Genomic DNA, 56,713 nt, shown 5'->3' with positions numbered 1-56,713 from the left:
TGCCGGTGGGGGTAGGAGCGCTGGTCCTCGCCCCAGCCGCCGTCCTCGTTCTGGACGCCCTCCAGCCAGCGGACGGCGCGGCGGACCGCCGGGTGGGAGGCCGGGATCCCGGCGGCCACCAACGCGGGGACGACCGAGCCGGTGCCGTAGACGTAGTTCGTGCCCCAGCGGCCGAACCAGGAGCCGTCGTCCTCCTGCTCGGCCAGCAGCCAGGCGACGCCGCGCCGGGCGGCCGGGTCCTGGGCCCTGCCCTCATGGGCGAGCATTTCGACGACATGTGCGGTGACATCGGCGGACGGCGGGTCGATGACCTCCCCGAAGTCGCAGAACGGCAGCCGGTTGGGCAGCGGGCTGGTGTTGTCGACGTCGAAGGCGCCCCACGCGCCGTCGCTGGACTGCATGCCGAGCGTCCAGCGCGTGCCGCGCCGCACGGCCTCCTCGACCCGCCCGGGGTCGGGGTGGCTCACCCGGCGCAGCGCCAGGATGACCTCGGCGGTGTCGTCGGTGTCGGGGTAGTTGTCGTTGTGGAATTCGAACGCCCAGCCGCCGGACGGCAGCCCGGGGCGCCGCACCGACCAGTCGCCGGGGCGGGTGACCTGCTCGTCGAGCATCCAGTCCGCGGCCTTGACCAGCGCGGGGTGGTCCGGGGCCAGCCCGGCGTCGGCGAGCGCGATGGTGGCCAGACAGGTGTCCCAGACCGGTGACTGGCAGGCCTCGACCATCCGGCTGCCGTCCTCGCGCCACAGCGCGAAGCGGTCCAGGGAGGCCAGCCCGGCGCGCATCACGGGGTGGTCGAGGTCGTAGCCGAGCAGGTGCAGGGCGATCAGGGAGTACACGGCCGGTGGCTGGATGCCGCCCCAGCAGCCGTCGTTCTCCTGGCGCTCGACGATCCAGCGCGCGCAGGATCTCAGCGCGGCCCGGCGCAGCGGCCGGACCGCGACCTTGTGGTAGGCGTGCAGCACCCGGTCCAGGCGCTGGAAGGCGCCGTCCCAGGAGGCGAGGGGGGCGGGAGCGGCCGGCGGGTTGGGCCGCCGGGGGTCGGTGTGGAGTTCGTCGAGGGCGAAGGGCGCGGGCCGCACGGGGCGCTTGGCCGAGACGATGGTGAGCGGCACGATCGTCTGCCGCGCCCAGCAGCCGAAGTCGTAGATGTTGAGCGGGAACCACTTCGGAAAGTAGATGAGCTCAGGGGGCAGCTCGGGCAGGTCCTCCCACTTCCACCAGCCGAAAAGCGCCAGCCAGATGCGGGTGAACACCCGGCTGCTCGCGATGCCCCCCTGCTCGCGCACCCAGACGGAGGCGGCGGCCATATGGGGCGCGTCGGGCCGGTCGCCGGCCAGCCGCAGGCCGACATACGCCTCGATGGTGGCGGAGAGCTCCGGAGGGCCGCCGTGAAAGGTGGCCCAGGTGCCGTCCGCGCGCTGCTCGGAGCGGAGGTAACGGGCGGCGGCCTCGAGCGTGGCCGGGTCCTGGATGCCCAGGAACTGGCGCAGCATCAGGTCTTCGGCGTCCATGGTGACATTGGTCTCCAGGTCGCCCTTCCACCAGCCCTGTTCGTCCTGGCGGTCCAACAGGTGGCGGGTGGCCCGGGCCGTCGCCTCCCGGGCAAGCGTTAAAGTCGCGGGTTCGAGTGGCTCGGGCGGATGGACTGTTGTCGCTGTCATGGCTTCCCCTTGCAGTGTGAGATCTCTGCCGTCGTGGGGCTTCCGTCGGCCGGCACCCCGATGGGGTACCGGCCGGCGACTGCGAGCTATATGCGGTCGATAGTGATCATCTCTCTCGTACGACGACGAAATCGGCGAGCGCCACGAGCTGCGCCCGGACCCGGTCCTCCATGTCCACCTGGTCGAGCGCCGCGATGGCGGTGGCGTGCTGCCGGCGGGCCTCCTGGGAGGTCCAGTCGCGGCCGCCGGCCTGCTCGATCAGCTCGGCGCGGGCCGCGAACTCCTCCTCGTCGAAGTCGGCGAACTCGGCCTCGGTCTTCTTCGCGTCGGCCGCCAGCAGCCGGGCGAGGCGCTCGGAGGCCTCGCCGCCCGCGTCGAGGGCGGCCACCACCGGCAGTGACTTCTTGCGCTGGCGCAGGTCGCTCCAGGTCTGCTTGCCCGTGGCGTCGGGGTCGCCCCAGATGCCCAGCAGGTCGTCCACGGCCTGGAAGGCGAGCCCCAGGTGGTAGCCGTAGCGCTCCAGGGTGTCGGCGGTGCGGTCGTCGGCGCCGCCGAGGACGGCGCCGATGGAGGCGGCGCAGGCGAGCAGCGCTCCGGTCTTGTTGCCCTCCATCTCCAGGCACTCGGCGACGGTGACCCGCTCGCGGTGCTCGTAGCTGATGTCCTGGGCCTGGCCGTCGATGAGCTTGCGGGTGGCGGAGGTGAGCCGGCGGGTGGCGCGCCCGGCCTCCACCGTGCCCAGTTCGAGCAGTATCTCGCCGGCCAGGGCGAAGAGCGCGTCGCCGACGAGGATGGCCTGCGCCGGTCCGTGCACCTTCCAGACGGTGTCACGGTGGCGGCGCTGCTCGTCGCCGTCCATCAGGTCGTCGTGCAGCAGCGAGAAGTTGTGGACCAGCTCCACCGCGACCGCGCCGGGCACGCCCACCTCGGGGGCCTGGCCCGCCACCTCGGCGGACAGCAGCGCGAGGGCGGGGCGGACGGCCTTGCCGCCGTCGCCCGCGGCAGGACGGCCCTCGGCGTCGATCCAGCCGAAGTGGTAGGCGGCCACGGTGTCCATGGGTGAGGCCAGTCGGTCCACGGCGGCGCGCAGCACCGGCGTGGCAAGCGTGCGTCCGCGCTCGAGCAGCGCGATGACGCCTGCGGTGTCGGCTGCGGGGGTCGCCGGAGTCACGGTCTCTCCTTGATGGTTCTGTGTGATGGTGCTCATGCCGCCTCCTTGGGGATCCCCCGGCCGGCGGCGGGGGGAGGGTCGAGGTGCGGGCGGACGATGTCGGAGACGGCCGCACGGGCGGCGGACAACCCGCTGCGCACGGCGCCCTCCATGGTCGCGGGCCAGCCGGTGGCGGTCCACGCACCGGCCAGATACAGGCCAGGCACGTTCGTGGGGGCCCCGGGCCGCAGCCGGCCGACGCCGGGGGTGGGGGCGAAGGTCGCGGTGCGCTCCCTGGTGACGAAGAAGTCGCGCACCGCCGCGCCGCGGGCGGCGGGCAGCAGCCGCTCCAGCTCGGGCAGATAGCGGGCGCGCAGCTCGGCGGCGGGGAGGTCGATCTCCTGGTGCGCCGCGGACTGGGACAGCGCCAGATACTGGCTCTCCCCCGCCCCGGGGAGTTTCGCCAGGCCCGAGGCGTCGGTGCGGTCGAAGACCCACTGGACGGGGGTGCCGATCGCGGCGAAGAAGGGGCGGCGCATGACTTTGCGATCGTAAACGACATGGACGTTGAGGATCGGCGCGGTGTCGATGCGCAGCAGCCGGTCCGGGTCCGCCAGGGCGCCCTCGGGCAGCAGTGCATGGGCCTCGCGCTGCGGTACGGCCAGCACCACCGCGTCCGCCTCCAGCGGCGCGCCGCCCGCCTTGTGCACGGTCCAGCGGCCCTGGGCGGTGCGGGTGACGGCGGTCACCTTCGCTCGCAGCTCGCAGTCCACGCCGACCTGGTCCAGGGCCGCGCGGGCGAGGGTGTCGTGCAGCTCGCCGAGGGGGGTGCGGGCCCAGCCGATGTCCGCCGCGCCGGGGTGGGAGAGCAGCCCGGTCTTGAAGACCATGGCGGCCAGGCCGAGCGAGGCGTCGCGGGCGGTGGCGTTGAGCGTGGCGACCCCGACCAGGTCCCACAGCGCCTCGACGGCGCGCGGGGACTGCCCGTGGCGGCGCAGCCAGTCGCCGAAGTCCACCCCGTCCAGCGCCGGGTCGGCCGGGTCAAGACGCCCCAGGGCGAGCGCGGCGCGCCCCACCTGGGCGCGCTCGGCGAGCGAGAGGTGCGGGTAGGTGGCCAGGCTCGCGGCCAGGTGCAGCGGCACGGGCAGGGCGGCGCGGCGCAGCCGGCCCAGGCGCCGCCCCGGCCGCCCTGCGGCGTCCAGAACGGGCACGTCCAGCCTGCTCTGGAGCGGGGCGAGCCGGGAGCCGCCGACCCGGTCGAGGAACCACTGGTAGGCGGTGCAGCAACGCAGATACACATGCTGGCCGTTGTCCACGGTCAGCTCCCCGACGGGGGACGGGCGGCGGAAGGAGAAGGCGAGCCCGCCCAGCCGGGGGCGGCCCTCCAGCACCGTCACCCGCAGCCCGGCGTCGGCCAGCGCGAGCGCCGCGGTGGTGCCCGCCAGCCCGCCGCCCACGACGACCACGGAGCCCCGCCGCCCGCCGCCGGCTCCCGCCCCCGCACCGACGCCGTCCGCCTTCGCTCCGGCTTTCGCTCCGGCCGTCGCTTCGGTCTTCGTCCGCGACGGCGCGGCCGCCCCGAGGGGGCGGCCTTCAGTCTCTGCGCCCCGGGCGCCGGGGCCGGCCTGCGCACGTGGGCGCGGGCGTGGGTGCGGATCCGCGGGGAGTGTCATGTCCGCCCCCGGGGAGTGCGCCGGGCGGCGGCGCGGGCGTCGAGCCCGGCCAGGCCGCGGACGGCCACATACGCCTTCTCGCGGCCCGGGAGCGAGACCCGGCCGCGCAGCACGGCCTCCGGCTCGTGGGCGATGCGCTCCAGGAGTCTGCGGTAGATCCCGGCCATGGCCGCCACGCAGGCCCCGCTGCGGCGGTCGAGCATCGGCAGCAGCTTGTAGCCCTCGGCGAAGAGGGCTCTGGCCCGCCGGACCTCGAACTGCACCAGTCCCGTGAAGTCGGCGTCCGGCGGGGCCGTCGAGGTGTGGATGCTCGGCGGACAGCCGAACTTGGCGAGGTCCTCCGCGGGGAGATAGGTGCGACCGCCGACGGCGTCCTCGCGGATGTCCCGGAGGATGTTGGTGAGCTGGAGGGCCAGGCCGAGCGTATCGGCGTACTCGGGGGCGCGCTCCCGCTCGCGCGCGCTCACCCCGGGGGCGCTCACGGTGCCGAAGACGCCGAGGGAGAGCCGCCCGATGGCGCCCGCGACACAGCGGCAGTAGGCCCTGAGGTCGTCCCAGGTCTCATAGGTCTGGCCGGCCACGTCCATCAGCACGCCGTCGATCAGCTCGTCGAGCCCGCCGAGCGGGATCGGGAAGCGGCGCGCGGCGTGGGCGAGCGCGACGGCGACCGGGTCGGTGTCGTCCTCCTCGATGGCGCCGCTCCTGATGCGGTCGAGCACGGCGCGGGTCTCGGTCAGCCGCGCCCGCTTGGCGTCGGCGTCCAGCCGGCCGTCCCCGATGTCGTCGATACGGCGCGAGAAGGCGTAGAGCGCCGACATCGCCCGGCGCTTCTCGGTCGGCAGCAGCCTGATGCCGTACGCGAAGTTACGGGCCTGCTGCCCGGTCACGACCTCGCAGTACCGGTACGCCGCGAGCACTGGCGCGGACTCGTGCGGAGATCCGGTCACGGTCCGGCTCACCCCTCTCTTCGCAGTGTCGCCCCCGCCTCGCGCAGCAGGCTGAGCTTGGTGGGTCTGGGCGGTCCAGGAAGTACGTCGTATCCCGCGGCCGCGACCGCCCTCAGAGCGGCCCGCCCCCCGGCCACAAACCCGGCGAGCAACCACCTGAGCCTGCCGTGGACGCTACCCACGAGGGGGGTCCCTTCATTCAGCAGGGTCTCGGCGCGCGCCGCCTCATGGGCGATCAAGGCGCGCACCGGGGCCCCGGCCGTGGGAGCGGCGAGGTCGGCTTCGGTCACACCGAAGCGTTTCATGTCCTCGGCGGGCAGATAGACGCGGTCGCGGCGGAGGTCCTCGGCGACGTCCTGGAGATGCTCGACGATCTGGAGTGCGGTGCAGATCTTGTCGGAGCGGCGGACCCGCTCGGGACTCGTGGTGCCGGTGACGCCGAGCACCAGGCGGCCCACGGGGTTGGCGGACAGCTCGCAGTAGCCGAGGAGGTCCTCATAGGTGGCGTACCGGCGCACCCGCTGGTCCTGCCGGTTCGCCTCGATCAGGCCGAGGAACGGCTCGGGGGACAGCCGGTGGCGGCGGACCGTGGGCAGCAGCGCGCGCAGCAGCGGATGGCGGGGCTCCGGGGACGCTCCGTCCGCGGTGTCCGTGTCGCCGGTGCCGCCTGCGTTGTCACTGTTTGCGATGTTGCCGTTTGCGATGTTGCCGTTTGCGATGTTGCCGTTTGCGATGTTGCTGTGCGCATGGTCGAACACGCGCCTGAGATCGCTCTCGAAGGCGTCGAGCATCGCGAGTGGATCGCCGGCCCGGTCCCGGTCGAGGCCCAGCAGCTCGGCGTCGGCGCCGCCGGGGGGCAGATCGCCGTCGCCGATGTCATCGACCAGACGGGCGTAGCCGTAGACGGCCATGAGGTCGGCCCGCCAGGCGCGGGGGAGGAAGAAGGGTGCGACGGGGAAGTTCTCGTGCGCGGCCTTGTCGAGTACGGCCCGGGCGGCCTCCCGCCCGTCGAGGGGACCGCTGGACGTGCTATGGGACCCGCTGCGCTCGTCCTCCACGGTCACCGTGGACAGCCAGGCGCACGGGCAAGGTCCAGGTCTCCGCCCGGACCCGGGTGACCGGGCCCTGTAGGAGAGCTGGAGATGGGCCGGGTAGCCAATGCCGTCACATCCCCCGTTCTACACCGGTTACCAAGGTCGACAAGACGTGAACACGCCGACACGCCGACACGCCGCACCGCCAGGTCAAGGGCGCTCACGGCCACGCCCCCCGCAGGGGGCGGCGACGCAGGTCCCACGTGTCCGAATGAGCACCGGTACAGCTTACGCCTCTCGGTGTACAAACGTGCGGGGATGTACCCCGAGGCGGCCCCGGGAGATCCCCTAGGGGGACCCTAGGCCGTGTCCTCCTCGTAGAACTCCTCGATGTCCAGCATCAGACACAGATGGCGCAGCTCGAACTCGAAGAACGACTTCCCCTCCGGCATCGCGAACGACATATGGCCGAGGGCCTCCATGGAGATCACCCCGTACAGCCGCACCCAGCAGCGGAGCATCACGGCGAGCGCGCCCGGAGGCATCTCGACGCCCTGGTCCTCGCTGAGCTCCACCAGCGCCCGCACCAGCCCGGGGTCGAGCTCCTCCTCCTTGGGGGCGGGGAAGCCGCGCACCCGCCACAGGTCCGAGATCAGGTCGGAGAACACCGAGCCGAAGACCCAGCCCATGTTCCGGTCCGGCTTGGTCTCCTCCCGGCCCAGGCCCGGGGCCCAGGGGCCGAGTATGAGCCCGAACTCATGGGGGTGCTTGATGGCCCAGATGCGCAGCGCTCGCGCCCCGCCGATCAGCCCGCGGCCGGGCTCCGACTCGGGCAGCCGGCCGATCACCCCGCGCATATAACGGGCCATCTCGGCGAAGATGTCCACACGCAGCTGGAGGATCAGGGCGTCACGGCTGCTGAAATAGCGGTAGACGGCGGGCGCGGTCATGCCCATCTCACGGGCGATGGCCCGGATCGTCACATTCTCCGGACCCTCCTGAACCAGGAGCGTCCGGGCGACATCCTTGATCTCTCGGATGGTCGCGATGCGCAGCCGCTCGCGCCGTGAGTACGGTGCGACGTGCGCTTCCCCTGGCGACACGCGTCCCCCTCCCTGATACCCCGCCGCTCGACAAGAACTCGGCGTTCAGGCACACGATACAGCGCCTCCGTTTAGTGAACGCCGCCCACGTCAGTTCCCCGCGTTCACTGGCGAGAAAGGAACACCTCTCCGTCCGCCACGTGGACCGCGTAGGCCTCCACGGGGTCCACCGCGGGCGGCTCCAGGGCCTCGCCCGTGCGGAGGCAGAAGCTGCTGTAGTGCCAGGGACAGACCACCGTCTCCCCCTCCAACTCGCCCTCGGACAGGGGAGCTTCCTCATGCGAGCAGCTGTCGCGCAGGGCGCGGAGCGTTCCTCCGACGTTCGCCAGGAGCACCTTGACGCCCTCTATTTCCACCGTCGTCATCTCGCCAGGCTGCACATCCGCCAGGCGCGCGACACGGATCCCGCCGCGTTCGCTCGCGGTCTCGCTCATCGGGTGACTCCTCTCTTGGCGCACCTCACTCTACAGATGGCGGAATGTCAGATTCAGATACGGCGGACGCATAGACGATTGACTACCCGCCAGACGACATTTCCACAGCCCCCGGAGACGGTTGACAGGCGCAGCCCGCGTCGCTCTGGAGCAAACACTTGTCGCTGGGGTCAATTTGAGTCTCGGTCAATTTCAGCGGCGCGGGGTTCTCCCATCGGCCGGCAAACGCCGCAGGCCCCGCCGGACGGTGTCCGGCGGGGCCTGCTGGTGCGCGGAGGTCGGCTACTTGCCGGTCTCCTTCTCGTACGCCTTGATGACCTCGTCGGTCGGGCCGTCCATCAGCAGCTCGCCCTTCTCCAGCCACAGCACCCGGTCACAGGTGTCCCGGATCGACTTGTTGTTGTGGCTGACCAGGAAGACCGTGCCGGCGTCCTTGCGCAGCTCGCGGATGCGGGCCTCCGAGCGCTTCTGGAACTTCCGGTCGCCGGTGGCCAGCGCCTCGTCGATCATCAGTACATCGTGGTCCTTGGCGGCGGCGATCGAGAACCGCAGCCGGGCCGCCATACCGGAGGAGTAGGTGCGCATCGGCAGCGTGATGAAGTCGCCCTTCTCGTTGATGCCCGAGAAGTCGACGATGCCCTCGTAGCGCTCGCGGATCTGCTCCCGCGACATCCCCATGGCCAACCCGCCGAGGATGACGTTCCGCTCGCCGGTCAGGTCGTTCATCAGCGCCGCGTTCACGCCGAGCAGCGATGGCTGGCCATCGGTGTAGACCTTGCCGCGCTCGGTGGGCAGCAGCCCCGCGACGGCCTTGAGCAGCGTCGACTTGCCGGAGCCATTGGAGCCGATCAGGCCGATCGACTCACCGCGGTAGGCCACGAAGGTGACCCCGCGCACGGCGTGCACCTCGCGCATACCCGGGGAGTTCTTGCGCCGGAGGATGCGGCTGAGGGCCGCGGTGGCGCTGCCCCGGCCACGCGGACCGCCGTTGACCCGGTAGACGATGTGCACATCGTCGGCGATGACGGTCGGGATGCGCCCGGCGGTCGGCGCCGCCGGAGAGGCCTGGGGCGCGTCGGACGCCTGAGAAGCCTGATCAAGGATTTGCTCAGCCACGGCCGTACTGCTCCTCTGCCTTCCAGAAGTACACAAAGCCGCCGACGCCGAAGAGCACCGCCCAGCCCAGGGCCAGCGCCCACACATGGGGCGGCAGGTTCCCCGCGCCATAGCCGTCGATCAGCGCGTACCGCATCAGATCCATGTAGACGGCCGCCGGGTTGGCCATCATGGCGTCCGAGACCCAGCCGCTCGCCCCCGCCGACTCCAGCGTCCGCGCCAGCGGGAACATCACTCCGGACGCGTACATCCACGTCCGCAGGAGGAACGGCAGCAGCTGAGCCAGGTCCGGGGTCTTGGCTCCCAGCCGGGCCATGATCAGCGAGAGACCGATGTTGAAGACGAACTGGAGCGCGAGCGCCGGGAGGATCAGCACCCAGGACGGGCCCGGGTAGTGCCCGAACCCCAGCAGCACGATCACCAGCACGATCATCGAGAACAGCAGTTGCTGGAGCTGCTGGAGCGAGAAGGAGATGGGGAGCGAGGCCCGCGGGAAGTGCAGGGCCCGCACCAGACCCAGGTTCCCGGAGATCGCGCGCACACCCGACATCGCGGAGTTCTGGGTGAAGGTGAAGACGAAGACACCCGTCACCAGGAACGGGATGTACATGTCGTGCGGCATGCCCCGGCTGCTCTTCAGCAGCAGTCCGAAGATGAAGAAGTACACCGCCGCGTTCAGCAGCGGCGTCGCCACCTGCCACAGCTGGCCGAGCTTGGCCTGGCTGTACTGGGCGGTGAGCTTGGCCTGCGAAAAAGCCAGAATGAAGTGGCGCCTGCCCCACATCTGCCGGACGTAATCGGGAAGGCTCACCCGGGCGCCGCTCACCGACAGCCCGTACTTCGCCGCCAGCTCTGCCGGGGCCAAGCCGTCGTCCGGCGACGGCGGGGCGCTGGCGACCGCACTGTTGTGCGTAGTCTCGCTCACAGTTGACACTTTCGTCCTCATCAGGGGTGCGCTGACGGGGGCCGCGCCCCGGGTCGCGCCCGATGCTCTCAGATACGAGCTTGTCAGATGACAGGCGGTCGGCCCAGTCGGGTCAGGCGCCATACCGTACGCCACTTCATGGGGCGCCGCGCACCACATGGCGTCTTCCAGCCTTCCCGGAACCCGCCCAGCCAGGCACGAAGCGCATCCTTGGAGGGTCGCCGGGCCAAGGTGAGCAGCAGCCAGACGCCGAGATAGACGGGGACGAGCGGGATGGGGAGGTTGCGCCGCGCCAGCCAGACCCGGTTGCGGGCGACCATGCGGTGGTAGACCGCGTGCCGGCTCGGCGCGGTGGCCGGGTGGTGCAGCACCATGTCCGACCGGTAATCGATCATCCAGCCGGCGTTCAGTGCGCGCCAGGCCAGGTCGGTCTCCTCATGGGCGTAGAAGAAGTCGTCCGGCAGGCCGCCGACCTGCACGAAGACCTTCGTACGGACCGCGTTGGCGCCGCCGAGGAAGGTGGTCACGCGCGAGGACCTCATGGGGTCGGAGGCGCGCAGCCTGGGCACATGGCGGCGCTGTGTGGTGCCGGTCTCAGGGTCGGCGATACGGAAGGAGACGATGCCGAGCTCGGGGTCGGCGGCGAAGGCCTGGCGGCACAGCTCGGCGGTGTCCGAGTTGGGCAGCAGGCCGTCGTCGTCGAGGAAGAGCAGCACGTCGACCTCGGCGCCGCCGGGGCCGAACGCCTCGATGCCGACATTGCGCCCCGCCGGGATGCCCACGTTCTCCGGGAGCTCGACGGTGCGCACCCCGTCCGGCAGCTCGGGCAGCGGCGAGCCGTTGCCCACGACGACCACCTCGATCCGGTCGCCGTCCTGCTTGGCGACCGAGTCGAGCAGCGCGCGCAGCTCGTCGGGGCGGTTGCCCATCGTGAGGACGACCGCGCCGACCTTGAGTGTGTCCGTCATCACTTCAACCTGCTCGACGCGAGGATGGACACCAGGTGAAGAAGGGTTTGCAGAAGGGCGATGCCCGCGAGTACGGCGACGCCGAGCCGGGAGAAGAACAGGTCGCCCCGCACCGAGTCCAGGACCGCCAGGACCAGGATCAGCAGGGACGCCTCTATCCCCAGGACCAGCCGGTGGAACTTCAGCGCCGCCGCGGCCTTGCGGGCCATCGCCATGCCGGAGGAGCGCGGCTCGGACGCCGCCTCCTTGACCGGCGGCAGCCCGCCCTGGTGGCGGGCGACGCCGACGAGGTCGGTCTCGGCCTTGATGAGGATCGCGCCGAGGGCGGCCAGGGTGCCGAGGAAGGCCCAGAGCCAGTCGATCCGGCCGCCGCCCCACAGGTCGGAGGCGCGCAGACCGAAGCCGACGAGCACCGCGGCGTCGGTCAGATAGGCGCCGACCCGGTCCAGGTAGACCCCGCCGAGCGAGAACTGCTGCCTCCAGCGCGCGATCTCACCGTCGACGCAGTCCAGCAGCAGATAGAGCTGAACCGCGACCACACCGAGCACGGCGCCCGGGATCCCCGGCACCAGGAGTGCCGGGGCCGCGAGCACGCCGCAGACGGTCATCAGGTACGTGAGCTGGTTGGGCGTGACCCTGGTGTTGACCAGATGGCGGTCGACCCGCAGGGAGACCTCGCGCATGTAGAGGCGTCCCATCCAGTGCTCACCGCTCCGCCGGTCCTTCACACCCGCGGGGTGGACGACCGGGCGGAGTTCAGCCACCGATGGTTTGACTGACTGCTTTGGCATAGTCGGCGTATGCGTCCCTGATCGCGTCGGAGGAGAGGTCAAGGTGCTCGAGGATCGTGTAGCGCCCGGGGCGCGTCTGCGGCGCGTACTCCACCGCCTTGACGAACTCGTCCTCGCTGAATCCGATTTCGGTCGGCAGGACGGGCAGGCCGTGCCGCCGCAGCACATCGACCATCAGCGCGGACTGCTCGTGCGCGCCCCGCAGGTGCATCGCGAAGGCGGCGCCGAGGCCGACCTGCTCGCCGTGGAGCGCGGAGCGCTTGGGGTAGAGCAGGTCGAAGGCGTGGCTGATCTCATGGCAGGCGCCTGAGGACGGCCGGGTGTGACCGGCGATCGACATGGCGATGCCGGACAGCACCAGGCCCTCGGACAGCACGGTCAGGAAGTCGTCGTCACCGCAGCCGCCGGGGTGCCGGAGCACCGACTCGCCCGCGGTGCGGGCCATGGCCGCCGCGAGGCCGTCGATCGGCTCGCCCGTCTCCTTGTGGGACAGCTCCCAGTCCGCGATCGCGGAGATGTTGGAGACGGCGTCGCCGATGCCGGAGCGGACGAAGCGGACCGGGGCGTCGCGGATCACATCGAGGTCGATGACCAGCGCGATCGGGGTCGGCACACCGTACGAGCCGCGGCCCGCGTCGTTGTCCAGGATCGACACCGGCGAGCAGATGCCGTCGTGCGACAGGTTCGTCGCGACGGCGACCATCGGCAGGCCGATGCGCGCCGCGGCGTACTTGGCGGCGTCGATGATCTTCCCGCCGCCCAGGCCGACGACCGCGTCGTAGTGCCCGGACTTCATGGCGTCACCCAGCTGGATGGCGCCGTCGATGGTGCCGTCGGCCAGCTCGAACCAGTCGGCGCCCGGCAGCACCGGGGCCAGCCGGTCGCGCAGCACGGCGCCGGAGCCGCCGCTGATCGCGACCGCCAGCTTCCCGGAGGCCGAGATGCGCTGGTCGGCCAGCAGGCCCGCCAAGTCGTCCAGGGCCCCGGCGTTGATGTCGACGGAGACGGGAGACGGAATGAGGCGGGTCAGTACTGGCATGCGATCTCACGGCCCTTCGCGAGGTCGTCGTGGTTGTCGATCTCGACCCACTTGATGTCGCCGATCGGGGCCACGTCGACCTTGAAGCCGCGGTTCACCAGCTCCTGGTAGCCGTCCTCGTAGTACAGGTCGGGGTCGCGCTCGAAGGTGGTCTTCAGCGCGTCGGCCAGCTCCGCGGCGGCCTCGCCCTCGATGAGGGTGACGCCGATGTACTCGCCGGTCGCCTCGGCCGGGTCCATCAGCTTGGTGATCTTCTGGACGCCCTTCTCGGGGTCCGCGACGACCTTCATCTCCTCGTCGGCGAGCTGCTTCACCGTGTCCAGGGCGAGGATGATCTTCTTGCCGTCGCCCCGGGCGGCGAGCAGGGTCTTCTCGACGGAGACCGGGTGCACGGTGTCGCCGTTGGCGAGGATCACGGTGTGCCTGATCGCATCACGGGCGCACCACAGGGAGTAGGCGTTGTTCCACTCCTCGGCCTTGTCGTTGTCGATCAGGGTGAGCTTGAGGCCGTACTTCGCTTCCAGCGCCTCCTTGCGCTCGTACACGGCCTCCTTGCGGTAGCCGACCACGATCGCGACCTCGGTCAGTCCCACCTCCGCGAAGTTGCCGAGGGTCAGGTCGAGGACGGTGATGGCCTCCTCGTTCCCTTCGGGACCCACCGGCACCAGGGCCTTGGGGAGGGTGTCGGTGTAAGGGCGCAGACGCCGTCCGGCGCCGGCCGCCAGCACGAGGCCGATCATGCGGGTTCTCCTGTTTCGTCGTGTACAGCGGGTGCTCCGGAGGACACCCAGAAGCGGATGCTCTCGCTGAGCACGGCCAGCGCGAGGGCCGCCGCGAGAGCGGTCAGCGCGATGGTGAAGCCTTGGTTCTGCTCGTACAGCAGGGCGGCGGCGACCGTGACCGCCAAGGTCCGCCCCTCGTGCCCGCCGATCGCCCGCACCAGCCAGTGCGGGGGCGCGCCGGTGCCGCCACGGATGCGGTACACCGTGTCGTAGTGATGGTAGGCGACCGCCGACACCAGCCCGAAAGCGGCGGGCAAGGCCCCGTTCACCCCCGAGTCAGCTGCCAGGACCAGGATGGTGCCGTATTCCGCGGCGCGGAAGACCGGCGGCACGAGCCAGTCGAGCGGTCCCTGGAGCGAACGGGCCACGGCCAGCCCGGAGGTGAGCGCGTAGCCCGCGGCGGCGACGACCGCCCAGGGGCTGCCGAAGGGTGTGAGGGCCGCCACGGCGACGACGGCGACCGCCCCGAGCAGGGCGACGGCGGGGGCGGCGAAGGCCGGGAGCCGGCGCGCGGCCCCGCGGAGGGCCGCGGCGAAGCCCTGGGCGAGCGGACCCGAGTCGGCGAGGTCCGCGAGGGCGAGCGTCGCGCGGTCGGTGCGCCGCGCCCTGCGGGTCAGCGAGCGCAGCACGCGGCCCGCGGTGGTGTAGCAGGCGGCCAGCGCGCAGCCGACGAGCAGCACATAGAAGGTGATACGGGGCGTGGTGCACGCGGTGAGCACGGCGATCAGCGCCCAGCGCTCGCCGATCGGCAGCACGATCATCCGCCGCAGCCAGACCGTCCAGCCGACGCTGTCGAGGCGGTTGGAGAGGGCGGCGGTGGGGCTGGTGTTGCCGGTGGCGTCGTGGTTCGCCTCGTTGAAGGAGAAGTCGACGACATGGCGGCAGGTCTGGAGCACCATCGCGCCGAGCGCGAGCGCCCATACGTCATCCCCGCCGCGCGCGGCGCCCAAGGCGAGCCCCGCGTAGTAGGCGTACTCCTTGGCCCGGTCGAACGTCGCGTCCAGCCAGGCGCCGAGCGTGGAGTACTGGAGGGAGTAGCGGGCGAGCTGCCCGTCGGTGCAGTCCAGGACGAAGGAGGCGATCAGCAGCGCTCCGGCCGCGATGAACCCGGGGCGGGTGCCGGTGGCCGCGCAGCTCGCCGCGATGAGGGCGGTGAGCAGGGAGGCGGTGGTGACCTGGTTGGGCGTCAGCCCGCGGCGGGCGCACCAGCGGGCGATGTAGCGCGAATAGGGGCTGATGCAGAAGGTGGTGAAGAAGCCGTCCCGCGCCTTGACCGCGCTGCGCAGCCGCACCCGCTCGTCGTCCACCGCGTTGGTGCGGGCCAGCGCCTCTCCGCGCTCCGGCGCGTCCTCGGGCACGGCGGCGACGAGCACCCCCAGCTCGGGCCGGTGCACGGCGACGTCCTCGGCGCCCAGGGCGTCGGCGAGGGCGTCGGGCAGCACGGCCGGGCCGTCCGGGACCGGCAGCGGGGCCTCGGCCGCGGGGGCCGCCGGGGCGCCCGCCGCGGCGAGGGCGCCGCGTCCGGGAGCCGGAGCTCCCGGGGCGTACGCCGTCAGCGCGCGGGTGAGCGCCGCGCGGGCCTCCGGCTGGGCGGTGAGGGCACCGTGGACCGCGGCGGCCGGGAAGCGCGGATCGGTCAGAGCCAGGCGCAGTGCGTGGACGTGGCCGACGAAGCGCGGGTCGACCAGGGCCACCCGCTCACGCGCCGGGGCGGCCGCGAGCTCCCTCGCGACCCCGGCGGCGTCGGCTGCCGTGCGCACGTCGAACCCCAGCGACCGCAGGTCGTCCTCAAGGGACGAGCCCGCGACCGCGGGACCGGTGAGAATGGCGGTCGACAGACGAACTCACTCCTTGGCAGCTGGCACGGTGGCCGCGCCGGACAGGCATCGGCCCAGGGGTCGCCGTCCGGGCAGCGGGCGTGGCACGCCCCCGGACCCCGTAAGGGCCGGGCGGCACGTCGGCAGAGGCTATCGGATGGAAGGAAGCGTCCGTTCACCGCACATTCATCGCCCGATCGGGGGAACGACGGCTTCCGCTGCCGCGATCATCATGGTGGATGGCGGCGCTCCACGACAAACGGCGGCCGACCCGGCTGTGGGTAGGGTGCGGACATGACGTGGCTGATCACAGGTGGTACCGGATATATCGGGGCGCATGTCGTGCGGGTCATGGCGGAGGCCGGGGAGCGGGTCGCCGTGCTCGACGACCTGTCCAGCGGCGTCGCCGAGCGGCTGCCGGACGGCGTCCCTCTGGTAACCGGCTCCACGCTCGACCGTGAGCTGCTGGACCGCACCTTCGCCGACCTCGGGGTGACCGGGGTGGTGCATCTGGCGGCGAAGAAGCAGGTCGGGGAGTCCGTCGAGCAGCCGCTGCGCTACTACCGGGAGAATGTGCACGGCCTGACCGTGCTGCTGGAGGCGGTGGTCGCGGCCGGGATCGGCAGCTTCCTCTTCTCCTCCTCCGCCGCGGTCTACGGGATGCCGGATGTGGAACTCGTCACCGAGGACACACCCTGCCAGCCGATGAATCCGTACGGCGAGACCAAGCTGGCCGGAGAATGGCTGGTCAGAGCCACGGGCGCGGCCCATTCGATCTCCACGGCCTGTCTGCGCTACTTCAATGTGGCGGGCGCCACGCGCCCCGAGCTGGCCGACACCGGCGTGTTCAACATCATCCCGATGATGTTCGAGCGGATCACCCGGGGAGAGGCCCCCCGGATCTTCGGCGACGACTATCCGACGCCGGACGGCTCCTGCATCCGCGACTACATCCACGTCGAGGACCTGGCCTCCGCCCACCTCGCCGTGGCCCGCCGGCTGGCCGAGCGGCCGGGGGCGGGCAATCTGACGGTGAACATCGGCACCGGCGAGGGCGTCTCCGTGCGCGAGATGGCCAAGCTGATCGGCGAGGTCACCGGCCGCCCGGACCTCGCCCCGGTGGTCGAGGCGCGCCGCGCGGGCGACCCGGCCCGGGTCGTCGGGTCGGCCGAGCTGATCGCCAAGGACCTGGGCTGGAGCGCGCGGCACGGGGTGGAGGCGATGGTGCGGTCCGCCTGGGACGGCTGGTGCCTGCACCACCCGGAGGCCCGGCGCGGCTGACGGCCGCCCGGGCGGCCTGCCGAAGCCCGGCGCGGCTGACCGCGCCGCCGGGCGGCGCCGTAGTTCACTGGGGCGTAGGGCAGGCGCGCGCCCCGGCCCGACGTCGCGCGGGAGGAGGCCGTACATGGGCGCAGGCCACAACCACGGCGGCGGCCTCGCCACGGCGGGCGCCAGGCATCAGTGGCGGCTGCGGGCCGCCCTCTGGATCACGCTCACGGTGACGGCCGTGGAGGTGACCGGCGGTGTGATCGCCGGCTCGCTGGCGCTGCTGGCGGACGCCGGCCACATGGCCACCGACGCGCTCGGGATCGCGATGGCGCTGCTGGCGATCCACTTCGCGAACCGCCCGCCGAGCCCGCGCCGCACCTACGGCTACGCCCGGGCCGAGATCCTGGCCGCGCTGGCGAACTGTCTGCTGCTGCTCGGCGTCGGCGGCTACATCCTGTACGAGGCGGTGGCGCGGTTCATCACGCCGACCACCAGCCACGGCGGGCTGACGATCCTGTTCGGCGCCATCGGCCTGGCCGCGAACGCGGTGTCGCTGGCGATACTCAGGGGCGGGCAGCGGGACAGCCTCAATGTCCACGGGGCGTTTCTGGAGGTGCTGGCGGACGCGCTGGGCTCGGTCGCGGTCCTCGTCTCGGCGGGGATCATCGTGGCCACCGGCTGGCAGACGGCCGATCCGATCGCCTCCCTGCTGATCGGCCTCATGATCGTGCCGCGGACGCTCCGGCTGCTGAAGGAGACGCTGAACGTCCTGCTGGAGGCGGCGCCGCGGGATGTGGACATGGGCCAGGTACGGGCCCACATCCTCGCTCTCCCCGGCGTCGAAGGGCTGCATGATCTGCATGTATGGACCATCACCTCCGGCATGCCGGTACTCTCCGCACACGTTGTGGTCAGCCGTCGGGTGCTGGACGCAGTCGGCCATGAACGGATGCTGCACGACCTACAGGGCTGTCTGGGCGAACACTTCGACGTGAGCCACTGCACGTTCCAGCTGGAGCCGGGCGGACATGCTGAGCACGAAGCCAAGCTTTGCCACTGACACATGGCACAGGTGCGGCAGACTTGAGGGTTCCGAGACGGACGATGAGGACGGTCATGCCAATCACACCCGCCAACGGCCGCACCGCCGACACCGCCGGGCCCACCGCGCCGGGCGCCCCGGCCGGTTCCACCGAGCCGATCATGCTGGAGCTGGTCGACGAGGACGGCAGGACCATCGGCACCGCGGAGAAGCTCTCCGCCCACCTCGCCCCCGGCCGGCTGCACCGGGCCTTCTCCGTCTTCCTCTTCGACGACGAAGGGCGGCTGCTGCTCCAGCGCCGGGCCCTGGGCAAGTACCACTCCCCCGGCGTCTGGTCGAACACCTGCTGCGGCCACCCCTACCCCGGCGAGCCGCCGTTCGTGGCCGCGGCCCGGCGCACGGGTGAGGAGCTGGGGGTGGCGCCCGCGCTGCTGCGTGAGGCGGGCACGGTGCGCTATAACCACCCGGATCCGGTGTCGGGCCTGGTGGAGCAGGAGTACAACCACCTGTTCGCGGGGCTGGTGCGGGCGAAGCCGCATCCGGACCCGGAGGAGATCGGCGAGATCGCCTTCGTCACCCCCGAGGAGCTGGCCGCGCTGTTCGAGCGGAACCCCTTCTCGGCCTGGTTCATGACCGTGCTGGACGCCGCCCGGCCGGCGATCCGGGAGATCACCGGAACCGCGGCGGGCTGGTAGCGGTCAGCCCGGCCCGGGCCGCCGCGAGCGGCAGCGCCGCCCAGACCACCTTGCCGCCGCTGGGAGTGTGCTGGACGTCATAGACCCCGCCGGCCTCCTCCGTGATCGTCTGGACCAGTAACAGCCCGCGCCCACCGGTCCGGCCCTGGTCGGCCATCAGCGCCTTCGGCCGGTAGGGGTGGTTGTCCTCGACCGCGACCCGCACCCAGTCCGGACCGATGGACACCTCCACGGCGATCTCCGGGGAGAGCAGCGCCGCATGCCGTACGGCATTGGTGACCAGCTCGGAGACGATCAGCAGAAGGCTCTGCACCAGGTCGTCGGGGGCGGGCACCCGCTGGTGGGCCAGCAGATCCCGCACCGCGTGCCGGGCCTGCGGGACCGAGGTGTCGAGTGCGGGGGCGGTGAAGCGCCAGACGCCCTCGTAGGCGACCGGCCCGCGGGGCGGGGCGGCTCCCGGTTCAGGAGGGACACTCCCGACGATCTCCATGTCCGATCCCCACCCATCGCCGCAGCTCGAACTCTCTCCGTCGAGTGTTGGGAATGTGTTGGTACGGACCGGGTAACTGAGCGCAAGTCGCCGCCTATCGACGGCTTTTGACCGCGTGCGTATGCCAGCGTCACTCGCTCGACTGTTCCTGCCCGGCTTGCTTCCGGCGATGCCGACGGTCGCTTGAGCGGCCCGGCTACGATCCGCCGCATGGAGCCCTGCCTGCACCACGACGTCGCCGACGGCACAGCGACCGTCGTGATCCGCAACCCCGCCAAGCGCAATGCGCTGACCCCCGGTATGTGGCGCGCGCTGCCCCCGCTGCTGGAGCGGCTGGCCGCCGACCCGGCCGTACGGGCCCTGGTGCTCACCGGAGAGGGCGACACCTTCAGCGCGGGCGCGGACATCGGCTCGCTGGGCACGACCTACGAGGAGTCCACGGCGCTCGCGCTGCCCGCCGAGGAGGCCCTGGCCCACTTCCCCAAGCCGACGCTCGCCGCGGTGCGGGGCTACTGCGTGGGCGGCGGCTGCCAGCTGGCCGCCGCCTGCGATCTGCGGTTCGCCGAGGAGGGCGCCTGCTTCGGGGTCACCCCGGCCAGGCTCGGGATCGTCTACGCGCCCTCGTCCACCCGGCGGCTGGTGGATCTGGTCGGCCCGGCGACCGCCAAGTACCTGCTGCTGTCCGGCGAACTGATCGGCGCCGAGCGGGCGCTGCGGACGGGGCTGGTGGACGAGGTGCTGCCACCGGGCGGGCTGGACGGGCGGGTGGCGGAGTTCACGCGGGTGCTGCTGTCCCGGTCCGCGCTCGCCCAGGCGGCGGCCAAGGAGTTCACGGCCGGGCCCGTCGATCCGGCGCGCCTGGAGTACTGGCGGGAGCAGGCGAGCGACAGCGGCGAGACCCGGGAGGGCATCGCCGCCTTCGTCGAGCGCCGCGCCCCTCGCTTCGGCTGGACGCCCCCGGCGCGCTCAGACCGTCACCCCGCCGTCGCCGGCCCCTCGGTTCCGGCCGATCACAGCCGCTGAAGCCCCGCACCGCGTTCCCGCCCCGGCTCCCGGGGCGGGAACGGGCCTGCACACCATCGCATACCCATAAGTAACATGCGGGCATGACCTCACTTCCCGAGCGTGCCGGTCGGCGCTGCCACGCCGTCGTCAACCCCTTCCACTCGACCGTCTACTTCCAGCGCGACATCGGGCGTGAGCTCGAGCGGCTGGGGGTCGAGGACCGGGGCGCCGACTACTTCGTCAGCCGTGCGGCGGCGTTCGGCCGCGTCGGAGCCGGGACCGTCACCGCGACCTTCTTCAACTTCAAGCACGACCTGGTCGCCCGGCACCTCCCCGCCGCCTGGGACGTGATCTCCCCCGACGACGCGCTGGCGGCCCGGCTGCGCGCGGCCGACAGCGTGCTGCGGCGGCTGCTCGGCGACGACGCGGTCTCCTCGAAGGAGATGGCCGAGGCCGCGGAGCTGGCGCTACGCGCCACGGAGGCGTGTTCCCGCGCCGCCCGCCCCCTGTACGCCGCGCACGCCGACCTCCCCGTCCCCAACGCCCCGCACCTGGCCTACTGGCACGCCGCCACGCTGCTGCGCGAGCACCGCGGCGACGGCCATCTGATGACGATCCTGGGCGCCGGGCTCGACCCCGTGGAGGCGCTGGCCAGCCATACGGCGAGCGGCAGGGGCATGTCCCCGACGTGGATCCTGCGGTCGAGGGGCTGGTCGGCGGACGAGTGGGCGGCCGCGCAGGAGCGGCTTCGGGAGCGCGGACTGCTGGCCGCCGACGGGGAGTTGACGCCGGCGGGCACGGAGCTGCGCAAGGCCCTGGAGGACGAGACGGACCGGCTGGACCGGGCCCCGTACGAGCACCTCGGGGCGGCGGGCGTGGCGCGGCTGACAGAGCTGGCGGAGGCCTTCACCGGCGCCGTGATCGCGGCGGGCGGGTTCCCCGCGGACCTCATCGGGAAGCGCTGAGCGGTATCGGCGGGCGCCGAGCGGCGCGGGTTTGGCGGTGGGGCGGCGGGATACCCGGTCAGCGAGGACGATCGGCCGTCCCTCCAGGGCGCCCAACCGCGCGCCGCGCACGCCGGCGACAAGCCCGTGCCCCGCGCCGCGTACGGCGCCCGGCGGCGGCTGTCGGTCGGTCGCACCCGCCTCTGTCAGTGCCACCTGCCACAATGCAGATCGCAGCGCAGACAGAAAGCGGAGCGTGATCGTGACGACGTCCATCGAAGGCAGGATCGCCGAGGAGCTCGGCGTACGGGAGCGGCAGGTCAAGGCCGCCGTCGAGCTGCTCGACGGCGGCTCGACCGTGCCGTTCATCGCGCGCTATCGCAAGGAAGCGACCGAGATGCTCGACGACGCGCAGCTGCGCACCCTCGAGGAGCGGCTGCGCTATCTGCGGGAGCTCGAGGAGCGGCGCGCCGCGATCCTGGAGTCCGTCAGATCGCAGGGCAAGCTCGACGAGGCCCTGGAGGCGCAGATCCTCGCCGCGGACTCCAAAGCCCGGCTGGAGGACATCTACCTGCCCTTCAAGCCGAAGCGCCGCACCAAGGCGCAGATCGCGCGGGAGGCCGGTCTGGAGCCGCTGGCCGAAGGGCTGCTCGGCGATCCTTCCGTGGAGCCGTCGGCCGCCGCGGCCGCCTTCGTCGACGCGGAGAAGGGGGTCGCCGACCCCGCCGCCGCGCTGGAGGGCGCCCGGGCCATCCTCACCGAGCGGTTCAGCGAGGACGCGGACCTCATCGGCGAGCTCCGCGAGCGCATGTGGACGCGCGGGCGGGTGGCCACCAGGGTGCGGGACGGCAAGGAGGAGGCGGGCGCGAAGTTCGCCGACTACTTCGAGTTCGCCGAGCCGTTCACCGAGCTGCCCTCACACCGGGTGCTGGCCATGTTCCGCGGCGAGAAGGAGGAGGTCCTCGACCTCACCCTGGAGCCGGAGGAGCCCTCCGAGGAGGCGGGCCCCACCTCGTACGAGCGCAGCATCGCGCACCGCTTCGGCATCGCCGACCGGGGCCGCCCCGCCGACAAGTGGCTGGCCGACACCGTGCGCTGGGCCTGGCGCACCCGGGTCCTGGTGCACCTCGGCATCGACCTGCGGCTGCGGCTGCGGCAGGCCGCGGAGGACGAGGCGGTGCGCGTCTTCGCCGCCAATCTGCGCGATCTCCTCCTCGCGGCCCCGGCCGGCACCCGCGCCACGATGGGCCTGGACCCCGGCTTCCGTACGGGGGTGAAGGTGGCCGTGGTCGACGCGACCGGCAAGGTGGCCGCGACCGACACGATCTACCCGCACGTCCCGCAGAACAAGTGGAACGAGTCCCTCGCCAAGCTGGAGCGGCTGGCGCGCGAGCACGACGTCGAGCTCATCGCGATCGGCAACGGCACGGCGTCCCGCGAGACCGACAAGCTCGCGGGCGAGCTGTGCGGCGCCCACCCGGAGCTGAAGCTCACCAAGGTGATGGTCTCCGAGGCCGGCGCCTCCGTGTACTCGGCCTCGGCCTTCGCCTCGCAGGAGCTGCCCGAGCTGGACGTCTCGCTGCGCGGCGCCGTGTCCATCGCGCGGCGGCTCCAGGACCCGCTGGCCGAGCTGGTCAAGATCGACCCGAAGTCGATCGGCGTCGGCCAGTACCAGCACGACCTGTCCGAGGTGAAGCTCTCCCGCTCGCTCGACGCGGTGGTCGAGGACTGTGTGAACGGCGTCGGGGTCGACGTCAACACCGCCTCGGCCCCGCTGCTCAGCCGGGTCTCCGGCATCGGCGGCGGGCTCGCGGAGAACATCGTCGCCCATCGCGACGCCCATGGCCCCTTCCACAGCCGCAAGGCCCTCAAGGACGTGCCCCGGCTCGGCCCCAAGGCGTACGAGCAGTGCGCGGGCTTCCTGCGCATCCGCGGCGGCGACGACCCGCTGGACGCCTCCAGCGTGCACCCCGAGGCGTACCCGGTGGTGCGGGCGATGGCCGGCTCGGCGGGCGACGAGGTCTCGTCGCTCATCGGCAACACGGCCGTGCTGCGCCGGCTCAAGCCCGCGGAGTTCGTGGACGACACCTTCGGACTGCCCACGGTCACCGACATCCTCAAGGAACTCGAGAAGCCCGGCCGTGACCCGAGGCCCGCGTTCAAGACCGCGACCTTCAAGGAGGGCGTCGAGAAGATCGGTGATCTGGTTGCGGGGATGATTCTGGAGGGCGTCGTGACCAACGTCGCCGCGTTCGGGGCGTTCGTCGACGTCGGTGTGCACCAGGACGGCCTGGTGCACGTCTCCGCGATGTCGAAGACGTTCGTCAAGGACCCGCGGGATGTGGTGAAGCCCGGGGACATCGTGCGGGTGAAGGTCCTGGACGTGGACATCCCGCGCAAGCGGATCTCGCTGACGCTCCGGCTGGACGACGAGGCGGGCGCCGGTTCCGGCGGCGGCCGGGACCGTAACCGCGACCGCGACCGCGACCGCTCCGAGCAGGACGCCCGCGGCCCGCGCGGCGGCGGCCGCCGCGGCGCCCCTCAGCAGCGCCAGGGCGGCGGCCGCGGTCAGCGTGGCGGGGCGGGCGGCCGCGACACGGCCCCGGTCAACGACGCGATGGCCGACGCGCTGCGGCGGGCGGGGTTGCTGGACCCCAAGAAGCGGTAGCGGATCCCCGGAGAGCCGACCCGGCGGGAGAGCGTTTCCGCCGGGTCAGGTCTCCCGGGTCAGCTCTCGGTCACCTTGCCGTCGGCGACCTCGAGACGGCGGGTGGTGTGGACCGCGTCGAGCATCCGGCGGTCATGGGTGACCAGCAGAAGGGTGCCGGTGTACGACGCGAGCGCGGACTCGAGTTGTTCGATGGCGGGCAGGTCCAGGTGGTTGGTGGGCTCGTCCAGGACGAGCAGATTGACGCCGCGGGCCTGGAGCAGCGCGAGCGCCGCGCGGGTGCGTTCGCCCGGGGACAGGGTGGACGCGGGCCGCAGCACATGCTCGGCCTTGAGGCCGAACTTGGCCAGCAGCGTGCGCACCTCCGCCGGTTCCAGCTCCGGCACCGCCGCGCCGAAGGCGTCCAGCAGCGCCTCGCCGCCGAAGAACAGGGCGCGCGCCTGGTCGATCTCGCCGACCACCACTCCCGGCCCGAGCGCCGCCGCCCCCTCGTCCAGCGGCAGCCGGCCGAGGAGCGCGGCCAGCATCGTGGACTTGCCGGAGCCGTTCGCTCCGGTGACCGCGACCCGGTCAGCCCAGTCGATCTGGAGGTCGACGGGGCCGAAGTGGAAGTCGCCGCGCCGCACCTGAGCGCCGCGCAGGGTCGCCACCACCGCGCCCGAGCGGGGCGCGGCGGCGATCTCCATCCGCAGCTCCCACTCCTTGCGCGGCTCCTCGACCGTCTCGAGCCGCTCGATCATCCTGTCGGTCTGGCGCGCCTTGGCGGCCTGCTTCTCGGTGGACTCGACCCGGGCGCTCCGCCCGACCTTGTCGTTGTCGGGGGCCTTGCGGCGGGCGTTCTTGACGCCCTTCTCCATCCAGGCGCGCTGGGTGCGGGCCCGTGCCTCCAGGGAGCCGCGGGTGTTCGCGTACTCCTCGTAGCGTTCGCGGGCGTGGCGTCGGGCCGTCTCCCGCTCCTCCAGGTAGGAGGTGTAGCCACCGCCGTAGAGGTTCACCTGCTGCTGGGCGAGGTCGAGTTCGAGGACCTTGTCGACCGTGCGGGCGAGGAACTCGCGGTCGTGGCTGACCAGGACGGTGCCGGCGCGCAGCCCTTGGACGAAGGTCTCCAGGCGCCGCAGCCCGTCGAGGTCGAGGTCGTTCGTCGGCTCGTCGAGCAGGAAGACGTCGTAGCGGCTGAGCAGGAGCGAGGCGAGCCCGGCGCGCGCCGCCTGCCCGCCGGACAGGGCGGTCATGGGGCGGTCCAGGGAGATGTCGAGCCCCAGCGAGGCCGCTACCTCGTCCGCGCGCTCGTCGAGGTCGGCGGCGCCCAGCGCGAGCCAGCGCTCCAGGGCGATGGCGTATGCGTCGTCGGCGCCGGGCGCGCCGTCGACCAGCTCCTGGGTGGCGGTGTCGAGCGCGGTCTGGGCGGCGGCCACGCCGGTGCGGCGGGCCAGGAAGCCCCGTACGGTCTCGCCCGGCCGCCGCTCGGGCTCCTGCGGCAGATGGCCGACGGTCGCGTGCGGCGGGCTGAGCCGCACGGCGCCCTGCTCGGGGTCAGTCAGCCCGGCCAGCAGCCTCAGCAGTGTGGACTTCCCGGCGCCGTTGACACCGACGAGGCCGATCACCTCGCCGGGCGCCACGACCAGGTCGAGGCCGGAGAAGAGGGTGCGGTCGCCGTGTCCCGCGGCGAGGTCCTTGGCTACGAGAGTGGCAGTCATCAGGGCGCCGATCCTAACCGGAGCGGTGTGCGGGTGGGTCCGGGGGCGGCGGCCGCCCGTCAGTGGGCCACCGGGGCGACCAGGACCGTGGTGGAGGTGCGGGCCACCACATAGGCCTCTCCCCGGATCGCCCGCGCGTCCAGGGGGACGCGGTGGGTGCCGGGCTCCAGCCAGCCGTTGAACAGGGGGTGGGTGCGCGGGCGGCCGAGCCGGTCCAGGCGGTGGGCGAGGAGCCCCACCCGGCACGGCGCGACGACCTCCAGCAGCGCCTCGGCGCCCTCGGCCCTGAGCCCGGCCAGCCGTTGGGGGGTGTGGTTGAGGGCCTGTTCGATGCGGGCTACGAGGAGGGGGACGATCGGGGCCGCGTCGGCGACGAAGACCGCGCCTGCGCCCGCCGCCGCGAAGGCGTCGCGCACGGCGGCGCGCTCCTCGGGGCCGACCGTGCGGCCGAAGGCCACGGCGTCGTATCCGCGCAGCTCGTCAGCGTGTGCTGAGTGCGCGTCCTGGGTGATCTCGGCGCCGATGCCGATGGTGCGCAGCGCGGCGGCGAGCTTGGCGAGGAAGGCGGCGCGCCGCCCCACGAGCAGCACCCGGCGGCCCGCCGGGGCCTCGTGTGCCAGCAGCTCGGCGCGGTACTGCTCGCCGCGGAAGCGGTAGGGGCCGAGGTCGGGGTAGCTGTCCGGGGTGTCGCCGGCCTGCCAGGCGAAGTCACGCCAGACGACGTCCGGCCCCTCGCGCTCGATGACCGCCGTGACCACGCCGCACTCCAGGTCCTCGCACTCGGGGCAGCCGTAGACGACGCGACGGCCCTCGGGCAGCGGCGGCTCGGTCTCCAGCAGCAGGCCGCGTACCCGGGTGGTGAAGACGGTGGGACCGAGGTCGGCGGCGAGCGGCGAGATGACGTCGAGGTCGGCGAGGCTGGACAGCAGGGGTTCGCCGTCGACGATGAAGTCCAGGAAGTCGCGGTGCATCCGGTACGCGCCATGGGGCAGCACGCCGCCGGCGCGCATCGCCGGCGCCAGGCCGAAGGTCGCGTACTCGGAGGTCATGCGCCAAGTATTGCCCTATCGAGGCACCGCCACCGCTCAGCGCCCCGGCGATACCCTCGGGGCATGGCGAGCGATGCGATAGTCGTCGGGGGCGGGGTCATCGGTCTGACCAGCGCCATCGTGCTGGCCGAGAGCGGCCGTCGGGTAGCGGTGTGGAGCCGGGACCCGGTCGGGGCCACCACGTCGGCGGTGGCCGGCGGGCTCTGGTGGCCGTATCGCGTCGAGCCCGAGGAGAAGGTGGGCGCCTGGTCCCTGCGCACGCTCGGGGTGCTGACCGAGCTGGCCGGCCGGCCTGGGGAGACCGGCGTCCGGATGGTCGACGGGACTCTGGCGGGGATGCGCCTCGAAGATCTCGGTCCCTGGGCGGCCGAGGTGCCGGGGATGCGTGCGGCGCGGCGCGAGGAGCTGCCGGAGGGCTGGGGCCATGGGCTGCGGGCGCGCGTTCCGGTGGTCGACATGGCGACTTATCTCGGCTATCTGGGGCGGCGGCTGGAGGCGGCGGGCGGCACCGTCGAGCGGCGGGTCGTGGCCGATCTGGGCGAGGCGGCGCGGGAAGCACCGGCTGTCGTCAACTGCACCGGGCTCGGGGCGCGCGAGCTGGTGTCCGATCGTGGCGTCGCACCGGTGCAGGGGCAGTTGGTGGTGGTGGAGAACGTGGGGGTCGATGAGTGGTTCGTGGCCGCCGATCCCGACTCGGCGGCGGACACGCTGTATGTGCTGCCGCAGCCGTACGGGCTGGTCCTCGGCGGCACCGCCCGGGAGGGCGTCTGGGATCTGACGCCGGATCCGGCGACGGCCGAGGCCATCGTGGCGCGCTGCGCCCTCGCGGTCGGGCCGCGGCTTGCGGACGCGCGCGTGATCGGGCACCGGGTGGGGCTGCGCCCGGCCCGGTCGCCGGTGCGGCTGGAGGTGGCGACCGTGCCGGGCGGCGGCCGCCTCGTGCACAACTACGGGCACGGTGGGGCGGGTGTGACCGTGTCCTGGGGGTGTGCGGAGGCGGCCGCCGGGCTGCTCAGCAGTTGTTGACGGGCTGTCCTTCGGTCAGGTGGTAGGTGGCGCGGGCGTCCAGGAGCAGTGGTACGAGTGAGCGCAGCGACTGGCGCAGCGGTACGAACGCGCCGTCCGCGCCGTGCCGTACCGTGACGCCGTGCAGGGCGAGTTCGTCCTTGACGTCCGCGTACTGTTCGGCGTTCAGCCGGTAGCCGCAGGGCGGGTCGGCCAGGACCTCGCCCGCCGGGTCGTTGTCGGCGCCGCCGAGGTGGACCGGGCCGCGGTCGGCGTAGCCGGCCAGCCGGGCGCGGGTGGTGGCGGCCTCGATGCGCACTCGGCGCTGGTCCACGAAGGCGAAGGCCCCGTCGAGTGCGGCGAGTTGAGACCCTACGCGGCGTCGGTTGTTGACCGCCGGGTCGGCCTTTTCGGCGTCGGTGAGCGGGTCGACCCTGGTTTCGACGAGGAGGCCGACGGAGTGCTTGACCCCGGCGGTGTTGCGCAGGATGCGCTCCTGGCCGTCGCCTGCCACCTGCTTGACCGGATCGCCGGTCTGCGGGTCGGTCCAGATGCCGTAGACGCCGGTGTCGAAGCCCGCCCGCTCGGCGCTCGGCCGGACGTATGAGTCGGAGAGCGTGCGCGCCTCCTTGTGCACGGCGTCCGCGGTGTTGAGGTTGCGCGGCCACAGCGCCAGCAGGTCCTTCATGTAGTACGGGACGGTGGCCCCGTACTCGTGGAGGTCGTAGACGGTGTCGGGCCGCCGGTCGCGGAGGACGGCGGCCGTCGCGCGGGCCTCCGCGGTCTTGAGGGCGATGTGGTCGCGGTTGATGTCGACGCCCTGGGAGTTCTCACGGGTGTCGGCGGCGCGGCCGTCGGGGTTGGCGGTGGGGATGACGAGGACGGTGGTGTGTCTCAGGAAGCGTTTGGTCCGGGCGTCCTTGGTGTAGGCGAGGTCGCGGACGGTGGACAGGCACGCCTCGCGGCCGGAGGGCTCGTCGCCGTGCTGGGAGCAGATGAGCAGGAGCGAGTTGGTATTGGTGGGCGCGCCGATCCGTACCAGGCGCAGCGGGCGGCCCTGCTCGGTGGTGCCGATGCGGTCGACGGCGACGCTCGGGCTCGCGGCGTCGACCGCGGTGAGGAACCGTTCCTCCTCCGACTCGGTCGTCCAGCGGGCGCCGTGGCTCGCTTCGAAGCCGGTGCGGGGCTGCTGGGTTCCGGCGTGTGCGGGCGCGGAGAAGAACGAGGTGGTCAGCAGTGCGACGGCGCTGATCGCCGCGGTGCGGATCAGGGGTGCGCGTGAGATCACGGAGCGGTGTCTCCTTGGGTGACAGGGTCGGGCGTCTCTCATCAGGGCAGCCGTGGCTGCGGGCGTGGTTCGGCGACGCCCTTCAGTGTGGGCGCGGAGGTGGGGTCGGCCGGGGTGCCCGCGGCGGCCCGGGCCAGCGCCGGGGCGCCGCCGACCAGGGGCAGCCGGGCCTCGGTGCGGGCCAGGTCGAGCGTGACGGTGGGCGTGGTGTCAGCCGGTTCTATCAGGCCCGCGTCCGTGCCGGCGACGATCAGGGCCAGCCGGTGGCCGGCGGGGACGACGTGGTCCGTGGCGGCGAGGTCGAGGGTGATGGTGTACGGCTTGCCGGGGGTCAGCGGGCGGCCCTTCCCGTCGTCCGCCCAGTGGCCGAGGTCGGCCCAGCCGCGGCTGAGGACGGTGTAGTCGACGCTCGCCCTGTCCGCCTCGGTCTGCCGGAAGCAGGCACTGTCGCCCGCGGTGCTGCTGCCCCAGCAGGTGCGGTCGGCGAGCGTGCGGATGCCCTCGCCGCTGCCGGTGTAGTTCCGGATGGTGTCCGGGCCGAGGTCCACCACGACCGCGGACAGATGGGCGGAGGAGGTGGAGGGGGTCGCGGTGACCTTGACGGTCCCTGAGCCCGACAGCCGCAGGTCCTGTTGGAGGGGGGCGGTGGAGAACCCGGTCTTGGCGGCGGTCGGCTGGTCGATGCGGGCGGCCCAGTCGGCCTCGCTCAGCCCCGGGTCGTCGGTGAAGGTCTCGGTGGCGCCGGGCTCGGCGCGCTCGGTGCCGAGGACGCCGACGCCGGGGGTCCGGCCGGGGCGCGGCCGCAGCGCGGTCGGCCGGGTGTCGGCGGGGGGCCAGGTGCGGTCGGTGGCCCAGCGGTCGGGGGCGCGCTCGACGTCGGCCATCGGCTCGCGCTCGACGCCGTTGTCGATGCCGAGCAGGTAGTGGTCGAACCAGCGGTGCAGGGTGCGCACCCATTCCGCGCGGCGGAAGTCGAACGGGTCGACGTGCCCGGTCTGCGAGAGCCAGATCTTGCGCTCCACGCCCGCGTCGGCGAGCGCGTTCCACCACTGCCCGAGGTGTTTGGTGCGGACGTTCAGGTCCTGCATGCCGTGGACGGCGAAGACGCTGGCCCGCACCTTGCCGGCGCTGGGCACGTAGTCGCGCGCGGTCCACAGGTCGGTCCAGTCGCCGTTGCGCGGCGCTCCGTCGACGAGTTCCCGCTGGACGGCGGCGCAGCGGGCGTGGGCTCCGTCGCTCTCGACGGCGTCCGCGAGGCCGTCGGGGCCGCTGTCGAAGAGCGGGGCGCCCTTGGCGAAGTAGTAGTCGTACCAGGAGGAGATGGCGCCGATCGGCACGATGGTCTTCAGGCCCTTGACGCCGGTGGCCGCGACGCCGTTGGCGACGGTCCCGTCATAGCTCTTGCCGATCATGCCGGTGGCGCCGTTGGACCAGCTCGCCTTGGCGGTGGCGGTGCCGGTACGGGTGGTGTAGCCGGTGGCGCGGCCGTTGAGCCAGTCGACGACGGCCTTGGCGGACTGGATGTCGGAGCGGCCGCCGATGTCCACACAGCCGTCGGAGCGGTTGGTTCCGGCGAGGTCGACCAGGACGGTGGCGTAGCCGCGCGGCACGAAGTAGTTGTCGTAGAAGAGCGGGAAGAGGACCGGCTTGCCGGCCGCGTCGTAGGTCTTCCGCTGGCTCTCGTTGCCGCGTCCGCAGCAGGAGTAGTACGGGCTGGCGTCCATGATCACGGGGATTCGGCGGCCCTCCGCGGCGGGCTCGCCGGGCCGCACGATGTCGACGGCGACCCGGTCGGTCTTCCCGTCCGAGTCGCCGTCAAGGCCGGTGTCCACCCATACGGATTCGCGAATTGCCTTGTCGTATGAGTAGACCGGTCTGCTCTCCCGCTCGGCGGCCTGGGCGGGAGATATGCCGAGGGACGGTATGAGCGCCACGGTGAGAGCCGCCAGGGCGGCGGCCACGGGCGGCCTGAGCGCGGTCCGATGGAGGCGGGGCTTCCGCATTCGTAGCAGCACGGGCGGACCGTAGCGCGAGTCAACTCCTGCGCAGAAGAGGGCGTTCGCAAGCGGGAGGGGTCGCTGACGTCGGCCGGATGTCGATCGTGTGTCGCCGGGGTGATGGACAGGAGGGGGTCACGGCGAGTACCCAATGTCTCAGTGATCGTTCTCCCCGACGAGTTGGAGGACCCTTGCGTCACAGACTCACCGTCCCGAGCGCGGCCGCCGCCTGCCTGCTGCTGGCGGTCCCGGCCTCGGCGGCCGACGCCACCCCGGGCGCGCCCGGCATCGGGGACTCGTACTACCCCAGCTACGGCAACGGCGGGTACGACGTCTCCCACTACGACCTCCGGCTGAAGTACCGGCCGGCCACCGACCGCCTGGAGGGCACCGCGACCATCCTGGCCACCGCCACCCAGGACCTGTCCCGCTTCAACCTCGACTTCGCACTGGAGGTGAGCGAGGTGCTGGTGGGCGGCAGAAAGGCGGAGTTCGCGGCGACGGGCGACCACGAGCTGGAGATCACCCCGGCCGCCCCGCTCGACTCCGGCCGCCCGTTCACCGTGGTCGTGCGCTACCGCGGCACGCCCTCCAAGGTGCGGGTGAACGGGTTTACGGCCTGGCTGCGTACCCCGGACGGCGGGGTCGCGGCGAACGAGCCGGAGGCGGCGTGGTGGTGGTTCCCGAGCAATGACCACCCGCTCGACAAGGCCACCTACGATGTGTCGGTCGCAGTGCCCGACGGGTCACAGGCGATCAGCAACGGCACGCTGCGGTCCACGAGTTCCCGGCTGGGCTGGACGCGCTACACCTGGCGCTCCAGCAGGCCGCAGGCCACCTATCTCGCCACGCTCGCGGTCGGCCGGTTCGACCTCACCACCGACACCACGGCGAACGGCCTGCCGGTCGTCAACGCGTACAGCAAGGACCTGGGGGACAACGCGGGCGCGGCGCGCGCCAGCGTCGAACGGACGGCCGAGGTCGCGGACTGGCTCAGCGGGGTCTTCGGCCCCTATCCCTTCGACGCGCTCGGCGGCTATGTGCCCAATGTGCCGACGGGGTACGCGCTGGAGACCCAGACCCGCCCGTTCTACAGCCCCCGCCAGTTCGGAGGCGGCTCGAACGTCTCGGTGGTGGTCCATGAGCTCGCCCACCAGTGGTACGGCGACAGCGTCTCGGTGAAGGACTGGCGCGACATCTGGGTCAACGAGGGCTTCGCGCGCTACGCGCAGTGGCTGTGGTCGGAGAAGGAGGGCGACGGCACGGCGCAGGAGCTCGCGGACTATGTGTACGCGCAGCATCCGGCCGAGGACGCGTTCTGGACGGTGAAGCCGGGGGATCCGGGGCCGCAGAACCAGTTCCACGCGGCGGTGTACGACCGCGGGGCGATCGCGCTCCAGGCGCTGCGGAACGAGATCGGCGACGAGGACTTCTTCGCGATCCTCAAGGGGTGGCCCACGGAGCGGCGCTACGGGAACGGGTCGGTGCGGGACTTCGAGGCCTACGCCGAGAAGGTCTCCGGCCGGCCGCTCGGGGCCGTCTTCGACACCTGGCTGTTCACCGCGTCCAAGCCGGCGGCGCCGGCCGCGCGGGCCACCGGCGTCGGCGCGAAGGTGACCGCGGCGCGGCCGAAGTCCTGGCGCGCCATCCACGCGACGGACACGGTCCACGGGCACCCGGCCCGCTGACCCTCCCCGCCGAAGGCGGCCGCCCCCGGGGCGGCTATGGCGAGACCGTGCCGCGGTACACGTAGTGGCCGCTCTCGGCGGGGCTCAGCTCCACCAGGGCCATCGGTTTGCGCTTCGGGTTCCCCTGCTCGTCGAAGGCGATCCGGCCGCTGAGGCCGGGGAGCTCGGAGCGCTTGCCGACCTGGAGCAGCATGTTGCGCACCCCGGCCGCGTCCACCGCGGCCTCGCCCTGCGGTCCGGCGGCCAGCCGGCTCGCCTTGCCCAGGCAGAGCACCGCGTCGTGGCCCATCATCGCCTGGCCGTTCTGAAGCTCCTGGTCGCCGCCGAAGCGGGCGTCGTGGTAGGCGTCCCGGAAGGCGCGGAAGGGGTTGCCGTCGCGGGGGTAGAGCTTGGCCGTGGCGTCGGGGTGGGCGTAGGCGGTGTAGAGGACCTTGATGCCGCTGTGCTTCCACCGGGTGAGGACGTCACCGGCGACGGCGAGCGAGCCCTTCGCCTGGGGGTCGAAGAAGACGCCGACCGCGCTGGAGCCGGAGACCACGGTGAGCTCGCAGCTGCGGCCGGGCGCCGTGAGGGCCTGGAGGAAGAGCTTGAGCTCCCGTCCGCGCCCGGCGAAGTAGACGGCCTTGACCGGACGCTCCGGACGGCAGACGGTGTCGGCGATCGCGGCGAGGGCGGTGGCGGTCGAGGAGCTGCCAGAGACAAAGGACTGTCCCTCCGCGGTCTCCAGCTTCAGCCCGTGGGCGCGCCGCGCCCGGTCGAAGTCCTGGTCGAGGGACTCGTTGTACGAGTCGTCGTGCTTGATGTCCTTGACGACCTCGACCCGGAACCGCGGATCGGCGTCCTGGCGGCCCTTCAGATACTTGGCGGCGATGGCGGTCTGGTCCCGGTTGGGCGAGGACACTCGGAAGAACACCGGCTTCTCGGCGGACAGCCGGTCGGCCGCGACCGTCGCGCCGACCATCGGGATCTCCGCCTTACGCAGGGCGTCCACGGCGGATTTCGTGGTCTCCAGGCTCTGCCCGAAGCCGGCGACCCCCACCAGCCGCTCATCCCCGGACATCGTGGTCAGCTGCTCCACCAGCGGCTTCCACTGCTCGCCGCCCTGCCCGCTGTTGGCGAGCAGCAGCTTGATCTGCGGGGTGCGGCCGTGGCCGCTGTCGGGGTCGTTGAGTTCGCGCTGCGCCAGATACGCGCCCTCGATGGCCTGCCTGACCACCTCCGGTCCGCGGTCGTTCGCGCGGGGGCCGCCCTCTCTCCGCGTCATGGGCTCGGTGTAGGCGACCGCGACCCAGGGGTCGCCCGACTCCTCCACCCTGCGGTTCTCGGCGCGGATCTTCTCGCTGACCTTCTTGAGCTCGGGGCTGAAGACATACGAGCCGTCGGTCACCCCGACGCACTCCTGCCCCGGCCCCCGCTTCCAGACCCCCTCGGCGCAGCGCTCGGGCCCGTCGTCCCCGAGCCACCACACACCCGCCAGGACGAGGCAGGCGACGACAGCCAGCGTCACCGCGGCCCACAAGCCCCGCCGGGACGGGGGTCTCGGTGGCACGTACATCCTGTCGCTCACCACGGCTTCCCCTCGTACTGCGCCGCCTTCGCCAGCAGCGTCCGGTCCCAGCTCACGCTCTCGGTGTGGGTGGTGAGCGTCCTGAAGCGGGCGGCGATCTCGCCGTAGAGCTCGGCGTACAGATCGCCGAGGGGGTCGCGATAGGGGTCCCCGACCCGGTCGGTGGCGGGCGAGGGCGGTGGCTCGGGGCCGATCCAGCTGGCCGCCAGCAGGCGGGTGACGGTCCGCAGCCGGCTCTCGACCTCGCCCTCGTTGAGGAATTCGACCAGCGCCTCGTAGCGCTCCCAGGGCTGGCGGTGGGGGGCGTCGGGGCCCACCGGGCGCAGCGGTGCCCGGCGCAGCCGGCACAGCTCGGCGCACCAGTCCTCGGCGGCGATCCGGCCGAAGCGCTCGTTCAGATAGGCGGCCGCGGCGGGCAGATCGCCCAGGGCGAGGGCGTGATACGCGGCCAGGCCGGGCTTGTCCGCCTCCTCGGCGCGGGCGCGCAGCGCGGTGTGGGTCGCCTCCCAGCCGTCGGCGCCGGATTCGCCGGGCGAGGCGGGGGCCGGAGCGGCCAGCTTGCGCAGCAGCAACAGCCGCAGCAACGGGTGCAGGGTCTCGGTCCGCCCGTCGGCGGCCCGGTCGCCGGTGTCGATGTGCATCGTGCAGAGCGCGTCCGCGCAGAAGTCGTCGAACTCCTTCTGCGCCGCCGCGTTGGCCTCGCCCCACAGCTGTCCGGCGACGCCCGCGTGGGCGAGGTCGACGGACGCGGCGGCCCGGGTGAGCGCCCGGATCAGCTCCCTGCTCGCGTCGATCGGCAGCAGCCGGTCCAGCAGGCCGTCGACCAGCGCGTCGGAGGGGTCGAGGACGCGCCGCAGCCGCTCCTCCCAGTCCATGGTGTCGCCGCGGCCGAGCAGCGCCTCCAGCACCGCGGCGGTGGCGGCGGGCTGGCCCCGCGTCAGCTCGTAGACCGCCCAGCCGAGCCATTTGACGCCGCTGTCGGCCCTCGGGGCCCGTAAGTCGCGCCCGGCCGCGCTCAGCACCTCCTTCGCCTGGCGCTCCACCTCGAGGCGGCGCAGATCGCGCAGCTGTCCGACGCACAGGCCCCTGGCGACCTGGGCCGGCCGGAACTCCTCGCCGTCCCAGCGGCCCGGGTAGGCGCCCGGCTGCGGCGCCCCGCCCCAGGCGTGGTCCTCGAAGACCCGCGGATAGCTGCCCGCGGCGGCCATGACGACCAGCGGGTCCGCGGCGTCTGCCTCCCGGCGCGCCTCCAGGAGGAGTTCGAGGAAGTCGCTGCCGAGAGGGGAGTCGACATTGTCGAGCAGCACCAGACAGCGCGAGGTGCGCCGACGGTCGCCGCTCCGGGTCCCATAGGCGCGGCGCAGGTCGTCCAGGAAGGCCGCGAAGAGCACCGCCTCGGCCCGCTTGCGCTCGTCGTCCTCACCGGCGCCGTAGCGCCGGTTGAGCTCGAGGAGGAAGGTGTCGTACGGCTGCTGGGGCGCGGTGCTGCGGATCCGCCGGAGCCGCAGGCGGGTGCGCAGCCGGCCCCAGCCGCGCTGCCACTCGGGCAGCAGCGGCAGGGCGGCGCCGGCCAGCCCGGGCGCGCCGACCATCCCGGCCACCGCGTCCGCCAGCCGGCCCAGCACCTCCAGGCGGCGGCTGTCCGGGCCGGCCAGCGCGTCCGCCATGTCGCGTACGGCGGTGTCCCGGTCGATCCCGTCCACCTGGGCGGCCACGGCCATGACCAGGAGGCCGAACGAGGGGAAGGTCAGCCGGGGGAAGTCCGCCTTCCGCGCGTTGAGCCGGAAGACCAGACCGGTCAGCGCGTCGATGGGCTTACCGCCCTTCTGGCCGAGGTCGGCCAGGTCGAGGCGGGCGACGGGCGCGCGCTGGGCCCACCGCTCCAGATGGCGCAGGAGGGTGGTCTTGCCGCTGCCGCGCGGGCCGAGCAGCAGGGTGGCGTCGAACTGCGGGCCGGGGGCGCGGGCCCGGCCGAGGCCGGACCCGCGCCCTCCGTCACTCTCGCGTCTCAGCCGCGCTTCGGCGTAGGCCTCCACGGCCCGGTCCCGCTCGGACTCCCCCGCCCACTGGCGGCGCATGGCACTCCCCCGTCCCCCCGGCGCCGGGTTTTCGCGCGTCTGTCTACGAAAGCGCCGAAGGGGCGAGGATACAAGGAGCTCACCCGTTCGACATGCCCTCCTTACCGGTGAGCGGGCGCAGGGTCAGGGTGTAGTCGTAGGGCTCGTCGGCCTTGACCCGGTACTGGTCACGGACCGGGTTCGGGGTGTCGCCCACTCCGGTGACCGCGTGGTCGGCGTGCAGGGTGTTCCAGCCCGGGTTGCGCTTGAGGAAGTGCGGGTAGGCGGCGCGGTCGAGCTCGTCGTACGCGGTGGCTCCGGCCTCCAGGTCGCCGGAGACCAGCAGCCCGCGGCCGCCGCCGTCGGTGAGCGAGGCCCAGCGCACATCGTCGTGGTTGCCGTGGTCCTGGGGCTTGAGGTATTCGACGTACTGGTCCTCGACCGGGCTGGACCACACGCCCATGGGGGTGCCGTCCTTGCGGTCGTTGAAGTTCTCCACGGGCCCGCGGCCGTACCACCGGAAGGTGTCGTACCGCTCGGGCACCCGCAGTTTCAGGCCGATGCGCGGCAGATACGACAGCGTGCGGAACTCACCGCGCGCCTCGACCCGGTGCCGGACGCCGACCTGGCCCGCGCCGTCGACCCGGTAGTCGACGGTCTGCTCGAAGGACGCCCCGGTCACATCGGGCGCGGCGGCAGTGGAGCGGACGGTCACGGTGACCGTGCCGTCCTCCGCGGGGGTCACGTCCACCCCGTCCACGGTGGTGCGCAGCCGGTCGAGCCCGAGGGACCGCCACCGCTTGCCCTCGGCGGTGCCCCAGTCGGAGCGCTCGTTGCTGATCGGGGCGCGCCAGGCGTCCAGTTCGGGGCCGGAGCGCAGCAGCTCGCGGCCCCCGACGCGCATGGAGGTGAGCGTGCCGTCCTTCTTGCCGAAGGTGTAGCGGAAGCCCTCGCCGGTCACCTCGACGCTCTCGCCGCGGTCGTCGGCGGTGGCCGGGCGGGCGGCGGTGGCGGGCGCGACCGGCTCCGGCACCTTGTCGCCGCCGACCGCGAACTGGCCGAACGACACGACGTGCCCGGCCTTCGCCCAGTCGGTGTCCCGCGCGGTGACGGCCTGGACGGTGAGATACCGCTCGTAGCCGCCGGGGTTGGCGGGCGGGGCGGGCAGCTGGACGTCGGCGCTCTCGCCGGGCCCGACGTCCAGCGCGCGGGCCCCGCTCGCCACGGTCTTCGCGCCCTGGGTGACCGTCCAGCGCAGTCTGAGGTCGGAGGTGCCGGTGAAGGCGCGCTCGCTGGTGACCTTCACCTGGCCGGAGCGGGGGTCGGTGCCGGAGGGGGCGGTGATCCGGATGGGCGCCTGCACCCAGGCGAGCTGGGCGGTCTCGGGCTCCGGGGCGCGGTCGGCGGTGACCAGCCCGTCCACGCCGGACTCGTACAGGCCGTAGGAAAGGTAGCTGCCCTTGCGGGTGAAGTCGTCGAAGTCCAGGGCGATCAGCGCCTCGCCCTTGGGGTCCTCGTCCGCGGCGAGCTGCCCGGCGGTGAGCGCCGTCCCGTAGACGCGGACCTGGTCGACGGTGCCCTTGGCGGTCCGCCCGGCGTAGCCGTCCTCCATGGTGTCGGTGTTGCGGCCGACGCCGAGGTCGAAGCCGGTGTAGTCGATGCGGCCGGTCCAGGGGGTGTCGGCGAGGCGCTCGCCGTCCACGTAGAGGGTCAGCCTGCTGCCGTCGTAGGTGCCGGTGACGCGGTGCCAGGCGCCGGTCCAGCCGTCGGGGACGGGGGCGGTGACGGTGCGCGGTTTGCCTTCGCTGGTGAGGGTGAACTCGAGGGTGTCCTCGTCCTTCATCCGCAGGACGTACTGGTCCCCCTTGCTCACTATCGTGAAGTCGCCGGTCCAGGTGTCGGCGGGCTCGACCTGGGCGTCGAGGGTCACGGAGGTGCCGGTGAGGTCGAGCTTCGGGTCGCGGTAGACCTCCACGAAGTCGTCCAGGCCGGACAGCCGGAGGGCCTTGCCGCGCTTGCCCGGGACGACCTCGGGCCGGCCGGACAGGCTTGCGGCGATGCGGTTGCCGGAGGAGTCGGGGGTGGTGATCAGCGGGCGGCGGATGTTCTGCTCGGCCCAGTCCCAGATGAAGCCGCCCTGGGCATTCGGGTAGGCGCGCATGACCTCCCAGAACTCCCGGAAGTTGCCCAGGCTGTTGCCCATGGCGTGCGCGTACTCGCCCATCACGATGGGCTTGGTGAACGTCTTGGCCTTGCTCTCCAGGGAGGCCGGGGTCGGGTAGCGCGGTCCGGCGATGTCGGCGAACGGCGCGTCGCCGTCCGGCCGGTTGGACTGGTGGTAGAGCGGCCGGGTGGGCTCCTGCCGCCGGGTCCACTCCGCCATGGTGTAGTGCGCCTTGCCGAGCCCCGCCTCGTTGCCGGTGTCCCACATGATGACGCTGGGGTGGTTCTTGTCGCGCTCGACCATGCCCTGGTGGCGGTCGAGGAACGCCTTCTGCCACTCGGGCTTCTCGGCCAGGCAGTTGTTGGGGCAGTTCTCGTGGCTGTGGGTCTCCACCTCCATCTCGTCGTCGATGAGGATGCCCTCACGGTCGGCGAGTTCGTAGAGGTAGGGGTCCGAGGGGTAGTGGGAGGTGCGGATCGCGTTGACGTTCAGCCGCTTCATCAGCCGGATGTCCTGCTCCATGCGGGCGCGGGTGGCGTGCCGCCCGGTGGCCGGGTCGGTCTCGGCCCGGTTGACGCCGCGGATCAGGACGCGCTTGCCGTTCAGCTTGAGCTGCTTGTCCTTGACCTCGACCTCGCGGAATCCGATGTTCTGGCCGACGGTCTGCACCGCCTTCCCGGCCGGGTCGCGCAGGGTCAGCTCCAGCCGGTAGAGGTTCGGCGCCTCGTCCGACCACTTGGCGGGGTCGCTGACGCGCGCGGTCAGCTCGGCCCTGCCGTCGCTCTCCTCGGCGGTCAGCCGCCGCACCTCGCGGCCCTTGGGGTCGTAGAGGACGCCGGTGACCCGGTGCGGGCCGCTGTCGTTGCTTTCGGGGCTTTCGGCTCGCTCGATGTCGACCTCGGCCCGCAGGGTGGCGTCGCGATAGTCGTCGTCGAGGTCGGTGGTGAGGTACGCGTCCTCCATGCGGGTCCTGGGCGTGGAGTACAGCGTGACGGAGCGGAAGATGCCGGCGTACCGCCACTGGTCGTAGTCCTCGAGGTACGAACCGGCGCTCCAGCGGTGCACCTGGACGGCCACGCGGTTGGTGCCCGGGCGCAGATAGTCGGTCACATCGAACTCGGCGGGCACATAGCCGCCCTGGTCGTAGCCGACGTACCGGCCGTTGATCCACAGGAACCAGCCCGAGGTTACCCCGTCGAACCGGATCACCTGACGGCGGCCGTCCCAGCTCGCCGGCACCTGGATGTCCCGGAGGTACGCCCCGGTGGGGTTGACGTCGCGGGGGACCTTCGGCGGGGCGTCGGGGACCATCTCGCTCTGGACGTTCCGGAAGAGCGGGTGGTCGAGGTCGTCGGTCTGCCAGGTGTGCGGGACCTGGACGCGTCTCCAGGCAGTTGCCGAAGTGGCTGTTGCGCTGTAGTCCTGCTTCCAGAAGCCCTGCGGCGCGTCCTCGGGCCGGTCCGCGATCGCGAACCGCCAGGTGCCGTCCAGGCTGCGCTCCCACTTCTCGCGGTCCGGACCGTCCGGCCGCAGCAGGGTGTGCGGCGGCTCCTGCCCCTCGCCGGTCACCTCCGGGTCCTCGAGGTAGGTGTGCACATCGGCCGGGAACTTGCCCGCGTCCGCCGCCCTGCCCAGGGCCGTGTCCGCCGCGGTGAGGCTCAGTCCTGCGGCCGTGGCCATCGCCAGCACCGCGCCGAGCAGCCTTCTGAAGCCGCGTCTGTTGTGTTTGCTGTGCCCAGTGCTCACTCCGACCCCACTTCACAGTTTCGGAAGAAAACCAACACAGTTGAACAGCACCGCACGCTATGCAGTGACTCCTGCGGCGTCAACAGGGGCGGGGGACGGGGGTCGACAGAGGGAGGGCTTCACACCGATGGTGAGACAGCAATACTGGAACACCCGACCGATGAGCCGATCGTGCGGCAGAGCGGAGAGCGAGGCACGGCGCATGGCGACCACCGACACGGCCACCACCGACACCGAGGAACCGACGCTCACCGTCGACGAGTTGGCGGCCCGCGCCGGGGTGACGGTCCGCACGGTGCGCTTCTACGGCACCCGCGGGCTGCTGCCGCCTCCGGTGATCGGCCCGCGCCGCGTGGGCCACTACGGCCCCGAACATCTCTCCCGCCTGGCGCTGATCGAGGAGCTCCAGCACCATGGCATGACCCTGTCCGCCATCGAGCGCTATCTGCGGCAGCTGCCGCCCGGCCTCAGCGCGGACGACCTGGCCATCCACCGCGCGCTGGTGGCCTCCTGGGCGCCCGACGCGCCGGAGGAGGCGACGCGGGAGCAGCTGGCGCGGCGGGCCGGGCGCCCGCTGTCGGAGGAGGACATCGACCGGCTGGCCGCGCTGAACGTGCTGGAGCGCACCGAGGACCCGGACGTTCTGCGCATCGACCCCGGCGTGCTGCACCTGGGCATGCGGCTGCTGGAGGTGCCGATCGCGCTGGAGACCATCCTGGCGGCCCATACGGTCGTCCTCGAGCACACCCGGTCCGCGGCGCGCGAGCTGAGCAGGCTCTTCCGCGACGAGGTGTGGGGGCCGGACCACGAGGGCGGGTCCGGCCCGTCCGGGGCCGAGCGGGTCAGGGCCAAGAAGTCGCTGTCGGCACATATGCAGCCGCTGGTGGTGCAGGCGCTGGTGATCGCCTTCCAGCGGTCGATGAAGAGCGAGCTGCGCGGCTGGTACGGGCAGGAGGACCCGGAGGCCCCTGTCAGTCCGTGAACGTCTCGCCCTTCGACGCCTTGTCCAGCAGCAGCTCCGGGGGCGCGAAGCGGTCGCCGTACCGGGTCTGGAGCTCGCGGGCGCGCGCCACGAAGCCGGGCAGCCCTCCCTCGTAGCCGTTGATGTACTGGAGCACACCGCCGGTCCAGCCGGGGAAGCCGATGCCCAGGATCGAGCCGATGTTCGCGTCGGCGACGGAGGTCAGCACGCCCTCCTCCAGGAGCCGGACCGTGTCGAGCGCCTCGGAGAAGAGCATCCGCTCCTTCATGTCCTCGAACGGCACGGCGACGTCCGGCTTGGTGAAGTGCTCGCGCAGGCCGGGCCACAGCCCCGCCCGACGGCCGGTCGCCTCGTCGTACGTGTAGAACCCGGCGCCCCCGGAGCGGCCCGGGCGCCCGAACTCGTCGACCATCCGGTCGATGACCGCGTCGGCGGGGTGGGGCCGCCAGGTGCCGCCCGCCTCCTCCACGGCCCGCCGCGTCTCCTCGCGGATCTTGCGCGGCAGGGTCAGGGTCAGCTCGTCCATCAGCGCCAGCACCTTGGCGGGGTAGCCGGCCTGGGCGGCGGCCTGCTCGACGGACGCGGGCTCGACGCCTTCTCCCACCAGCGCCACACCCTCGTTCATGAAGTGGCTGATGACGCGCGAGGTGAAGAAGCCGCGCGAGTCGTTGACCACGATCGGGGTCTTGCGGATCTGCCGCACCAGGTCGAAGGCGCGGGCCAGGGCCTCGTCGCCGGTCCGCTCGCCCTTGATGATCTCCACCAGCGGCATCTTGTCGACGGGCGAGAAGAAGTGCAGCCCGATGAAGTCGCCCGGGCGCTGGACGCCCTCGGCGAGCAGGGTGATGGGGAGGGTGGAGGTGTTGGAGCAGAGCACCGCGTCGGGGGCGACGATGTCCTCGATCTCCTGGAAGACCTTGTGCTTGAGCGCCGGGTCCTCGAAGACCGCCTCGATCACCGCGTCACAGCCGGCGAGATCGCCGGGGTCGGCGGTGGGGGTGATGCGGGCGAGCAGTTCGTCCCGCTGGACCTCGGTCGTACGGCCCTTGGCGAGGGCCTTGGCGAGCAGCCCCTCGGAATAGGCCTTGCCCTTGGCGGCGGCCTCGGCCGAGACGTCCTTCAGGACGACGTCGATACCGGCCCTGGCGCACGAGTAGGCGATGCCCGCGCCCATCATCCCGGCGCCCAGGACGCCCACCTTGCGGACCTGGCGCGGCGCGATGCCGTCGGGCCGGCTGGCGCCGGAGTTGACCGCCTGGAGATCGAAGAAGAACGCCTGGATCATGTTCTTGGCGGTCTGGCCGGTGACCAGGTCCACGAAGTAGCGGGCCTCGATGATCTGCGCGGTCTCGAAGTCGACCTGGGCCCCCTCGACGGCGGCGGCCAGGATGTTGCGGGGCGCCGGGTAGGGGGCGCCGCCCAACTGCTTCCTCAGGTTGGCGGGGTAGGCGGGCAGTTCGGCGGCGAACTTCGGGTGCGCGGGGGTGCCGCCGGGGATCTTGTAGCCCTTGACGTCCCAGGGCTGCTGGGATTCGGGGTGCGCGTCGATGAAGGCACGGGCCTTGGCCAGCATGTCCTCCGGGGAGTCCGCGACCTCGTGCACCAGGCCCGCCTCCAGTGCCCGCCGCGGGGCGTACTGCCGGCCCTCGAGCAGGACCGTCAGCAGCGCGTCGGCGACGCCGAGGAGCCTGACCGTACGGGCGACGCCGCCGCCGGCCGGCAGCAGGCCCAGAGTGACCTCGGGACAGCCGATCCTGGAGCCGGGGGCGTCGAGGGCGACGCGGTGGTGGCAGGCCAGGGCGATCTCGAAGCCGCCGCCGAGGGCGGCGCCGTTGATCGCGGCGACCACGGGCCTGCCGAGGGTCTCGATGCGGCGCAGGCCGCGCTTGACCTCCATGCTGGTGTCGTACGCCCGCTGGGCGTCGCCCGGCCCGATCTTGATCATGTCCTTGAGGTCGCCGCCCGCGAAGAAGGTCTTCTTGGCGGAGGTGATGACGACGCCGCGGATCGAGTCCCGCTCGGCCTCCAAGCGGTCGGCGACCGCGGTGAGGGAGGCGATGAACGCGGCGTTCATGGTGTTGGCGGACTGAGCGGGGTCGTCCAGCACAAGGGTCACGATGCCGTCGTCGCCGCGCTCCCAGCGGATGGCGGTCGCGGCGGTGGGGGTGCTCATGGTTCTTGGCTCCCTGGGAAGTCGTGGAGGCGGTGCGGGTGGGCCCGGGCGCTGCGGCCCGGCCAAGGCCGTGTCCTAGACGCGTTCGACCACGGTCGCGATGCCCATGCCGCCGCCGACGCACAGCGTGACCAGCCCGTAGCGCTGCCCGCGCCGCTCCAGCTCGTCGACGAGCGTGCCCAGGATCATCGCCCCGGTGGCGCCGAGCGGATGCCCCATGGCGATCGCCCCGCCGTTGACGTTGATCCTGTCCATGTCGATGCCCATCTCCCGGGCGAAGCGCAGCACGACGGCCGCGAAGGCCTCGTTGATCTCGACCAGGTCGATGTCGTCGATCGTCAGCCCGGCCTTGGCGAGGGCCTTGCGGGTGGCGGGCGCGGGGCCGGTCAGCATGATGGTCGGGTCGGCGCCGGAGACGGCGGCGGAGACGATACGGGCGCGGGGCGTGAGGCCGAAGCGCTCGCCGACCTCGGCGCTGCCGATGGCGACGAGCGCCGCGCCGTCCACGATCCCGGAGGAGTTTCCGGCGTGGTGGACGTGGTCGATGGCCTCGATCCAGTGGTACTTCTGGAGCGCCACGGCGTCGAACCCGCCCGCGGCGCCGATGGTGGCGAAGGACGGCTTCAGCCCGGCCAGGGAGTCGGGCGTCGTCCCGGGGCGGATGTGCTCGTCGCGGTCGAGGACCGTGAGGCCCGCGCGGTCGAGGACCGGGACGATCGAGCGGTCGAAGCGGCCCTCCTTCCACGCCTGAACGGCGCGCTCCTGGGAGAGCGAGGCGAACGAGTCGACGTCATGGCGGGAGAAGCCCTCGATGGTGGCGATGAGGTCCGCGCCGACGCCCTGTGGGATGAAGCCGGTCTCGTAATTGGTCATCGGATCGGCGAACCAGGCGCCGCCGTCGGAGCCCATCTTGACCCGCGACATCGACTCGACGCCGCCCGCCAGCACCAGGTCCTCCCAGCCCGAGCGGACCTTCGCCGCCGCCAGATTGACGGCTTCGAGGCCCGAGGCACAGAAGCGGTTCTCCTGGACGCCCGCGACCGTCTCGGGGAGCCCGGCCGCGATGGCCGCGACCTTCGCGATGTCGGAGCCCTGGTCCCCGAGGGGGCTGACGACTCCGAGCACCACGTCGTCGATCGCCGCCGGGTCGAGGCCGGGCAGCCGCCGGCGCAGCTCGTGGATGAGGCCGACGACGAGGTCCACCGGCTTGGTGCCGTGCAGGGCCCCGTCGGCCTTGCCGCGCCCGCGCGGGGTGCGGATGGCGTCGTATACATACGCTTCGGTGCTCACGTCAGCAGCCTTTCGGGATGTTCGGACGGGGCGGGAGGCACGGCACGGGCGCGGCGGCGGCGCGGCGCCTCACGGCGGGCCCTCCTGCGGGAAGGACGGCACGCCCCAGTCGCAGGCCACCTCGGCGGCGTCCGCCCCCGGCCGGGCGGGCGGGCGGCGCACCGAACCCGGGGTGGCGGAGAACCGCGGGGCGGGGGCGGGCTGGGTGATGCCGCCGTGGTCGACGAAGGTGGCGCGGGCGGCCAGATGCGGATGCCCAGGGGCCTCGCGTAGGGAGAGGACGGGGGCGACGCAGGCGTCGGACGAGGCGAAGACGGCCGTCCACTCCTCGCGGGTGCGCTGCTTGAAGCGGGCGGCGATGAGGGCGCGCAGCTCGCCCCAGCGGTCGAACTCGCGGCGGCCCGGCGCCTCCTCGGCGATCCCGAGGAGCTCGATGAACTCGGCGTAGAACTTGGGTTCGAGGGCGCCGACGGCCATATAGCCGCCGTCCGCGGTCTCGTAGGTGCCGTAGAAGGGGGAGCCGCCGTCGAGGAGGTTGGCGCCGCGCCGGTCCTGCCACCCGCCCGCCGCCATCATGCCGTGGATCACGGCGGTCAGATGGGCGGTGCCGTCCACGATCGCGGCGTCGACGACCTGGCCGTCGCCGGAGGTGCGGGCGTGCTGGAGGGCGGCGAGGACGCCGATCACCAGATAGAGCGCGCCGCCCGCGTAGTCCCCCAGGAGGTTGGCGGGGACGGCGGGCGGGCCGTCCGGGGCGCCGATCATGCCGAGCGCGCCGGTGACGGCGATATAGGCGATGTCGTGGCCGGCGGTGTCGGCGAGGGGGCCGTGCTGGCCCCAGCCGGTCATCCGGCCGTAGACCAGGCGGGGGTTGCGGGCCAGGCATGCGTCGGGGCCCACGCCCAGGCGCTCGGCGACGCCCGGGCGGAGCCCTTCGACGAGGATGTCGGCGCGCTCCACGAGGTCGAGCACGGCCGCCTGGCCCGGCTCGGTCTTGAGGTCGAGGAGGACGGAGCGCTTGTTGCGGTTGGCCAGGTCGTACGCCGGGTCGATCTTCAGCCCGCCGGGGCCGCCGGGCCGGTCGACGCGGACGACGTCGGCGCCGAGATCGGCCAGGACCATCGCGGCGAACGGGCCCGGCCCGATCCCCGCGAGCTCCACCACGCGCACCCCTGCCAGCGGGCCGTGCTCTGTCGCCGCCATGCCGTCCCCAAACCGTGTGACACTACCGCTGTAACACCGCTGATGCTAAGAACGCGCCCGGCATTCCACAAGCCCCCACGGCGGGCCTGTGGATAACCGGACGGAAACTCAAAAAGGCTGGTCCGCCGGGTATTTGACGGGCAGGGCGCGGGCGTCGGCCGACTCGGTGGTTGCCCGTCCTCACCCGGCCTTCTCCACGCTAGCGGCAGCCGCCGACAACGGCCGCTCCGGCACGAGGTGGTCATCGGGTGCTTCCGGGTCGGTGAGCCGGGCGAGACGCTGCGGGACATTGCCGCCGACCAGCACGATCACCAGCAGGGTGAGCCCGAAGGTGAGCGCCGCCAGCGCCCGTCCGAGGGACATGCCCTCCGCCAGGTGGGCGCCCAGCACCGGCGCCACCGCGCCGCCGAGCGCCCCGGTGTTGTAGACGAAGCCGAGCGACGCGGCCCGGGTCTCGGTCGGGAAGTGGCTCGCGATGTATTTGGGCAGGATCCCGGATATGCCCTGGCTGAGGGCGAGCAGGAAGAAGAGCAGCACCCCGAGCCCGACCAGGCTGTCCTGCACCGCGAACACCGGGAAGACGAAGGCGAGCGAGGCCAGGAGGGTCCAGGCGTAGGCGCGCCGGGTGCCCAGCCAGTCCCCCACGAACCCGGCGAGCCAGCAGCCGGCCATGGTCCCGAACCCGGCGTAGAACATCATGTCCGTGACCTCGCTCGGCGAATAGTCGAGCTCCTCCTTCAGATAGGTGGGCAGCAGCGCCTGGATGGGCCAGCTGTAGAGGAAGGCGCAGAACACGGTGCACATCAGCGCCACGTACAGCACCCAGCGGCGGCGCCCGCCGAGCTGCGCGGCGAAGGCGAACAGACAGCCCGCCGCCAGCAGCGCCAGCGGCCACACCAGCCCCTTGCCCACCGGGGTGAAGACGCAGAACAGCGCGACGCTCGCGAGCACGGCCAGCGCCGTGTTCAGCGAGGCCCGGCCGCGCCCGGTGAACAGCGGCCCGAACGGGTTCGGGCGCGCCCCACCAGCGGCCCCACCAGCGGCCCCACCGCCGGCCCCGCCGCCGACCGCCCCGCCCCCGGCGCCCTTGCCGTCCGCCGCCCCGCCGCCGCCCGCCGCGCTCCAGTCCCCGGCCTCCGGGAGCGCGCGCCGCACCCACAGCGCCACGAACACCGGCAGCACCCCGATCCAGAACAGCCAGCGCCAGCCCCAGTGGGGCACCACCCACTTGTAAAGCTCGGCGGCGATGATCGAGCCGCCCGCGAACCCGGAGATCAGAAAGCCGGAGGCGCGGTTGCGCAGCCGGGTCGGCCAGCTCTCCAGGACGTAGGTCGCGCTCGCGCTGTACTCCCCCGCCATCCCCATGCCGATCAGCAGCCGGGCGGTGAAGAGGCTGAAGTAGTCCCATGCGAAGCCGCAGGCGAACGTGCCCAGCGAGTAGAGCAGAATGCTGGCGATCATGGCGGGTTTGCGCCCGTAGCGGTCGCCCATCGCGCCGAGCAGGGCGCCGCCCAGCCAGCGGGTGATGAACGCCCCGGAGACCAGGCTCGCGGCCGACGCGCCGCTCAGGTCGAACTCGTCGGCTATCTCCGTCAGGACCAGCGTGATCAGGACGAAGTCGAAGCCGTCGAGCAGATAGCCGATCCAGGCGGCGAACATCGCCTTCCACTGCCGCCGGGAGACCTCCCGGTACCAGGGCGGGGTTATGGTCACGGCAAGAGCCCTCCGTTTTCGAGAAGTTGGCGGACGCTTTTCACCGCGGCGTCGCCCAGCGGCACCTGGGGAGGGGCGGTGGCCGGGCAGTCGATGACGCCCAGCAGGTGCAGGGCCGCCTTGAAGGCGCCCAGGGCGGAGGAGCTGCCGCCCATCGCGGCCGGGTCGCCGACGTCGGTGATGGCGAAGAGGGCGGCCAGCCGGTCCTGTTCGGCCGCCGCCCGCTCCCAGCGACCCGCCCGCGCGTGCTCGTACAGCCGCACATAGCCCTGTGGGTCGACGTTCCCGAGGCCCGGGACGACGCCGTGCACCCCCGCCAGCAGGGCGCCGTCCACGGCCAGCTCGGAGCCGGTGAGCACCGAGAAGGCGGTGTGCAGCCCGCGTCGCCGCACCTCGACCAGGAGGCGGCGCAGCGCGCCGTCGTCCCCGCTGCTGTCCTTGAGCCCGGCCAGCGTGCCCTCGGCCGCGAGCGGGAGGACGGTGGCCGGGGTGAGCTTGGTGTGGACCGCTGCCGGGATGTCGTAGGCGAAGAGCGGCAGCCCGGCGCCGCCGCGGATGCGCCGGAAGTGGTCGGCGATCTCCACCGGGTGGGTGCGGGTGTAGAAGGGAGCGGTGGCGACGAGGCCGTCCACGCCCGCCCCGGCCGCCGTACGGGCGTGGTCGAGCACCCGCTCGGTGGTCATGTCGATCACCCCGGCGAGCACCGGCACCCGCCCGGCCGCGGCCTCGGTCACGGTCTCCAGGACGGCGCGCCGCCGACGGTCGCTCAGATAGGCGGCCTCGCCGCTGGATCCGAGGACGAACAGGCCGCTCACCCCGGCGCCGATCAGCCGCTCGGCGAGCGCGGCGAGGGAGCGGGTGTCGACCTCGCCGGTGGGGGTGAGCGGGGTGCACAGGGGTGGGACGACACCGGTGAGCGGAGTCGACAGACTCATCGAGACCCAGCCTTCTGACAATCGAACGGATATTTCGGTCATTCAGGACGTCGGACGTCCTATGTTCGCGGCTGAATCTGACGGAGCGCCACCACCGTGTCAAGCCCCCGTACGCATCGGCGCCGGCCCCAGCGCGCCGTCCGAATCCCGCCAGCACCCGCCACCCCCGGCGGCCAGCATGGACGCCATGAGTGAGAACTACGAGATCCGGGCCATCGCGCCCGAGGTGCTGAAGCAGCTGCGGATCGCCGACGACGCGGGCGATCCGCCGCGCATGGTGGTCGACGAGGAGGGAGGCAACCCGCTGCGCTGCTGCCTGGGCCGCAGCCGGCCGGGCGAGACGATCGCGCTCGTCTCGTACGCCCCGCTGCGCCGCTGGGCGCTCGAGACGGGCGCCACGCCCGGCCCGTACAGCGAGGTGGGCCCGGTCTTCATCCACGTCGAGGACTGCGGCGGCTGGCCGGGCGGCGGCTACCCGGACGCCATGCGGGGCGAGCGGCGGGTGCTGCGGGCGTACTCCGCCCAAGGCGACATCCTCGGCGGGCTGCTGCTGAACGGCGGGGAGACGACGATCGAGGAGGGGCTGAGAGAGGTCTACCGCGATCCGGAGGTGGTCGCGGTGCACGTACGCGCCGTCGAGTACGGCTGCTTCCAGGTGGAGACGCGGCGGACGGCCGGCTGACCGCCGGTTACGCGCCCGCCAGCGCCCGGCGGCACAGCGCGTCGGCCCGCCGCGTGGTCTCGGGCAGCCGGTAGTCGCGGGCCAGGTGCAGCGCGTACGCACAGGCGTCCGCGAGGCTCACCCGATGGCCGACGGAGACGAAGACCGGCTTCACGCCGTCCTGCGTGCGCAGCGCGCGGCCGACCTCCTCCGCCCCGTCCAGGAGCGGTGACCACTGCCCGCGGCGCGGGCCGGGGGCGTCGTGGTGGAAGGTGAAGGGGTTCTTGGCCACGCCGATGGTGGGCAGCCCGGTGAGCACCCCCAGGTGGCTGGCCAGCCCGAAGCGGCGCGGGTGGGCGAGGCCGTAGCCGTCGCAGACCACCACGTCGGGGCGGTGGCCGAGCCGGTCCAGGGTGGCCAGCGCGTCGAGGACGGCCGGGATCTCGCGGAACGCCAGCAGGCCGGGCACATACGGGAAGGTGACCCGGCCGACCGCCGTGGCCTCCCCCACGACCGCGAGGCCGCGCGGGTCCAGCGCGACGGCGGCCGCCGCGACCACGCCCCGCTCGTCGTCGTACGCGACGTCCACGCCCACCACGGTGCCCGCGCCGCCGCCCGGCGCGGGCAGGTCCCCGCCCACCAGGACGGAGCCGCGCAGCCGCTCCTGGGCAGCGGCCGCCTCGGCCTCCGTCGTCGGCCAGCCCGGCGGGAGTTCGTAGCTGGGCTCGGCGGCGGGCCCAGGGGCGGCAGCGGGGTCGGAAGTGCTGGTCATGGTGTCCCCCACGCTACTAGCCTCGCGATCATGTTCGTATTGGAGCTGACCTACACCGCGCCCATCGAGCGCATCGAAGCCGCGCTCCCCGACCACGTGACCTGGCTGGAGGGGCTCTACGCCTCGGGCGACATCATCGCCTCGGGCCGCAAGGTGCCGCGGGACGGCGGGATCATCCTGGCGGTCGGCGACGACCGGGCCCGGGTCGAGCGGCTCGTGGCGACCGACCCGTTCTCGGTCGCGGGCCTGTGCGAGTACCGGATCACGGAGTTCCTGGCCACGAAGACCGCTCCCGAGCTGGCCGCCCACCGCCGGCAGCCGCCGTCCTGACTCACCCCCCGGCCGGCTCCAGACGCGCGACCCGGCCCCGTTCGCCCGCCGCCCAGCAGCCGAGGTCCGCGGCGCAGTCCACGGTGTCGTACGAGCCCTGGTCCACCGTGCGCCAGGTGCGGCCGCCGTCGCTCGTCACATCCGTGCCCGTCGGGCCGACCGCGAGCGCGGCGCGACGGCTGTGCGGCAGCCAGGTGACGCCCGAACGGTACGCGGGCGGCGGCTCGGCGGCCTCCGTCCAGACGGCCCCGCCGTCCCGGGTGACCGCGGCCGCCTTCGGGGAGGGCTGCCCGGCGCGGTAGTCGCCGCCGACGGCCAGGCCGGTGCGGGTGTCGCGGAAGGCGAGCGCGAAGACGCCGCGCGCCGGGTCGCCGGCCGGGAGCGGCGCGTCGGCCACCGTCCATGTGCGACCGCGGTCCGCGGAGTGGAACACGCGCGCGGTGGCCGCGCCTCCGGTGGCGAACCACGCGTCCCGGCGCCCCGCGCTGACCAGGCACTGCCCGCCGGCCGCGAACGCCGCCTCGCCCGGCTGCGCGGCGGGCATCCCGTCCGAGGGCAGCACGCGCCAGCTGCGGCCGCCGTCACCGGTGGACAGGACGCGGTACTTGCCGTCGACCGGATCGCCGAGCGCGATGCCGTTGCGCGCGTCGAAGAAGGTCAGGCAGTCGTAGAAGGCGCGCGGGTCGGTGTTGCGGAAGCTCTCCGTCCAGGTCGCGCCGGCGTCGTCCGTACGGAAGACCCGGGACGCCTCGCCCTCACCGATCGCCAGCACCACCGCGCGGCGCGCGTCGAACGCCTCGACGTCGCGGAACTCCAGCCCCTCCGCGCCCGGGGGCGACACGTCGCGCCAGCTGCGCCCGCCGTCGTGCGTACGCAGCACGGTCCCCTTCGAGCCGGCCACCCACGCCGTCGTACGGCTGACGGCGGCGAGCCCGCGGAACCGGGCGTCGGTGCCGGTGTCCTTCAGCCGCCACCCCGCCTCCGACAGGCCCTTGTCGCGCGCCGGTTGGGCCTGCGCGGGCGCGGCGGCCAGCGCCGACGCGAGCGCCGCAGCACACACCCCGGCCGCCACCGCGCGTCTCATCGTCCCCTTGATGCCCTTGATGCCCTTGATCCCCTTGTCCCTCATGGGGCCGGAAGCTAGCCCATGCGCGGGACGCCGTCCACGGGCGAGTGAGGCCGGACGCCGAATCGCGGGATCTCACGCGAAGGGCGCCCGCTCGTGAGCGGGCGCCCCTGTGCCGGCGGGACCTAGTTGTTGTCCCAGCCGTTGGCCCCGCCGCGGCCGGGCGCGGAAGGCTGCTCGCTCGCATCGGCCGTCTTGTTCGACTTGGCCGGCTTGCCCGGCTCCGCGGCGGGCGACTCGGTCGGCGACGCGGTCGGCTCGGGCGTCGCGCTCACGGTCTGGCCGGGGGTCTGGGTCGGCTTGGGCGTGGCGCTCTGCGTACGCGTCGGGGTCGGCTGGGTGGCCGGGGGCCGGGTGGGGGTCGTCGCCGTGGCCTTCCCGCCACCGCCGGCCCCTGTGGTCGGCGCCGACGGCGCCGGGGACGCCGACGCGCTCTGCGGGGCGCCGGATGCGCCGGTCGTGCCGCGAGCGGACGAAGCCGACGGGGACGGCGTGGACGGGGACGGGGACGGCGAACGGTCTGCGGCGCCGCTCGACGGGCCGTCCGCGGCGGAGCGCCCCGAGGAGGCGTCGCCCGACGCCTGCCCCGACGCGCCGGACCGCGCCGACTCCGCGCCCCACGCCGGCGAGGACCCGTCCGAGGACGGCGCGGAGGAGGGCGTCGAGGCCGCCGTGCCCTGGTCCTGTCCGGGCGAGTCGCCGTTCGTCAGGACCAGCCCGGCCGCGACCGCCGCCCCCGCGAGGGCCAGCGCACCGGCCGCGGCAGCGACCGCGACCGGCCGCCCTGCCCGGGTCGCCCGCCCGCGCACCCGGTTGCCGGCGGTGCGGGCCACGGTCGCCAGCTTGACGGTCGCCGGGGCGGCGTGGGCCCCGCCCGAGGACAGGGCGGCCACCGCGCCGCCCTCGCGGGCGAGCGGCACCAGGTACTCCGCGGTCCCGCGGGCCAGGAGAACCATCAGGGCCGGGCCCACCAGCGCGGGCAGCCGGGCGTCGGCCGCCATGAGCCGCTCCATGCGCGCCCGGCAGTCCGCGCAGCCGGCCACATGGACCGCGACCTGCTCCGCCTGGGACGGGGAGTCGACGCCCCGTACGTGCTCGGGGAGGCGCTCCCAGCACCACCCGCAGGCCGGGTCGGCCGGGGCGCCCGGCTGGGCGCGCAGGAAGTGCTGGCGCATGCCGTCCCGGGCCCGCTCCAGGGCGGCGGCGGGGCTCACCCCCGCCTCGCCCCGGCGGCCGGTCGACGCCACCGGCGCCTGCCGCTCCGCCTCCGCCTGCCAGAGCGCCTTGACCCACCGCTGCGGCAGATCCTCTATGACGCCTGCCAGCAGCTCGGCGTAGGAGACGGTCTGCCCGCGGTCGCGACTCGCCGCGGCCAGGGCGAGGTCGCGCACGGCGGCCTTCAGGGCGGCCGGGACGTCGCCGACGGACTGACCGGACCGCAGCCGCCGCCAGACGACAAAGTACGCCTCCGCGACGGCGTCCTCCGCGGCCGAGGGAGTGCCGACGAAGGTGCGGGCGAAGCCGACGAGGTGCGGATGGTGGTCTTGGTGGCGCCGGATGTAGGTATGCGCGTCCGGCGCTGTGGGACCTTCGGTCATGGTGGAACAACCCCTGAAGTGATGCCTCGCCGCGGCCGCGGTTTTGTAACAGCTCAGCACGGCACCTGAGACTTTGCGTGGATTCCGCAAGCCTAAATGTCGCATCTCCACCCGAAAACATGGTCGTGACACACGTCACGTCCGCAGCGGGTGCACTGGGGTGATCGCCCATACGTCTTAAAGGCGTAGAGAGAGGCAAGGACCCGCACCGATCGCAAGGGAGCAGGCGTTGACCACCACCGTCATCGATCAAGCCGTCCAGGCCCGCCTCATCGCGTCGACGCCCGAGGCGCGCGCGATTCCCGCATGCCTGCGCTACGAGCGCGAGGACCCGTTCGCCGTGCGCGTCTCCTTCCCGCCCGCCGCGTCCCTCGACGGGGCGGCGGTGGAGTGGACCTTCGGGCGCGAGCTGCTGACGGCCGGGCTGCGGGGCCCGGCGGGCAGCGGCGATGTGCTGGTGTGGCCGTGTGGCCCGCACCGCACCGTCCTGGAGTTCCACGCCCCGGAGGGCATGGCCATGGTCCAGTTCGACACCGACGATCTCCGGCACTTCCTCAGCCGCTCGTACGCCCTGGTGCCGGAGGGCAGCGAGAGCGCGCGGCTGGACCTGGACCACGGCCTGGCCGCGCTGCTGCGGGAGGCCTGAGGGGGCAGGGCCGCCTGCGGTGCCCGCCGTGCCCGGCGCCGACGCCGGGCCCGCCCCCTCTCCCGGGCACCCTGCTTCCCCCTGCCCCGCCCCCTCCTGCCCCCGCCCCCCGTTCGGCGCCCGTTGCTCAGTGTGACGGCGACGCGCACCCCCCTTGCGCGCGCGTAGCCGGCACATCCGGGCACGGACCCCGGCCCCCCGCTTCCCCCGTCCCCCCGTTCCCCCCGTTCCCCCCGTCCCTCAGCCGCCGCTGAGCGCTACTCCTGGTAGAGCTTGACGACCGCGGTCGTCGTGGTCCGCCTGAAGTCGGCCAGCGGTGCCTGGTCGTATCCGCCCATCTCGCCCCACCGGACGATGGTGACCGTCCGCCCGTCACGGCCCACCCCGAAGAGGTGGATGCCCGGCTCCGAGTCCGGGTACGAGGTGTGGACGCCGTAGACGTGCGCCCCGTCCTCGGCCTGGAGCGCGCCGTAGTCCCGCCAGGAGGCGGTGCCCTGCGGGAACTGCCGCTCCCAGTCGGCGGCGCAGTTCCGGATCTTCTTCTCGGCGGCCGCGGCGAGCTTCCGGGCGGCGTCCACCGTCCGGGTCCTGACCACGATCTGGGCGGCGCCCGTGTCGTACTCGGTCCAGAACGTCCGGTGGGTGGCTCCCGCCGAGGGCAGGGTGTTCTCGACGCAGAACGGAGGGGTCTCGGGCAGGCCCTTCGTGACGTCGCTCGCGTACCAGTCCGACGCCGGGTGCGGCGGCAGCTCCTTCGGCACCAGGTGGGCCGGAACCGACTGGACGCTCGCCTGGGCCGGCCCGGCGCCGACGACGGCCAAGGCGGCGGCCGCGGCGGCCGCGCCGAGGGCGGCGGCGCGGCGGGAGCGCTTGTGGTTGTGGTTGTGCATGCGGTGTTTCCCCGTCTCTACGGTCCGCGTCCACGCGGTCCGGGTCGTGCGGCCCGAGCGTGTGCGGCCCGGGTCTGTGATCCGCCGCAACGCTCGCGGCGACTGGTCCCCAGCGTGGGCGGCGCTGTGCCGCCGCCGCCAGGGGTGGCGCGGCATGCGGAACGCGGGAATGCCTGCACGTACTCTGACTTGGGGGAATGACAACTGCCTGGAACGCGGTCGCGGAACGGTGGAACGTGAGTGCGGGCGGCGGTGTATGGATTCATGGGGGGTGGCTCAGGTGGGCAGCGGGGAAGAGATCGCGGAGTTCGCGGAGAGTCTGCGCAAGCTGAAGGACCGTTCGGGCCGCAGCTACGGCGTGCTGGCGGCGCGGCTGCATGTCAGCGCGTCGACGGTGCACCGCTATTGCAACGGCGACGCGGTGCCGGCGGAGTACGCGATGGCGGAGCGCTTAGCTCGGCTGTGCGGGGCCACCCCGGAGGAGCTGGTCGCCCTGCACCGCCGGTGGATCCTGGCGGACGCGGCGAGACGGGCGGCCTCCGGCCGCGGCGGGGTCGTCCGGCCGGCCCCGCCCGACGGCAGCACCGATGCCGCGACCGATGACGCGACTGACGACACGATCGGCGTCGCGGCGGGCCCGTCTCCCGATGGCGCCGCCGCGGCGGATCAGCCGGGCCGGGCGGCCGGGAGCGGCGCCGAGGGCGGCGCGCCGCCGACGAGCGCCGCGGGCCCGCGGGCGGCGAAGGCCGCGGGGAAGGCCCGGCGCGCGGCGGACCAGGGGCGGCTGCGGTCCGTTCCGGCGGCGGGCGGGGCGGTCGGGCGGCCGGTGGGGGCGGTCGGGGCCGGGCTCCGCGTCTGGCGGACCCGGCCGTGGGCGCTGGTGCTCGGGGCGGCCGCGGCGGCCGTCCTCGCCATCACGGCCGTGGAGGTGCGGCCGCCCAGCGGGGACGAGCGGAAGGACGCCGCCGCGTCCCCCGAGCCCTCGGCGGCCCCGTCCGGGTCCACACCGCCGGCCAGGCCCACCGCGCGGGGCGACCTGAAGAAGGACGACACGGCACACGAGCGTGCGTCGGCCTCGCCCCGGGGCGGCGGGCGGCGCGGCGCCGCGTCCCCCTCCGCGTCGCCGGGACGGGGCGGATCCGGCGGCGGCGCGGACGGCGGCGGCTCGGGCGGCTCGGAGGGCGGCCGGGACGACAAGCCCGGCAGCGGCACCCCGCTCACGCTCAGCACCCGCTCCCATGTCTGGGAGAGCAGGTGTGACCACCGCTATCTCATCAACCGCCCGCCGTCCCAGGTCGCCCCGCCGCCCGTCGAGCAGGACGCCGCGGCCTGGGCGTCCGCCCATGGCGCGGTGCACGGCGGCACCACGAACGTGGAGGTGACGGTGAAGGGCCGCTCCGAGTCGGCCGTGGTGCTCCGGGACCTGCACGTCCGGGTGGTGGGGCGGCGCACCCCGCTGCCCTGGTCGTCCTTCGCGATGAACAACGGCTGCGGCGGCTCCCTGACCCCGCGTCTCTTCTCCGTCAACCTGGACGCCGCCCGCCCGCTGGCCGTCCCGACGGACGGCAACGACGCCGGCGAGCCGATCCCCGCCGTCCGCTTTCCGTATCGCGTGTCCGACACGGACCCGGAGGTGCTGCTGATCAACGCCCGCACGTCCGGCTGCGACTGCGACTGGTACCTGGAGCTCGAGTGGACCAGTGGTGACCGCGAGGGGAGGATACGGATCGACGACCACGGCGCGCCGTTCCGCACCAGCGCCGTCAAGGGGCGCCCGGAGTACGGCTATCAGTTCGAAACACACGTCTGGCACCGCGATGATTAGGCGTTGCTGCCAGGGGCGCTTACTCCTGTGCGGTCGAGAGGAGAAGCGCGGCGTCGCGGACGTCCGGGTGCGGATGGCGGCGCAGCGCGCGCAGCCGGGTCCGCCAGGGCTCCGTCCACGTGGTGCGCGCGCCGCCCACCTCGGTGAGGGTGACGGCGAACAGCCCGGAGGCGTGCGCCCCGTCGTCGCCGAGGTCCTGTGCGGCCCGCAGCAGGGCCTCGCTCCGGCCGGGCCGCGCGGCGGTGCGCAGCCTCTGGTGCAGGGCGTCGGCGGTACGGGCGGCGAGCGCGGGCCGGGTGGCGTGCAGACGGGCCAGCCGGGCGAGTGCGGCGGTGAGCACCCCGGGCTCGGCGTCCAGGTCGACGGCGTTGACGAGCACTTGGGCGGCGTCCGCGACGAAGGGCTCGTAGCCGGCGAGGAGTTCGGCCGCCGCGGTCGCGACGGGCCGCATCGTGCCCGGCCGCATCCGGCTGTGCTGGGCCAGCCTGGCCGTGATGCGTCCGATGCGGCGGCGGGCCGGGCGGTCGCGGTCCGGGTCGGCGTCGGGCGTCCGCGGGTCGGTGTCGGCGGCGGCGAGGGCCGCGAGGACCCAGGCCAGGGGGTTGTCCTCGGGCATGCCGTCGGGGACGGCGGCCATCAGGTCGATCAGCGCGTCGGCGGCGGACTGCCAGCCGGCCCGGTCGTCCAGGTCGGTGGCGGCGGCCACCAGCACCACGGCCGCGTCCGGCGCCCAGGGGGCCCAGATGGCGAGCGCCGCG

45 protein-coding genes (2 of these 45 running past the window's edge) are annotated in these 56,713 nt (G+C 73.1%); 13 read left to right on the top strand and 32 right to left on the bottom strand.

Translation table 11 applies throughout. The annotated features are described in order from the left end of the window. The 14 genes from shc to ACZ4WQ_RS24460 all read right to left on the bottom strand — a co-directional run. Positions 1 to 1,661, bottom strand: the 5' portion of a protein-coding gene (gene shc / locus ACZ4WQ_RS24525) for a squalene--hopene cyclase (RefSeq protein ID WP_385344705.1). It extends 283 nt beyond the left edge of the window; the window shows 1,661 of its 1,944 coding nt (coding positions 1-1,661); it begins with the start codon at positions 1,659 to 1,661; its stop codon lies beyond the left edge, outside the window. Positions 1,662 to 1,767: 106 nt separating this feature from the next. Further along, entirely contained in the window at positions 1,768 to 2,868 is a 1,101-nt protein-coding gene (locus tag ACZ4WQ_RS24520) for a polyprenyl synthetase family protein (RefSeq protein ID WP_311725645.1), read from the bottom strand. Next, on the bottom strand, positions 2,865 to 4,277 hold the full coding sequence (gene hpnE / locus ACZ4WQ_RS24515; protein WP_398373969.1) for a hydroxysqualene dehydroxylase HpnE: 1,413 nt from the start codon (positions 4,275 to 4,277) through the stop codon (positions 2,865 to 2,867). The genes ACZ4WQ_RS24520 and hpnE overlap by 4 nt, the downstream gene beginning before the upstream one ends. Positions 4,278 to 4,480: 203 nt before the next feature. Continuing rightward, entirely contained in the window at positions 4,481 to 5,443 is a 963-nt protein-coding gene (gene hpnD / locus ACZ4WQ_RS24510; protein ID WP_311725642.1) for a presqualene diphosphate synthase HpnD, read from the bottom strand. Further along, a complete protein-coding gene (hpnC, locus tag ACZ4WQ_RS24505; protein WP_398374022.1) occupies positions 5,440 to 6,489 on the bottom strand; it encodes a squalene synthase HpnC in 1,050 nt (349 codons plus the stop codon). The genes hpnD and hpnC overlap by 4 nt, the downstream gene beginning before the upstream one ends. A 335-nt stretch (positions 6,490 to 6,824) precedes the next feature. Beyond that, complete coding sequence (locus tag ACZ4WQ_RS24500; protein ID WP_311725641.1) at positions 6,825 to 7,568, bottom strand: TetR/AcrR family transcriptional regulator; 744 nt, start codon at positions 7,566 to 7,568, stop codon at positions 6,825 to 6,827. A gap of 104 nt (positions 7,569 to 7,672) precedes the next feature. Further along, positions 7,673 to 8,002: a Rieske (2Fe-2S) protein gene (locus ACZ4WQ_RS24495; RefSeq protein ID WP_398373968.1), complete on the bottom strand. Its 330-nt coding sequence runs from the start codon at positions 8,000 to 8,002 to the stop codon at positions 7,673 to 7,675. A gap of 282 nt (positions 8,003 to 8,284) precedes the next feature. Then, complete coding sequence (locus tag ACZ4WQ_RS24490; RefSeq protein WP_358844701.1) at positions 8,285 to 9,118, bottom strand: ABC transporter ATP-binding protein; 834 nt, start codon at positions 9,116 to 9,118, stop codon at positions 8,285 to 8,287. Further along, the gene (locus ACZ4WQ_RS24485; protein WP_311725639.1) at positions 9,111 to 10,043 is read right to left on the bottom strand and encodes an ABC transporter permease; all 933 of its coding nucleotides are present in this window, start codon (positions 10,041 to 10,043) and stop codon (positions 9,111 to 9,113) included. The genes ACZ4WQ_RS24490 and ACZ4WQ_RS24485 overlap by 8 nt, the downstream gene beginning before the upstream one ends. Positions 10,044 to 10,126: 83 nt before the next feature. After that, positions 10,127 to 11,011: a glycosyltransferase family 2 protein gene (locus tag ACZ4WQ_RS24480; RefSeq protein WP_311725638.1), complete on the bottom strand. Its 885-nt coding sequence runs from the start codon at positions 11,009 to 11,011 to the stop codon at positions 10,127 to 10,129. Continuing rightward, a complete protein-coding gene (locus ACZ4WQ_RS24475; protein ID WP_311725636.1) occupies positions 11,011 to 11,802 on the bottom strand; it encodes a CDP-alcohol phosphatidyltransferase family protein in 792 nt (263 codons plus the stop codon). Before ACZ4WQ_RS24475 ends, ACZ4WQ_RS24480 begins: the two co-directional genes overlap by 1 nt. Further along, on the bottom strand, positions 11,768 to 12,841 hold the full coding sequence (locus tag ACZ4WQ_RS24470) for an iron-containing alcohol dehydrogenase family protein (RefSeq protein ID WP_311725635.1): 1,074 nt from the start codon (positions 12,839 to 12,841) through the stop codon (positions 11,768 to 11,770). The genes ACZ4WQ_RS24475 and ACZ4WQ_RS24470 overlap by 35 nt, the downstream gene beginning before the upstream one ends. Continuing rightward, the gene (locus ACZ4WQ_RS24465) at positions 12,829 to 13,581 is read right to left on the bottom strand and encodes a phosphocholine cytidylyltransferase family protein (protein WP_311725634.1); all 753 of its coding nucleotides are present in this window, start codon (positions 13,579 to 13,581) and stop codon (positions 12,829 to 12,831) included. Before ACZ4WQ_RS24465 ends, ACZ4WQ_RS24470 begins: the two co-directional genes overlap by 13 nt. Further along, positions 13,578 to 15,461, bottom strand: coding sequence for a DUF5941 domain-containing protein (locus ACZ4WQ_RS24460; RefSeq protein ID WP_398374021.1), 1,884 nt, complete (start codon positions 15,459 to 15,461; stop codon positions 13,578 to 13,580). The genes ACZ4WQ_RS24465 and ACZ4WQ_RS24460 overlap by 4 nt, the downstream gene beginning before the upstream one ends. A 273-nt stretch (positions 15,462 to 15,734) precedes the next feature. On the opposite strand from ACZ4WQ_RS24460, the gene galE reads away from it, so the two are divergent. From galE to idi, 3 genes are all read left to right on the top strand, one after another. After that, complete coding sequence (gene galE / locus ACZ4WQ_RS24455; RefSeq protein ID WP_398373967.1) at positions 15,735 to 16,721, top strand: UDP-glucose 4-epimerase GalE; 987 nt, start codon at positions 15,735 to 15,737, stop codon at positions 16,719 to 16,721. A gap of 124 nt (positions 16,722 to 16,845) precedes the next feature. Further along, a complete protein-coding gene (locus tag ACZ4WQ_RS24450; RefSeq protein ID WP_311725631.1) occupies positions 16,846 to 17,769 on the top strand; it encodes a cation diffusion facilitator family transporter in 924 nt (307 codons plus the stop codon). A gap of 56 nt (positions 17,770 to 17,825) precedes the next feature. After that, complete coding sequence (gene idi, locus ACZ4WQ_RS24445) at positions 17,826 to 18,446, top strand: isopentenyl-diphosphate Delta-isomerase (protein ID WP_358844698.1); 621 nt, start codon at positions 17,826 to 17,828, stop codon at positions 18,444 to 18,446. Here idi and ACZ4WQ_RS24440 read toward each other — a convergent pair. Further along, on the bottom strand, positions 18,421 to 18,936 hold the full coding sequence (locus tag ACZ4WQ_RS24440; RefSeq protein WP_311725629.1) for an ATP-binding protein: 516 nt from the start codon (positions 18,934 to 18,936) through the stop codon (positions 18,421 to 18,423). The two genes, idi and ACZ4WQ_RS24440, sit on opposite strands and share 26 nt — an antisense overlap. 210 nt (positions 18,937 to 19,146) lie before the next feature. On the opposite strand from ACZ4WQ_RS24440, the gene ACZ4WQ_RS24435 reads away from it, so the two are divergent. The 3 genes from ACZ4WQ_RS24435 to ACZ4WQ_RS24425 all read left to right on the top strand — a co-directional run bounded on the left by ACZ4WQ_RS24435 (position 19,147) and on the right by ACZ4WQ_RS24425 (position 23,553). Continuing rightward, positions 19,147 to 19,959 carry an enoyl-CoA hydratase/isomerase family protein gene (locus tag ACZ4WQ_RS24435; RefSeq protein ID WP_398373966.1) on the top strand — a complete coding sequence of 271 codons (813 nt, stop codon included), beginning with the start codon at positions 19,147 to 19,149 and terminating at the stop codon, positions 19,957 to 19,959. Positions 19,960 to 20,042: 83 nt separating this feature from the next. Beyond that, complete coding sequence (locus tag ACZ4WQ_RS24430) at positions 20,043 to 20,906, top strand: SCO6745 family protein (RefSeq protein WP_398373965.1); 864 nt, start codon at positions 20,043 to 20,045, stop codon at positions 20,904 to 20,906. A gap of 241 nt (positions 20,907 to 21,147) precedes the next feature. After that, positions 21,148 to 23,553, top strand: coding sequence for a Tex family protein (locus ACZ4WQ_RS24425; protein WP_398373964.1), 2,406 nt, complete (start codon positions 21,148 to 21,150; stop codon positions 23,551 to 23,553). Positions 23,554 to 23,612: 59 nt separating this feature from the next. Here ACZ4WQ_RS24425 and ACZ4WQ_RS24420 read toward each other — a convergent pair whose 3' ends face one another. Both ACZ4WQ_RS24420 and ACZ4WQ_RS24415 read right to left on the bottom strand, forming a co-directional pair. Then, the gene (locus ACZ4WQ_RS24420; protein ID WP_385344677.1) at positions 23,613 to 25,250 is read right to left on the bottom strand and encodes an ABC-F family ATP-binding cassette domain-containing protein; all 1,638 of its coding nucleotides are present in this window, start codon (positions 25,248 to 25,250) and stop codon (positions 23,613 to 23,615) included. 59 nt (positions 25,251 to 25,309) lie between these two features. Next, on the bottom strand, positions 25,310 to 26,299 hold the full coding sequence (locus ACZ4WQ_RS24415; RefSeq protein ID WP_468022392.1) for an oxidoreductase: 990 nt from the start codon (positions 26,297 to 26,299) through the stop codon (positions 25,310 to 25,312). 63 nt (positions 26,300 to 26,362) lie between these two features. Here ACZ4WQ_RS24415 and ACZ4WQ_RS24410 point away from each other — a divergent pair, with 63 nt between their 5' ends. After that, positions 26,363 to 27,325 (top strand): FAD-dependent oxidoreductase, encoded by a 963-nt coding sequence (locus ACZ4WQ_RS24410; RefSeq protein WP_311725623.1) that lies wholly within the window; start codon positions 26,363 to 26,365, stop codon positions 27,323 to 27,325. On the opposite strand, the gene ACZ4WQ_RS24405 is transcribed toward ACZ4WQ_RS24410, so the two are convergent. After that, positions 27,312 to 28,634, bottom strand: coding sequence for a M14 family metallopeptidase (locus ACZ4WQ_RS24405; protein WP_468022391.1), 1,323 nt, complete (start codon positions 28,632 to 28,634; stop codon positions 27,312 to 27,314). The genes ACZ4WQ_RS24410 and ACZ4WQ_RS24405 overlap by 14 nt on opposite strands. Continuing rightward, on the bottom strand, positions 28,634 to 30,595 hold the full coding sequence (locus tag ACZ4WQ_RS24400; protein ID WP_468022424.1) for a Xaa-Pro dipeptidyl-peptidase: 1,962 nt from the start codon (positions 30,593 to 30,595) through the stop codon (positions 28,634 to 28,636). Before ACZ4WQ_RS24400 ends, ACZ4WQ_RS24405 begins: the two co-directional genes overlap by 1 nt. A gap of 185 nt (positions 30,596 to 30,780) precedes the next feature. Here ACZ4WQ_RS24400 and ACZ4WQ_RS24395 point away from each other — a divergent pair, with 185 nt between their 5' ends. After that, the gene (locus ACZ4WQ_RS24395) at positions 30,781 to 32,277 is read left to right on the top strand and encodes a M1 family metallopeptidase (protein WP_468022390.1); all 1,497 of its coding nucleotides are present in this window, start codon (positions 30,781 to 30,783) and stop codon (positions 32,275 to 32,277) included. A 34-nt stretch (positions 32,278 to 32,311) separates the two neighbouring features. On the opposite strand, the gene ACZ4WQ_RS24390 is transcribed toward ACZ4WQ_RS24395, so the two are convergent. From ACZ4WQ_RS24390 to ACZ4WQ_RS24380, 3 genes are all read right to left on the bottom strand, one after another. Then, complete coding sequence (locus ACZ4WQ_RS24390; protein WP_358844732.1) at positions 32,312 to 33,832, bottom strand: type 1 periplasmic-binding domain-containing protein; 1,521 nt, start codon at positions 33,830 to 33,832, stop codon at positions 32,312 to 32,314. Positions 33,833 to 33,840: 8 nt separating this feature from the next. Next, on the bottom strand, positions 33,841 to 35,922 hold the full coding sequence (locus tag ACZ4WQ_RS24385; protein WP_468022389.1) for an ATP-binding protein: 2,082 nt from the start codon (positions 35,920 to 35,922) through the stop codon (positions 33,841 to 33,843). A gap of 79 nt (positions 35,923 to 36,001) precedes the next feature. After that, positions 36,002 to 39,811 carry a glycoside hydrolase family 2 TIM barrel-domain containing protein gene (locus ACZ4WQ_RS24380; protein ID WP_468022388.1) on the bottom strand — a complete coding sequence of 1,270 codons (3,810 nt, stop codon included), beginning with the start codon at positions 39,809 to 39,811 and terminating at the stop codon, positions 36,002 to 36,004. A 202-nt stretch (positions 39,812 to 40,013) separates the two neighbouring features. On the opposite strand from ACZ4WQ_RS24380, the gene ACZ4WQ_RS24375 reads away from it, so the two are divergent. Continuing rightward, complete coding sequence (locus ACZ4WQ_RS24375) at positions 40,014 to 40,793, top strand: MerR family transcriptional regulator (protein WP_311725618.1); 780 nt, start codon at positions 40,014 to 40,016, stop codon at positions 40,791 to 40,793. Here the strand turns inward: ACZ4WQ_RS24375 and ACZ4WQ_RS24370 are convergent. The 5 genes from ACZ4WQ_RS24370 to ACZ4WQ_RS24350 all read right to left on the bottom strand — a co-directional run bounded on the left by ACZ4WQ_RS24370 (position 40,783) and on the right by ACZ4WQ_RS24350 (position 48,107). After that, on the bottom strand, positions 40,783 to 42,966 hold the full coding sequence (locus ACZ4WQ_RS24370; protein WP_468022387.1) for a 3-hydroxyacyl-CoA dehydrogenase NAD-binding domain-containing protein: 2,184 nt from the start codon (positions 42,964 to 42,966) through the stop codon (positions 40,783 to 40,785). The genes ACZ4WQ_RS24375 and ACZ4WQ_RS24370 overlap by 11 nt on opposite strands. A 75-nt stretch (positions 42,967 to 43,041) precedes the next feature. Next, positions 43,042 to 44,256 carry an acetyl-CoA C-acetyltransferase gene (locus tag ACZ4WQ_RS24365; protein ID WP_358844687.1) on the bottom strand — a complete coding sequence of 405 codons (1,215 nt, stop codon included), beginning with the start codon at positions 44,254 to 44,256 and terminating at the stop codon, positions 43,042 to 43,044. 69 nt (positions 44,257 to 44,325) lie between these two features. Beyond that, positions 44,326 to 45,459: a CaiB/BaiF CoA transferase family protein gene (locus ACZ4WQ_RS24360; protein ID WP_468022386.1), complete on the bottom strand. Its 1,134-nt coding sequence runs from the start codon at positions 45,457 to 45,459 to the stop codon at positions 44,326 to 44,328. A gap of 180 nt (positions 45,460 to 45,639) precedes the next feature. Beyond that, entirely contained in the window at positions 45,640 to 47,118 is a 1,479-nt protein-coding gene (locus ACZ4WQ_RS24355) for a sialate:H+ symport family MFS transporter (RefSeq protein WP_398374018.1), read from the bottom strand. 50 nt (positions 47,119 to 47,168) lie between these two features. Beyond that, positions 47,169 to 48,107 carry a dihydrodipicolinate synthase family protein gene (locus tag ACZ4WQ_RS24350; protein WP_311725613.1) on the bottom strand — a complete coding sequence of 313 codons (939 nt, stop codon included), beginning with the start codon at positions 48,105 to 48,107 and terminating at the stop codon, positions 47,169 to 47,171. A gap of 187 nt (positions 48,108 to 48,294) precedes the next feature. Here ACZ4WQ_RS24350 and ACZ4WQ_RS24345 point away from each other — a divergent pair, with 187 nt between their 5' ends. Further along, on the top strand, positions 48,295 to 48,789 hold the full coding sequence (locus ACZ4WQ_RS24345; RefSeq protein ID WP_311725612.1) for a DUF1203 domain-containing protein: 495 nt from the start codon (positions 48,295 to 48,297) through the stop codon (positions 48,787 to 48,789). Positions 48,790 to 48,796: 7 nt separating this feature from the next. Here ACZ4WQ_RS24345 and ACZ4WQ_RS24340 read toward each other — a convergent pair whose 3' ends face one another. Then, positions 48,797 to 49,540: an endonuclease V gene (locus ACZ4WQ_RS24340; RefSeq protein WP_361189915.1), complete on the bottom strand. Its 744-nt coding sequence runs from the start codon at positions 49,538 to 49,540 to the stop codon at positions 48,797 to 48,799. Positions 49,541 to 49,570: 30 nt separating this feature from the next. Here ACZ4WQ_RS24340 and ACZ4WQ_RS24335 point away from each other — a divergent pair, with 30 nt between their 5' ends. Further along, on the top strand, positions 49,571 to 49,870 hold the full coding sequence (locus tag ACZ4WQ_RS24335) for a YciI family protein (protein ID WP_311725609.1): 300 nt from the start codon (positions 49,571 to 49,573) through the stop codon (positions 49,868 to 49,870). 1 nt (position 49,871) lies between these two features. Here ACZ4WQ_RS24335 and ACZ4WQ_RS24330 read toward each other — a convergent pair whose 3' ends face one another. Together ACZ4WQ_RS24330 and ACZ4WQ_RS24325 are read right to left on the bottom strand one after the other, a co-directional pair. Further along, entirely contained in the window at positions 49,872 to 50,999 is a 1,128-nt protein-coding gene (locus tag ACZ4WQ_RS24330) for a WD40/YVTN/BNR-like repeat-containing protein (protein ID WP_385344652.1), read from the bottom strand. A gap of 122 nt (positions 51,000 to 51,121) precedes the next feature. Continuing rightward, positions 51,122 to 52,594, bottom strand: a complete 1,473-nt coding sequence (locus ACZ4WQ_RS24325) for a zf-HC2 domain-containing protein (RefSeq protein WP_398373956.1) — start codon at positions 52,592 to 52,594, stop codon at positions 51,122 to 51,124. Positions 52,595 to 52,823: 229 nt separating this feature from the next. Here ACZ4WQ_RS24325 and ssgD point away from each other — a divergent pair, with 229 nt between their 5' ends. After that, entirely contained in the window at positions 52,824 to 53,240 is a 417-nt protein-coding gene (gene ssgD, locus ACZ4WQ_RS24320; protein ID WP_311725606.1) for a spore wall synthesis regulator SsgD, read from the top strand. A gap of 257 nt (positions 53,241 to 53,497) precedes the next feature. Here ssgD and ACZ4WQ_RS24315 read toward each other — a convergent pair whose 3' ends face one another. Beyond that, positions 53,498 to 54,130, bottom strand: a complete 633-nt coding sequence (locus ACZ4WQ_RS24315; protein ID WP_398373955.1) for a hypothetical protein — start codon at positions 54,128 to 54,130, stop codon at positions 53,498 to 53,500. Between the two features lie 280 nt (positions 54,131 to 54,410). Between ACZ4WQ_RS24315 and ACZ4WQ_RS24310 the strand changes: the two genes are divergently transcribed. Beyond that, positions 54,411 to 55,955, top strand: a complete 1,545-nt coding sequence (locus ACZ4WQ_RS24310; RefSeq protein WP_398373954.1) for a helix-turn-helix domain-containing protein — start codon at positions 54,411 to 54,413, stop codon at positions 55,953 to 55,955. A gap of 19 nt (positions 55,956 to 55,974) precedes the next feature. Here ACZ4WQ_RS24310 and ACZ4WQ_RS24305 read toward each other — a convergent pair whose 3' ends face one another. Beyond that, a protein-coding gene (locus ACZ4WQ_RS24305) for a hypothetical protein (RefSeq protein WP_398373953.1) crosses the window boundary here: on the bottom strand, positions 55,975 to 56,713 show its 3' end. 2,696 nt of this gene lie beyond the right edge of the window; 739 of the gene's 3,435 nt are visible here — the last part of the coding sequence; the start codon falls outside the window, past its right edge; its stop codon occupies positions 55,975 to 55,977.

Source organism: Streptomyces sp. NPDC028305 (assembly GCF_055569495.1).
This window is presented reverse-complemented; position numbering and strand designations above follow the sequence as displayed.

Excerpts from the sequence above, each read along its gene's own strand:
- ACZ4WQ_RS24520 (WP_311725645.1), bottom strand. The coding sequence starts at position 2,868 with ATGAGCACCATCACACAGAACCATCAAGGAGAGACCGTGACTCCGGCG.
- ACZ4WQ_RS24495 (WP_398373968.1), bottom strand. The coding sequence starts at position 8,002 with ATGAGCGAGACCGCGAGCGAACGCGGCGGGATCCGTGTCGCGCGCCTG.
- ACZ4WQ_RS24480 (WP_311725638.1), bottom strand. The coding sequence starts at position 11,011 with ATGACGGACACACTCAAGGTCGGCGCGGTCGTCCTCACGATGGGCAAC.
- ACZ4WQ_RS24475 (WP_311725636.1), bottom strand. The coding sequence starts at position 11,802 with ATGCCAAAGCAGTCAGTCAAACCATCGGTGGCTGAACTCCGCCCGGTC.
- ACZ4WQ_RS24470 (WP_311725635.1), bottom strand. The coding sequence starts at position 12,841 with ATGCCAGTACTGACCCGCCTCATTCCGTCTCCCGTCTCCGTCGACATC.
- ACZ4WQ_RS24465 (WP_311725634.1), bottom strand. The coding sequence starts at position 13,581 with ATGATCGGCCTCGTGCTGGCGGCCGGCGCCGGACGGCGTCTGCGCCCT.
- galE (WP_398373967.1), top strand. The coding sequence starts at position 15,735 with ATGACGTGGCTGATCACAGGTGGTACCGGATATATCGGGGCGCATGTC.
- ACZ4WQ_RS24450 (WP_311725631.1), top strand. The coding sequence starts at position 16,846 with ATGGGCGCAGGCCACAACCACGGCGGCGGCCTCGCCACGGCGGGCGCC.
- idi (WP_358844698.1), top strand. The coding sequence starts at position 17,826 with ATGCCAATCACACCCGCCAACGGCCGCACCGCCGACACCGCCGGGCCC.
- ACZ4WQ_RS24440 (WP_311725629.1), bottom strand. The coding sequence starts at position 18,936 with ATGGAGATCGTCGGGAGTGTCCCTCCTGAACCGGGAGCCGCCCCGCCC.
- ACZ4WQ_RS24435 (WP_398373966.1), top strand. The coding sequence starts at position 19,147 with ATGGAGCCCTGCCTGCACCACGACGTCGCCGACGGCACAGCGACCGTC.
- ACZ4WQ_RS24430 (WP_398373965.1), top strand. The coding sequence starts at position 20,043 with ATGACCTCACTTCCCGAGCGTGCCGGTCGGCGCTGCCACGCCGTCGTC.
- ACZ4WQ_RS24420 (WP_385344677.1), bottom strand. The coding sequence starts at position 25,250 with ATGACTGCCACTCTCGTAGCCAAGGACCTCGCCGCGGGACACGGCGAC.
- ACZ4WQ_RS24415 (WP_468022392.1), bottom strand. The coding sequence starts at position 26,299 with ATGACCTCCGAGTACGCGACCTTCGGCCTGGCGCCGGCGATGCGCGCC.
- ACZ4WQ_RS24410 (WP_311725623.1), top strand. The coding sequence starts at position 26,363 with ATGGCGAGCGATGCGATAGTCGTCGGGGGCGGGGTCATCGGTCTGACC.
- ACZ4WQ_RS24405 (WP_468022391.1), bottom strand. The coding sequence starts at position 28,634 with ATGAGAGACGCCCGACCCTGTCACCCAAGGAGACACCGCTCCGTGATC.
- ACZ4WQ_RS24400 (WP_468022424.1), bottom strand. The coding sequence starts at position 30,595 with ATGCGGAAGCCCCGCCTCCATCGGACCGCGCTCAGGCCGCCCGTGGCC.
- ACZ4WQ_RS24390 (WP_358844732.1), bottom strand. The coding sequence starts at position 33,832 with ATGTACGTGCCACCGAGACCCCCGTCCCGGCGGGGCTTGTGGGCCGCG.
- ACZ4WQ_RS24385 (WP_468022389.1), bottom strand. The coding sequence starts at position 35,922 with ATGCGCCGCCAGTGGGCGGGGGAGTCCGAGCGGGACCGGGCCGTGGAG.
- ACZ4WQ_RS24375 (WP_311725618.1), top strand. The coding sequence starts at position 40,014 with ATGGCGACCACCGACACGGCCACCACCGACACCGAGGAACCGACGCTC.
- ACZ4WQ_RS24370 (WP_468022387.1), bottom strand. The coding sequence starts at position 42,966 with ATGAGCACCCCCACCGCCGCGACCGCCATCCGCTGGGAGCGCGGCGAC.
- ACZ4WQ_RS24360 (WP_468022386.1), bottom strand. The coding sequence starts at position 45,459 with ATGGCGGCGACAGAGCACGGCCCGCTGGCAGGGGTGCGCGTGGTGGAG.
- ACZ4WQ_RS24355 (WP_398374018.1), bottom strand. The coding sequence starts at position 47,118 with ATGTTCGCCGCCTGGATCGGCTATCTGCTCGACGGCTTCGACTTCGTC.
- ACZ4WQ_RS24350 (WP_311725613.1), bottom strand. The coding sequence starts at position 48,107 with ATGAGTCTGTCGACTCCGCTCACCGGTGTCGTCCCACCCCTGTGCACC.
- ACZ4WQ_RS24345 (WP_311725612.1), top strand. The coding sequence starts at position 48,295 with ATGAGTGAGAACTACGAGATCCGGGCCATCGCGCCCGAGGTGCTGAAG.
- ACZ4WQ_RS24340 (WP_361189915.1), bottom strand. The coding sequence starts at position 49,540 with ATGACCAGCACTTCCGACCCCGCTGCCGCCCCTGGGCCCGCCGCCGAG.
- ACZ4WQ_RS24335 (WP_311725609.1), top strand. The coding sequence starts at position 49,571 with ATGTTCGTATTGGAGCTGACCTACACCGCGCCCATCGAGCGCATCGAA.
- ACZ4WQ_RS24330 (WP_385344652.1), bottom strand. The coding sequence starts at position 50,999 with ATGAGGGACAAGGGGATCAAGGGCATCAAGGGCATCAAGGGGACGATG.
- ACZ4WQ_RS24325 (WP_398373956.1), bottom strand. The coding sequence starts at position 52,594 with ATGACCGAAGGTCCCACAGCGCCGGACGCGCATACCTACATCCGGCGC.
- ACZ4WQ_RS24315 (WP_398373955.1), bottom strand. The coding sequence starts at position 54,130 with ATGCACAACCACAACCACAAGCGCTCCCGCCGCGCCGCCGCCCTCGGC.